This is a genomic window from Aquabacter albus (assembly GCF_040049275.1).
In the GTDB taxonomy this organism is placed as follows: Bacteria; Pseudomonadota; Alphaproteobacteria; order Rhizobiales; family Xanthobacteraceae; genus Aquabacter.
This window is the reverse complement of record NZ_JBDZDT010000003.1, coordinates 170,972-227,055: the sequence shown is the minus strand read 5'-3', so window position 1 is coordinate 227,055 and position 56,084 is coordinate 170,972. Positions and strand designations below refer to the sequence as shown.

At 67.7% G+C, this 56,084-nt stretch carries 52 protein-coding genes (1 of these 52 cut by a window edge); 30 read left to right on the top strand and 22 right to left on the bottom strand.

The window, feature by feature from the left end:
- Positions 1-3,098: the 5' portion of a DUF4114 domain-containing protein gene (locus ABLE91_RS07550; protein ID WP_348930021.1), read on the bottom strand. The gene continues 250 nt to the left of window position 1, outside the view; only the first 3,098 of its 3,348 coding nucleotides appear in the window; it begins with the start codon at positions 3,096-3,098; its stop codon lies beyond the left edge, outside the window.
- A gap of 157 nt (positions 3,099-3,255) precedes the next feature.
- Positions 3,256-4,512, bottom strand: a complete 1,257-nt coding sequence (locus ABLE91_RS07545; protein ID WP_348930019.1) for a cupin domain-containing protein — start codon at positions 4,510-4,512, stop codon at positions 3,256-3,258.
- 196 nt (positions 4,513-4,708) lie between these two features.
- Between ABLE91_RS07545 and ABLE91_RS07540 the strand changes: the two genes are divergently transcribed.
- The 7 genes from ABLE91_RS07540 (at position 4,709) to ABLE91_RS07510 (ending at position 12,172) form a co-directional block, all read left to right on the top strand.
- Positions 4,709-5,950, top strand: a complete 1,242-nt coding sequence (locus ABLE91_RS07540; protein ID WP_348930017.1) for a S1 family peptidase — start codon at positions 4,709-4,711, stop codon at positions 5,948-5,950.
- A gap of 185 nt (positions 5,951-6,135) precedes the next feature.
- Positions 6,136-6,498, top strand: coding sequence for a hypothetical protein (locus tag ABLE91_RS07535; protein ID WP_348930015.1), 363 nt, complete (start codon positions 6,136-6,138; stop codon positions 6,496-6,498).
- A 4-nt stretch (positions 6,499-6,502) separates the two neighbouring features.
- Positions 6,503-7,714: a S1C family serine protease gene (locus tag ABLE91_RS07530; RefSeq protein ID WP_348930013.1), complete on the top strand. Its 1,212-nt coding sequence runs from the start codon at positions 6,503-6,505 to the stop codon at positions 7,712-7,714.
- Positions 7,715-7,785: 71 nt separating this feature from the next.
- Positions 7,786-8,661, top strand: a complete 876-nt coding sequence (locus tag ABLE91_RS07525) for a S49 family peptidase (RefSeq protein ID WP_348930011.1) — start codon at positions 7,786-7,788, stop codon at positions 8,659-8,661.
- Between the two features lie 9 nt (positions 8,662-8,670).
- Positions 8,671-8,862 (top strand): hypothetical protein, encoded by a 192-nt coding sequence (locus ABLE91_RS07520; protein WP_348930010.1) that lies wholly within the window; start codon positions 8,671-8,673, stop codon positions 8,860-8,862.
- 101 nt (positions 8,863-8,963) lie between these two features.
- On the top strand, positions 8,964-10,181 hold the full coding sequence (locus tag ABLE91_RS07515; protein ID WP_348930008.1) for an efflux RND transporter periplasmic adaptor subunit: 1,218 nt from the start codon (positions 8,964-8,966) through the stop codon (positions 10,179-10,181).
- A gap of 2 nt (positions 10,182-10,183) precedes the next feature.
- Positions 10,184-12,172: a MacB family efflux pump subunit gene (locus ABLE91_RS07510; protein WP_348930595.1), complete on the top strand. Its 1,989-nt coding sequence runs from the start codon at positions 10,184-10,186 to the stop codon at positions 12,170-12,172.
- A 164-nt stretch (positions 12,173-12,336) separates the two neighbouring features.
- Here the strand turns inward: ABLE91_RS07510 and ABLE91_RS07505 are convergent, their stop codons facing one another.
- From ABLE91_RS07505 to ABLE91_RS07465, 9 genes are all read right to left on the bottom strand, one after another.
- Positions 12,337-13,293: a DMT family transporter gene (locus tag ABLE91_RS07505; protein ID WP_348930006.1), complete on the bottom strand. Its 957-nt coding sequence runs from the start codon at positions 13,291-13,293 to the stop codon at positions 12,337-12,339.
- A gap of 199 nt (positions 13,294-13,492) precedes the next feature.
- The gene (locus ABLE91_RS07500) at positions 13,493-14,176 is read right to left on the bottom strand and encodes a TetR/AcrR family transcriptional regulator (protein ID WP_348930004.1); all 684 of its coding nucleotides are present in this window, start codon (positions 14,174-14,176) and stop codon (positions 13,493-13,495) included.
- Positions 14,177-14,248: 72 nt separating this feature from the next.
- Entirely contained in the window at positions 14,249-15,085 is an 837-nt protein-coding gene (gene proC, locus ABLE91_RS07495; RefSeq protein WP_348930002.1) for a pyrroline-5-carboxylate reductase, read from the bottom strand.
- Between the two features lie 63 nt (positions 15,086-15,148).
- On the bottom strand, positions 15,149-15,649 hold the full coding sequence (locus ABLE91_RS07490; protein WP_348930000.1) for a type III secretion system chaperone family protein: 501 nt from the start codon (positions 15,647-15,649) through the stop codon (positions 15,149-15,151).
- A gap of 378 nt (positions 15,650-16,027) precedes the next feature.
- Positions 16,028-17,668, bottom strand: coding sequence for a Na+/H+ antiporter (locus ABLE91_RS07485; RefSeq protein WP_348929998.1), 1,641 nt, complete (start codon positions 17,666-17,668; stop codon positions 16,028-16,030).
- A gap of 209 nt (positions 17,669-17,877) precedes the next feature.
- Complete coding sequence (locus tag ABLE91_RS07480) at positions 17,878-18,165, bottom strand: accessory factor UbiK family protein (protein ID WP_348929997.1); 288 nt, start codon at positions 18,163-18,165, stop codon at positions 17,878-17,880.
- A gap of 99 nt (positions 18,166-18,264) precedes the next feature.
- Positions 18,265-20,007: a type VI secretion system contractile sheath domain-containing protein gene (locus tag ABLE91_RS07475; RefSeq protein ID WP_348929995.1), complete on the bottom strand. Its 1,743-nt coding sequence runs from the start codon at positions 20,005-20,007 to the stop codon at positions 18,265-18,267.
- A gap of 157 nt (positions 20,008-20,164) precedes the next feature.
- Positions 20,165-20,767: a hypothetical protein gene (locus ABLE91_RS07470; protein ID WP_348929994.1), complete on the bottom strand. Its 603-nt coding sequence runs from the start codon at positions 20,765-20,767 to the stop codon at positions 20,165-20,167.
- A gap of 148 nt (positions 20,768-20,915) precedes the next feature.
- Positions 20,916-23,885 (bottom strand): DUF4114 domain-containing protein, encoded by a 2,970-nt coding sequence (locus ABLE91_RS07465; protein ID WP_348929992.1) that lies wholly within the window; start codon positions 23,883-23,885, stop codon positions 20,916-20,918.
- A 169-nt stretch (positions 23,886-24,054) separates the two neighbouring features.
- Here ABLE91_RS07465 and lgt point away from each other — a divergent pair, with 169 nt between their 5' ends.
- The 5 genes from lgt to ABLE91_RS07440 all read left to right on the top strand — a co-directional run bounded on the left by lgt (position 24,055) and on the right by ABLE91_RS07440 (position 28,638).
- Positions 24,055-24,879, top strand: a complete 825-nt coding sequence (lgt, locus tag ABLE91_RS07460; RefSeq protein ID WP_348929991.1) for a prolipoprotein diacylglyceryl transferase — start codon at positions 24,055-24,057, stop codon at positions 24,877-24,879.
- Positions 24,876-25,988 (top strand): class I SAM-dependent methyltransferase, encoded by a 1,113-nt coding sequence (locus tag ABLE91_RS07455; RefSeq protein ID WP_348929989.1) that lies wholly within the window; start codon positions 24,876-24,878, stop codon positions 25,986-25,988. The genes lgt and ABLE91_RS07455 overlap by 4 nt, the downstream gene beginning before the upstream one ends.
- Positions 25,985-26,767, top strand: a complete 783-nt coding sequence (pgeF, locus tag ABLE91_RS07450) for a peptidoglycan editing factor PgeF (RefSeq protein WP_348929987.1) — start codon at positions 25,985-25,987, stop codon at positions 26,765-26,767. Before ABLE91_RS07455 ends, pgeF begins: the two co-directional genes overlap by 4 nt.
- Before the next feature lie 189 nt (positions 26,768-26,956).
- Positions 26,957-27,604 carry a hypothetical protein gene (locus ABLE91_RS07445; protein WP_348929986.1) on the top strand — a complete coding sequence of 216 codons (648 nt, stop codon included), beginning with the start codon at positions 26,957-26,959 and terminating at the stop codon, positions 27,602-27,604.
- Between the two features lie 80 nt (positions 27,605-27,684).
- A complete protein-coding gene (locus tag ABLE91_RS07440) occupies positions 27,685-28,638 on the top strand; it encodes a ribose-phosphate pyrophosphokinase (RefSeq protein WP_348929984.1) in 954 nt (317 codons plus the stop codon).
- On the opposite strand, the gene ABLE91_RS07435 is transcribed toward ABLE91_RS07440, so the two are convergent.
- Positions 28,627-29,412 (bottom strand): phosphatase PAP2 family protein, encoded by a 786-nt coding sequence (locus ABLE91_RS07435; protein WP_348929983.1) that lies wholly within the window; start codon positions 29,410-29,412, stop codon positions 28,627-28,629. The two genes, ABLE91_RS07440 and ABLE91_RS07435, sit on opposite strands and share 12 nt — an antisense overlap.
- 120 nt (positions 29,413-29,532) lie before the next feature.
- Between ABLE91_RS07435 and ABLE91_RS07430 the strand changes: the two genes are divergently transcribed.
- Both ABLE91_RS07430 and ABLE91_RS07425 read left to right on the top strand, forming a co-directional pair.
- A complete protein-coding gene (locus ABLE91_RS07430; RefSeq protein WP_348929982.1) occupies positions 29,533-30,063 on the top strand; it encodes a YaiI/YqxD family protein in 531 nt (176 codons plus the stop codon).
- Positions 30,060-30,455: an MAPEG family protein gene (locus ABLE91_RS07425; RefSeq protein WP_348929981.1), complete on the top strand. Its 396-nt coding sequence runs from the start codon at positions 30,060-30,062 to the stop codon at positions 30,453-30,455. Before ABLE91_RS07430 ends, ABLE91_RS07425 begins: the two co-directional genes overlap by 4 nt.
- Before the next feature lie 48 nt (positions 30,456-30,503).
- Here the strand turns inward: ABLE91_RS07425 and ABLE91_RS07420 are convergent, their stop codons facing one another.
- Positions 30,504-30,929 (bottom strand): DoxX family protein, encoded by a 426-nt coding sequence (locus ABLE91_RS07420; RefSeq protein WP_348929979.1) that lies wholly within the window; start codon positions 30,927-30,929, stop codon positions 30,504-30,506.
- A 107-nt stretch (positions 30,930-31,036) separates the two neighbouring features.
- On the opposite strand from ABLE91_RS07420, the gene ABLE91_RS07415 reads away from it, so the two are divergent.
- The gene (locus tag ABLE91_RS07415) at positions 31,037-31,951 is read left to right on the top strand and encodes a LysR family transcriptional regulator (RefSeq protein ID WP_348929978.1); all 915 of its coding nucleotides are present in this window, start codon (positions 31,037-31,039) and stop codon (positions 31,949-31,951) included.
- Here ABLE91_RS07415 and ABLE91_RS07410 read toward each other — a convergent pair whose 3' ends face one another.
- From ABLE91_RS07410 to ABLE91_RS07390, 5 genes are all read right to left on the bottom strand, one after another.
- On the bottom strand, positions 31,952-32,416 hold the full coding sequence (locus ABLE91_RS07410; protein ID WP_348929977.1) for a hypothetical protein: 465 nt from the start codon (positions 32,414-32,416) through the stop codon (positions 31,952-31,954).
- 133 nt (positions 32,417-32,549) lie between these two features.
- The gene (locus ABLE91_RS07405; RefSeq protein ID WP_348929976.1) at positions 32,550-33,776 is read right to left on the bottom strand and encodes an MFS transporter; all 1,227 of its coding nucleotides are present in this window, start codon (positions 33,774-33,776) and stop codon (positions 32,550-32,552) included.
- Positions 33,777-34,001: 225 nt separating this feature from the next.
- Positions 34,002-34,520 (bottom strand): Spy/CpxP family protein refolding chaperone, encoded by a 519-nt coding sequence (locus tag ABLE91_RS07400; protein ID WP_348929974.1) that lies wholly within the window; start codon positions 34,518-34,520, stop codon positions 34,002-34,004.
- A 144-nt stretch (positions 34,521-34,664) separates the two neighbouring features.
- Positions 34,665-35,576: a metallophosphoesterase family protein gene (locus ABLE91_RS07395; RefSeq protein WP_348929972.1), complete on the bottom strand. Its 912-nt coding sequence runs from the start codon at positions 35,574-35,576 to the stop codon at positions 34,665-34,667.
- A 329-nt stretch (positions 35,577-35,905) separates the two neighbouring features.
- A complete protein-coding gene (locus ABLE91_RS07390) occupies positions 35,906-37,273 on the bottom strand; it encodes an NAD(P)H-dependent oxidoreductase (RefSeq protein ID WP_348929970.1) in 1,368 nt (455 codons plus the stop codon).
- Between the two features lie 123 nt (positions 37,274-37,396).
- Between ABLE91_RS07390 and ABLE91_RS07385 the strand changes: the two genes are divergently transcribed.
- Positions 37,397-38,647 (top strand): glycoside hydrolase family 2 TIM barrel-domain containing protein, encoded by a 1,251-nt coding sequence (locus ABLE91_RS07385; protein WP_348929968.1) that lies wholly within the window; start codon positions 37,397-37,399, stop codon positions 38,645-38,647.
- Between the two features lie 240 nt (positions 38,648-38,887).
- On the opposite strand, the gene ABLE91_RS07380 is transcribed toward ABLE91_RS07385, so the two are convergent.
- Positions 38,888-39,307, bottom strand: coding sequence for a MerR family transcriptional regulator (locus ABLE91_RS07380; RefSeq protein ID WP_348929966.1), 420 nt, complete (start codon positions 39,305-39,307; stop codon positions 38,888-38,890).
- 309 nt (positions 39,308-39,616) lie between these two features.
- Between ABLE91_RS07380 and ABLE91_RS07375 the strand changes: the two genes are divergently transcribed.
- Positions 39,617-41,737 (top strand): hypothetical protein, encoded by a 2,121-nt coding sequence (locus ABLE91_RS07375; RefSeq protein ID WP_348929965.1) that lies wholly within the window; start codon positions 39,617-39,619, stop codon positions 41,735-41,737.
- 226 nt (positions 41,738-41,963) lie between these two features.
- Here ABLE91_RS07375 and ABLE91_RS07370 read toward each other — a convergent pair whose 3' ends face one another.
- Positions 41,964-42,869, bottom strand: a complete 906-nt coding sequence (locus tag ABLE91_RS07370; protein ID WP_348929964.1) for a sigma-70 family RNA polymerase sigma factor — start codon at positions 42,867-42,869, stop codon at positions 41,964-41,966.
- Complete coding sequence (locus ABLE91_RS07365; RefSeq protein ID WP_348929962.1) at positions 42,841-43,302, bottom strand: carboxymuconolactone decarboxylase family protein; 462 nt, start codon at positions 43,300-43,302, stop codon at positions 42,841-42,843. The genes ABLE91_RS07370 and ABLE91_RS07365 overlap by 29 nt, the downstream gene beginning before the upstream one ends.
- A gap of 112 nt (positions 43,303-43,414) precedes the next feature.
- Here ABLE91_RS07365 and ruvC point away from each other — a divergent pair, with 112 nt between their 5' ends.
- From ruvC to ruvA, 3 genes are read left to right on the top strand one after another with little or no spacing between them, the layout of a single operon-like run.
- On the top strand, positions 43,415-43,921 hold the full coding sequence (gene ruvC / locus ABLE91_RS07360; RefSeq protein WP_348929960.1) for a crossover junction endodeoxyribonuclease RuvC: 507 nt from the start codon (positions 43,415-43,417) through the stop codon (positions 43,919-43,921).
- A gap of 32 nt (positions 43,922-43,953) precedes the next feature.
- Entirely contained in the window at positions 43,954-44,385 is a 432-nt protein-coding gene (locus ABLE91_RS07355) for an anthrone oxygenase family protein (RefSeq protein WP_348929958.1), read from the top strand.
- On the top strand, positions 44,382-44,996 hold the full coding sequence (gene ruvA / locus ABLE91_RS07350; RefSeq protein WP_348929956.1) for a Holliday junction branch migration protein RuvA: 615 nt from the start codon (positions 44,382-44,384) through the stop codon (positions 44,994-44,996). The genes ABLE91_RS07355 and ruvA overlap by 4 nt, the downstream gene beginning before the upstream one ends.
- Positions 44,997-44,999: 3 nt before the next feature.
- Here the strand turns inward: ruvA and ABLE91_RS07345 are convergent, their stop codons facing one another.
- The gene (locus tag ABLE91_RS07345) at positions 45,000-45,395 is read right to left on the bottom strand and encodes a VOC family protein (RefSeq protein WP_348929954.1); all 396 of its coding nucleotides are present in this window, start codon (positions 45,393-45,395) and stop codon (positions 45,000-45,002) included.
- Between the two features lie 109 nt (positions 45,396-45,504).
- Here ABLE91_RS07345 and ruvB point away from each other — a divergent pair, with 109 nt between their 5' ends.
- From ruvB to ftsH, 10 genes are all read left to right on the top strand, one after another.
- On the top strand, positions 45,505-46,536 hold the full coding sequence (ruvB, locus tag ABLE91_RS07340; protein WP_348929952.1) for a Holliday junction branch migration DNA helicase RuvB: 1,032 nt from the start codon (positions 45,505-45,507) through the stop codon (positions 46,534-46,536).
- A 30-nt stretch (positions 46,537-46,566) separates the two neighbouring features.
- Positions 46,567-47,097 (top strand): tol-pal system-associated acyl-CoA thioesterase, encoded by a 531-nt coding sequence (gene ybgC, locus ABLE91_RS07335; RefSeq protein ID WP_348929950.1) that lies wholly within the window; start codon positions 46,567-46,569, stop codon positions 47,095-47,097.
- A 381-nt stretch (positions 47,098-47,478) separates the two neighbouring features.
- A complete protein-coding gene (gene tolQ, locus ABLE91_RS07330; protein ID WP_348930594.1) occupies positions 47,479-48,195 on the top strand; it encodes a protein TolQ in 717 nt (238 codons plus the stop codon).
- A 6-nt stretch (positions 48,196-48,201) separates the two neighbouring features.
- On the top strand, positions 48,202-48,654 hold the full coding sequence (gene tolR / locus ABLE91_RS07325; protein ID WP_348929948.1) for a protein TolR: 453 nt from the start codon (positions 48,202-48,204) through the stop codon (positions 48,652-48,654).
- Between the two features lie 101 nt (positions 48,655-48,755).
- Positions 48,756-49,604, top strand: coding sequence for a cell envelope integrity protein TolA (gene tolA / locus ABLE91_RS07320; RefSeq protein WP_348929946.1), 849 nt, complete (start codon positions 48,756-48,758; stop codon positions 49,602-49,604).
- A gap of 109 nt (positions 49,605-49,713) precedes the next feature.
- On the top strand, positions 49,714-51,045 hold the full coding sequence (gene tolB / locus ABLE91_RS07315; protein WP_348929945.1) for a Tol-Pal system beta propeller repeat protein TolB: 1,332 nt from the start codon (positions 49,714-49,716) through the stop codon (positions 51,043-51,045).
- 315 nt (positions 51,046-51,360) lie between these two features.
- On the top strand, positions 51,361-51,852 hold the full coding sequence (gene pal, locus ABLE91_RS07310) for a peptidoglycan-associated lipoprotein Pal (RefSeq protein ID WP_348929943.1): 492 nt from the start codon (positions 51,361-51,363) through the stop codon (positions 51,850-51,852).
- Between the two features lie 175 nt (positions 51,853-52,027).
- Positions 52,028-52,981 (top strand): tol-pal system protein YbgF, encoded by a 954-nt coding sequence (gene ybgF / locus ABLE91_RS07305; protein ID WP_348929942.1) that lies wholly within the window; start codon positions 52,028-52,030, stop codon positions 52,979-52,981.
- The gene (tilS, locus tag ABLE91_RS07300) at positions 52,935-54,056 is read left to right on the top strand and encodes a tRNA lysidine(34) synthetase TilS (protein WP_510181915.1); all 1,122 of its coding nucleotides are present in this window, start codon (positions 52,935-52,937) and stop codon (positions 54,054-54,056) included. The genes ybgF and tilS overlap by 47 nt, the downstream gene beginning before the upstream one ends.
- 99 nt (positions 54,057-54,155) lie before the next feature.
- On the top strand, positions 54,156-56,081 hold the full coding sequence (gene ftsH, locus ABLE91_RS07295) for an ATP-dependent zinc metalloprotease FtsH (RefSeq protein ID WP_348929938.1): 1,926 nt from the start codon (positions 54,156-54,158) through the stop codon (positions 56,079-56,081).
- Positions 56,082-56,084: the final 3 nt, after the last annotated feature.

The window sequence follows — 56,084 nt, the reverse complement described above, 5'->3', positions numbered from 1 at the left end:
TTGAGCGGCAGATGGTCGAGCACCATTTGCTCGCCGAAGGCCGGCAATTGCGCGGCATCCACGACGAGGTTCGCCGCGCGTGCAAGAGCGAGCGCGCCGTCGAGATAGCCGGGATCCCCCGGCATGAGCGCGTGCCCGTCGACGATGATGCGCCCGGTGCTCTGGTCGGCTTCGTAGAAGGCGAGGCCGTTATTCTGGGCGGCGAGGCGCTCCACCACCACGACGGGCTGGTCTGCCACCGCGCCGTTGGGGATCGAGCGGCTGCCGCCCAGGGTGAAGTTGCTCTGGTAGCCGCCCTCGAACGTGGCCAGCGCGCTGTTGCCCTTGGCCTGAAGGGACGTGAGGGCGAGCATCTGCCCGTCCACGAGGGCGACGGGCAGCCAGACGCCGGCGTCCACATGGTCCGGCACGGAGATGGCGCTGCCGAAGCTCTGGCCTTCTGACAGAAGCCAGGAGGCGTGCGTGACGCCGTCATAGGTCAGCGCGCCCGCGCTGCGGGACAGGCCGTTCTCCATGAGCTGGACCACATGCCCGTCATCCAGCGACTGAAGGCCAAAGGTCACAAGCCCGCCCTTGTCGTCGGCGCGCACCACGGACATGGCGGTGTCGCGCACGAAGGCCAGCACGTCGTTCACCGACACTTCCGGCATGGGCGCGCCCCACCAGCCGCTCACCTGGATGTTGAAGAGGAATTCCAGATTGGTGGGGAAGGGGGCGCCGGGGAGGGGGTAGAGGTCCTGGAAGGGGTCGAACGTGGTGCCGTGCTGGCCGGGATTGTAGTAAAGCGGGTTGAACGGGAAGTAGGACGGGTTCTCGCTGAAGACGTTGGCGAGCCACCAATTCTCCCAACGGTTCTCGGCATAGAGGATGTCGCCGAATGTCACGCAGCCACCGATGTCGCTGCCGTATTTCAGGATATTCAGTTCGGGGAAAATCTTGAAGGGATTGTTGAGGTTCAGCTTGTCGTTGGGGTCGAACAGTGGGCCGAAGTTCACATTGCCCACGGCATTTCCGAAGGAGATGTTGTGGGCGAGTTCCAGGAACCGGCTGCCGCCATCCGTATAGAAGACGTTGCCGCCCATGTTCGGCGTCTTGCCATAGGCATAGTTGTAGGCGATCAGCGTTCCGTTCAGGCCAAGATCGAACGGGTTTCCGTCCTGGAAGCCGGTGGTGTAGACGGCGCCGCCGTCCCACGCCTTCTGCAGGAAGCGTGTGATCGTGTTCCCGACGACCTGGTTGCCGCCCATGATGGTCGGGGTGGTGTTGAAGCCCCACATGCCGGGAAGCGCGCCGTCGAGGCCGGGGAAGCTGCCCATCTCCACGAAGGTGCCGGTGACGGGATCGTACACGGTCCACTGGTCCCGCAGCCCCCAGCCCCAGCCCACGGAGATGCCCGCCCAAGACGTGTCGGAGATGAAATTGTTCTCGATAACGCCGTTCTGGGAATAGCCGAGGAAGATGGCCGGTGCGTCGATGAATTCGACGCCCGTATGCTCGATGACGTTGCCGTTGATGCGGTTGTTGCGGGTGATGCCCGCATCCGACCCGGGCCGCGCATCCTCCGCATTGACGCCGCCCACCTGCACGGCCGCCGAGGAGATGTCCTGGAAGGTGTTATAGGAGACGCTATTGTTCTGGGCGCCGCCGGAAAAGTCGAGAGCAGCGCCGCCGAGATGGCTGAAGCTATTGCCGATGAAGCTGATGCCCTTGCCGTCCTTGAAGGAGATGTTGCCCGGGGTGCGGGTGACCTCCTGGAAGTGCCCGATCTGGTTCACCTCATGGCCGTCGCCGGTCAGGTGGAAGCCCGCCTGGTCTGACACATAGCCGTCGGCGGTCAGCCCGGTGACGGGGTCGACGTCCACCCGGTTGGGATCGAGCCAGGTGGCGTATTTGAAGGACAGGCCCTCGAAAGAGAGGTTGGAGGCACCGTCGCCGTCGATCAGCTTCTCCAGCACGGGCAACTGAATGTCGTGGGCGTTCGGGTTGTCGCCCGCCTGGGTCACCAGATAGAGCTTTCCCGTCGCGCGGTCGAAGTACCATTCGTCGGGCTGGTCCATGAACTGGTAGGCGTTGACGAACTTGGTGACGCGCCAGAAGCTCCATTCGTTGGGCTGGCCCAGCACCTGCTCGTGCGTCACGGGGTCGATGATGCTCAGCGTGACCTTGGTGTCGGCCGCCAGCAGGGGGAGGTCGATCCGGATCTGGTTCGTGGCGAGATCGACGCTGGTGACCGTCCCCAGCACCACGTCGGGGCCGCTGCCGATGGCGGTCACCACCATGCCCGGCTGGATGTTCGGCGCGGCCAGGGTGCCGTCGAGCTGGATGAGGCTCGTGTCCGACGTCACCGATCCCGTGGGCAGGCCGCGGACGAGGTTGGCATTGGTCCAGGCCGGATCGAGCAGGTCGATCAGCCCCACGGTCGGCGCATTCACCGGGTCGACGGACGGAATGGCGGCGGACGGCGCGAGCACGCCCTTGAGGGGCACCGAGATCATCTTCCACTGGTCGTAGACCACGGCCTCGATATCCGTGACGTTCGTCCAGGTGGTCGGGTTCTGCCAGTTCGCGCCATTGGTGGGATCGATGACATATTCGATGCCCGAGACGCCGGGTATTTCGTGATAGGTCGGGCGGAAGCCGAGGGGATAGGTCGACTCGGTGTTGGTCTCCGCGCGGGTGGCGCGCTCGCCGTCGATATAAAGCTGGCGGCTGTCCAGCGATGGATCGACGCTGGTTTCCCAGAGCTGGGCACCGGGGGCGAGCGAGAGGCCGGGATTGGCGACGGCCGACCAGCCGGTGAGGGCCTGGCCGCCGGAGATCACCGGGGTTTCGCCGGGAACCGCCCTGTAATGCACGACATGCCCGTCCCGCCCGGAATCCTCGGCGCCGAAGGTCAGCGCCTGGGAGAGCTGATAGGTGCCGCCGCCGATGTTGACGACGATGTCCGTGGTGAGCGGGGCAGGGGATTGCAGGACTGCCCGGACAGCCGCCTGGGCCTGTTCGATGGAGCTGAACGGGTTCTGCTGCGTCCCGTCACCGGAGGCGCTTCCATTGACCGAGACCCAAAAGGCAATATTGCCGGCTTGATCGATTGCCATGCCGCCCCCGCGTGGGAGCGACAATCAGGACGCTCCGTGAATCTCTCCTAGACCAGCGTACCGTCCCACTCAAGCCGGGCGGCCTAACATCTTGGATCAAGGCAAATTTCCCGCCTGATCGGGATCGCGAAGCGAGACCGATCAGGCGGGTTTGGCTCTAGACCGGCACCACCGCCGGCGCGTCGCCGGGGAACCGGCCGATCACCGCCGGATCGATATTGAGGTGCTGCGCCACCATGGCCCGCGGGGTATGGGCGAGCCATTGCGAGAGCGACACGTTCTGGAATTGCGGCGCCCGGAACACCTCCAGGAAGACGAGGTCGGTATTGCCGGTGTTGCGGATGAAATGGCCGAGGGACTTCTGGACATAGCCGATGTCGCCGGGCCGGAAATCCTGCGTCACCGCCTTCGGCCCGGTGTTGAACACCGTCATGGAAGCCTGCCCGGCGATGTAATACTGCCACTCGTCCGCATTGGGATGCCAGTGCATCTCCCGCATCCCGCCGGGATGCACGGTGACGAGAGCGGCGGCGATGGTGGTGGCGGCCTTGAAGTTGCTGCTGTCGGCAATGCGGACCTCGCCGCCCTTGGTCTTCTTCACCGGCGCCATGCTGGAGAGGGCGAAGACGGAGGACGTCTCCATCTTGCCCAGCGATCCTGCGGCCTGTGCCTGGTCTTCCGCCAAAGGCCCGGGCATGGCGCCCTGGAAGATGTAGAGGTCGTGCAGCGGGATCTTGGCGAACGTCTCGGGCGGCACGCCGAAATTCAGCCCCAGAACTTCCGGCGGCGTGTGGGTGAACCACTCATTGATGAGCAGCGTGTTGTATTCGGAGGCCATCCCGTTGTCGAAGCACAGGATGAATTCGGCGCCGTCCTCGCCGATGCCCTGGAGCGAATGGGGCAGGCCGGCGGGGAAATACCAGAGGCCGCCTTCGCCGATATCCTCCACATTGGCCCGGCCGGCCAGATCGATGGTGGTGACGCGCACGGCGCCGCGCGTGACATAGGCCCACTCCGCCGCCTGGTGCCAGTGCAGCTCGCGGATGCCGCCGCGGGTGAGGCGCATGTTGACGCCGGAAATCTCGGTGGCGATGGCGAAGTCGGCCTGCGTCACCTGCCGTGCCCAGCCGCCGTCCTGGATGCGGCGCGGGGCGTTGTTGAAGGAGGCCCAAAACATGGGCATGGAGCCCACATCGGTGGCCGGCGGGGAGAAGGCGCCGGGGAACTGGGAGGCGAGAGCCGGATTCTGCGGGCCGGGATCGGTGGCGCTGGACGGATTGCCCGTGGTGTTGACGGCGCCCTGGGGCGGCTCGTTGGGATTGCCGTAGCTCGCCGCCTGCGCCACCGCGCTTGCCGCGACCAGGGTTCCCGCGGCACCCGCCGCCAGCACGCTGCGCCTGGAAATCGGATCCATGGTCTTCTCCCTTGTCCTCGCGCCGAGGTTTTATTCAAAGAATATGAAAGATTAAGTATCACTCGTCATGACAAAAGGCGTGTGTTTTTAGCAGGATGCGGCAAGCCAGCGCTTGCCATTGCTTGCCTGGGTCGGCATCAGTCGTGTCAGGGGCGCTTGAGGCGTCGTGCTGATGGTCTGATGCGGGGGAAGACGCATGGCACTTATCTCGAACCGGATGTTCAAGGCGGTTTCGCGCCGGGTGGGGCTCACGCTGGCATTCGTCGCCGCCGGGCTTGCTGCGGCACATGCGGCCCCGCCGGCAAAGTCGACCGCGCCGGCGCTGACCGTGGACGGGGTCCTCCTGGAAGCGGACGGCTGGAAGATCGGCATCAGCGCCTCGCTGGGCGGATGCTTCGCCGGCGCCACCTTCGACAATGACACGACCCTCTGGCTCGGGCTCGGCGGCAAGCAGGAGCGGGGCTTCCTGGTGGTCACCAACCCGGTGTGGAACCAGCTCCAGACGGGCCAGCTCTACGACATGAAGGTGAGCACCCCGGGACAGGCCGGATGGCGCGGCAAGGCCATGGTGGTCGAGCGGGGAAATGACGAAAAGGGCTTCCTCATCTCCGATCTCAAGGACGAGATGATGGGCAGCTTCGCCCGCGCCGAGTCGATCGAGTTCCAGCTCGACAACCGCGCCATCGCGCAATTGCCCCTGACCGCGTCGCCATCGGCCATCGCCCATGTGATCAAGTGCCAGTCCCGCTTTGCCCAGCTGCTCGCCGAAGTCCAGGCGGAGGGCAAGCCGAAGGGGGCGAGCAACGGCACCGGCTTCTTCGTCTCCTGGGGCGGCCACATCCTCACCAACCATCATGTGGTGGACGGCTGCAAGGTGCTCGAGGTGCGGCGGCCGGGATCGGCCCCGGTTCCGGCCCGCCTCGTGGCGGACGATGCGACCAACGACCTTGCGCTGCTCCAGACCTCGCTGCGCACCCGGGAGCTTCCCGCGCTGGTGACGCGGGCGCGGATCGGCCAGGGCGTGTTCGTCTACGGCTTTCCGCTGACCCCGATCCTGTCGTCCGCCGGCAATTTCACCAGCGGCGGCGTCAGCGCCATGACCGGTATCGGCGACGACACGAGCCGGCTTCAGATCTCCGCGCCCATCCAGCCCGGCAATAGCGGCGGGCCGGTGATCGACCAGAACGGAAATGTCCTCGGCGTGGTGGCCAGCACGCTGGGGCCGCTGGGCGGCGAAACGCCGTCCGAAAAGCCCTCGGAAAAGCCCGCGCCCCAGAACGCCAATTTCGCCATCAAGGCCTCCGCCGCAGCGACGTTTCTCGAGGCGAACGGCGTCGAGCCGGTGGCCAAGGTGCTCACCGCCGCCCTCGACCCGGCGGCGGTCGCGGAGCGGGCGAAGGAGTTCACGGTGCGGGTGGAGTGCGATTTCCCCCGGTGATCCCTGCTTCTCCAGCTCGTTTCCCACACGCCTAGCTCCGGGCGGTAGGCACTGCGTTTGAAAATTTGTCCGGCTGTAGCCTTGCTTTTCACAACCTCTGTTCGCATCCTGTTAACCAAGGGGTAGCTGGCGAGGGGCCCGCCGAGGGGCGGGTTCCGCCATATGGCGCGAACCGGGAGCTGGATATGCGAACGGGTTGGGGAATGCGCGGCACCGCCATGTCGGTTGCCGCAGCTCTCGTGGCGACCACGGTTTCCGCAGGCATGGCAAATGCCGGGCCGCCCCGGCGCGCCCTCGGCGTCATCGCCGGCGCCGCCTTGGGAGCCGTTATCCTGGGGGGCATCGCCGCAGCGTCCGCCGCCCAGCAGCCCGCCCCGCCGCCCAAGAGGCAGGCGTCCTCCAAGCCGAAGGCGGCGAGCGGCGTGACGGCGATGGCCCAGGCGCTCCCCGCCGCCACGGAGATCGCGGCGCTGGACATGTCGGCTGATCCCTTCGGTGGCGCGCCCTCGGGAGGCGCGAGCGAGGCCGTCACCGTCAACGCCCGCTGACGCCATGGGCCGCATCCGCCTTTTCCTGCGCCGCGCCTGGATGGTGGTCGCCGTCTTCATCCTTGCTGTCGCAGGAATTCCGCGCGCGGAAGCCGCGCCTCCGGCCCTGGTCGTCGACAAGCTGATCGACAAGGTGGAGGGCTGGTCCATCGGCTTCAGCGAGGGGATGGGCGGGTGCCTCGCCGCCGCCACCTATCGAGACCAGACCACCATCTGGGTAGGCTTCGGCGGCAAAGGCGACGACGCTTATTTCGCCGTGACCAATCCGAAATGGGGCGCCCTGGAGCCGGGGAAACGCTACGAGCTGAGTATTTCGGCGCAGGGCGAAGGTCTCTGGCGCGGCCAGTTCACCGCCATTGTGCGCAAAGGGGAAAAGGGGCTTTTCGCCGGCAATCTCAAGGATGAGTTCGTGGTGGACCTCGCCAATAGCGGGGCCCTGGATGTGCGCATGAGCACGAAATCCATTGCCCGGCTTTCCCTTGAGGGCTCCAAAGCCGCCATCAGGTCCACCGTCGGATGCCAAGTGGCGTATCGGGAGGCCAGGACCGCACCCAGCAGCAAGTCGGCCCGCACCAGCCCGCCGAAGAAGGACGAGGGTGGTGGTTCGGGCACCGGCTTCTTCGTCTCCACCCAGGGGCACGTGCTCACCAATCATCATGTGGTTGAAGGCTGCCGGCGTTTGCAGATTGTGCGTCCTCTTTCGGCGCCCATCCCAGCCACGCTGGTCGCCGACGATGCGACCAATGACCTTGCCTTGCTCCAAACCGCCGCAAGGCCCGCTGACGTGCCGCCGCTCATGCTGCGCCCGCGCGTGGGGCACAAGGTCTATGTTTTCGGCTATCCGCTCGCGGGCGTCCTCGCCACGAGCGGGAACTTCACCGACGGACTCGTAACCGCCTCGGCGGGTCTCGGGGACGATACCCGTATGCTGCAGATCTCTGCTCCGGTGCAGCCGGGCAACAGCGGCGGGCCGCTGCTTGACCAGAATGGGAATGTGATCGGCGTGATCGTCTCGAAGCTGAACGTCCTGAAGCTTGCGAGCGTGACCAACGACCTCGCGCAGAACGTCAACTTCGCCATCAAGTCGTCCATCGCCGCTAATTTCCTCGACGCCAACGGGGTCCAGGGGCCGCCGACGCCGTACGACGGCGCGCTGGAGCCGTCGGTGCTGGCCGAGAAAGCCAAGGGCTTCACCGTTCGGGTGAATTGCGACTAAATGCCGGGCCTGCCGGCCTGCCAATGTGCTGCCACCTTGAATTCTCCCGAATTGCCCCGCATCTGCCAGCCATGCCTGATGATCTCCTGCCGTCCCTGAAGCGCGGTTTCGACCGTATCCTGCCGGCCGCATGGCGCGGCGACGTGCCCGTGGTGCCGGTGGTGCGCCTGTCCGGCGCCATCGGCATGAACACGCCGTTCCGCCAGAGCCTCACCCTCGCCTCCATCGCCAAGCCGCTGGAGAAGGCGTTCGGCGTGAAGAAGGCGCCGGCGGTGGCGCTCATCATCAATTCGCCCGGCGGCTCGCCGGTGCAGTCCCACCTCATCTACAAGCGCATCCGCGCGCTGGCGGCGGAGACCGACAAGCACGTCTTCGCCTTCGTGGAGGATGTGGCGGCCTCCGGCGGCTACATGCTCGCCTGCGCGGCCGATGAGATCGTGTGCGATCCCTCCTCGGTGGTGGGCTCCATCGGCGTCATCTCGGCGGGCTTCGGCTTCGAGAAGCTGATCGAGAAGATCGGCGTCGAGCGCCGCGTCCACACGGCGGGCACGCGCAAGATGATGCTGGACCCGTTCCGCCCCGAGCGGCCTGAGGACGTGGAGCGCCTGGAGGCGATCCAGAAGGAGGTGCACGCCACCTTCGCTGCCTTGGTGAAGGGGCGCCGCGGGGATACCCTGTCCGGCGAAGAGGACTTGTTGTTCTCCGGAGAATTTTGGGTGGGCACCCAGGCGCTCGGCTTCGGCCTTGTGGATGATCTCGGGGACCTGCGCACCGTGCTGCGGGCCCGCTACGGCGATAAAGTGCGCACGCCCCTGGTCTCGACGGGAAGCTGGTGGTCGCGGCGCCAGGGCGGTGCCACCATTTCCGCCCTCCAGGGGGCGGGGCTGGCGGAAGGGCTGTTGGCGTCCACGGAAGAGCGCGCCTTGTGGGCGCGCTATGGCCTATAGGAGGAGATGATGCCACCTCTTGTCCTGGCTGGTCTCGGTACACTCGGCGTGGCGGCGCTGGCGCGGTTCCTGGTGCGGGAAAGCCGGCGCGTGAACGGGATGATCGATCCCCATCGCGGGCCGCCGTCACCGGAGCCCCCCGGCGAGCGGCTGGAGAAGGATCCCGTGACCGGCACCTATCGCCCTCGCGCGCGCTCCTGACCCCTGACGTAGCGAAAATTACAGGGAATTCACTAAGCGGTAGGACCCTCACACGCTATCGTGACCTTACGGCCGGTGACAGGCCACGGATGGTCGCTGAGATGTTACAGAAGCTGGACAATGGAGGGGTCGTGATGCCGCCCAAGGCGCGCCGTCCGCGCAGGCGGGCGTGGTGGGCGGCGGGCGTGCTGCTGGTCGCCGCCGCGGGCGGCACGGGCTATTATTTTTATGGCCGCGACACCGGCGCCACCACGAGCCAGTTCGCCACCGCCCCTGTCGTGAAGGGCGACCTGGAGCAGAGCGTCACGGCGCTCGGCACCATCAAGCCGAAGACCTATGTGGACGTGGGCACCCAGGTGTCCGGCCAGCTCCGCAAGATTTCGGTGGAGATCGGCGACACGGTGAAGAAGGGCGACCTCCTCGCCCAGATCGATCCCACCGTCTACCAGACCCGCGTTCTGGGCGACCAGGCGCAGCTCGACAATCTCAGGGCCCAGCTCGCCCAGCAGAGGGCGCAGCTCGACCTCGACAAGCTGCGCGACAATCGCGCGAGCAGACTCCTCTCCAGTCAGGCCGGCAGCCAGGACACGGCGGATGCCGCCGCCGCCACCGTGCGCATCGGTGAGGCGAAGATCCAGGCGCTGGAAGCGCAGATCAAGCAGACCCAGGCCACGCTCGACGGCGACGTGGCCAATCTCGGCTACACCAAGATCTTCGCGCCCATCGACGGCGTGGTGGTCTCCACCTCGGCCACCGAGGGCCAGACGCTGAACGCCAACCAGACCGCGCCCATCGTGCTGCGGCTCGCCGATCTCGACACCATGCAGGTGTGGGCGCAGGTGGCGGAAGCCGACATCCCCAAGGTGAAGGTGGGCATGCAGGTCTATTTCACCACGCTCGGCATGCCGGACCGGCGCTTCCACGCCAAGGTGGTGCAGATCTTGCCGACGCCCGACACGGTGAATGACGTGGTGCTCTACAACGTGCTCATCGATGTGCCCAACGCCGAGCGGCTGCTCATGACCTCCATGAGCGCGCAGGTCTTCTTCATGCTGGGCAATGCCAAGGATGCGCTGCTGGTGCCGGCGGCCGCCGTGCGCCCCGCCGCCCGCGGCGCCCGGCGCGAGGCGCGCAACGAGGCGACCGTCCGGGTGCTGGTGGACGGCAAGCCCGAGGTGCGACAGGTGAAGCTCGGGCTCGCCAGCCGCAGCCAGATCCAGATCACGGAGGGGCTCAAGGAAGGCGAGCAGGTCATCACCTCCGCCGATCCTGCCGCCCAGCAGGCGAACCGGCCGCCCATGCCGCCGAGGCTCTTTTGACCATCGCCGATCCACAGGTCGCAGTCCGCCCCGCCGCGCCGGAGACGCGCACCGGCGCGCTGCTCGACATCACCCATGTGAGCAAGGTCTACCCTTCCGGCGACAGCGTCGTGCGGGCGCTGGACGATGTCTCCATCACCATCATGCCCGGCGAGTATGTGGCCATCATGGGCCAGTCGGGCTCGGGCAAGTCCACGCTCATGAACATCATCGGCTGCCTCGACCGGCCGAGCATGGGCAGCTACCGGGTGCTGGGGCGCGACGTCGCCGATCTTGACGCCGACGAGCTGGCAAGCCTGCGCTGCCGCACCTTCGGCTTCGTGTTCCAGCGCTACAATCTTCTCCCCTCCATCACGGCGGAGGAGAATGTGGAGATCCCGGCCATCTATGCCGGGCGCCCCAAGGCGGAGCGGCTGGACCGCGCCCGTGCGCTCCTCGCCCGGCTGGGCCTCGGCGATCGCTGGGAGCACAAGCCCTCCCAGCTGTCAGGCGGCCAGCAGCAGCGCGTCTCCATCGCCCGCGCGCTCATGAACGAGGCGCCGGTCATCCTCGCCGACGAGCCCACCGGCGCGCTCGACAGCCATTCCGGCGCCGAGGTTCTCGCGCTGCTGGCGGAGCTGAACCGGGAAGGGCGCACCATCATCCTCATCACCCATGATCCGGAAGTGGCCGCCCACGCCCGCCGCGTGGTGCGCCTGCAGGACGGGCGGGTGATCTCGGACGAGGTCTCCGACCCCGCCGGCGAGGTGCTGCCGGCGCATCCGGTGAACTCGACATTGAAGGTGCGCAACAACTTCCTCCCCGACCTCGGCGAGGCGGTGAAGATGGCGTTCCGCTCCATGCGGGGGAACCTGTTCCGGACCGTTCTCACGTTGCTGGGCGTCATCATCGGCGTCGCGGCGGTGATCGCCATGCTGGCCATCGGCCAGGGCAGCAAGCAGTCCGTGCTGGACCGCATCGCTTCCATGGGCACGAACCTCCTCGTGGTGCGCCCCGGCGCGCCAGGCATCCGCTCCACCGGCTCGAACGCCTCGCTTTCCTTCGAGGATGCGCAGGCCATCGCGGAGGAGGTGCCGAACGTGCTGGCCGTCTCGCCGGAGCGTTCCACCAACGCCACGGTGCGCGTGGGCAATATCGACTACGCCACCTCCATCCAGGGCACCGGCCCCGGCTACACCACCGCGCGGGACTGGGCGCTGGCGGACGGCACCATGTTCACCGCGCAGGATGTGGAGGGCTATGCCCCCGTGGTGGTGCTGGGCCGCACGGTCGCCCGCGTCATGTTCCCGGACGGGCGGAGCCCCGTGGGGCGCTACATCCTCATCAAGAACGTGCCCTATGAGGTGGCGGGGGTTCTGGCCCCGCGCGGCGCCAACGCCTTCGGCATGGACCAGGACGATATCGTCCTCATGCCCATCACCACCGGCTTCATGCGGGTGTTCGGCCGTCGCTTCCTCACCGCCGCGACCGTCGCGGTGGAGGACGTGGACAAGATCGACGAGACCCAGGCCGCCATCGAGGTGCTGCTGCGCCAGCGCCACCGGGCCGAGGACTTCCAGATCCGCAACACCTCCTCGATCCTGGAGACCGCCACCGCCACGGCGGACACGCTGACGCGCCTTCTCGGCTCGGTGGCCGCCATCTCGCTGCTGGTGGGCGGCATCGGGGTGATGAACATCATGCTGGTGAGCGTCACCGAGCGCACGCGGGAGATCGGCATCCGCATGGCCACCGGCGCGCGGCGCTCCAACATCATGCTCCAGTTCAACACCGAGGCGCTGGTGATCTGCGGCGCGGGCGGGCTGGTCGGCGTGGCGCTGGGCCTCGGCACCGCGCTGCTGCTGAAAAGCCTCGGCAGCCTGGTGATCTTCACCGCCGGCCCGCCGCTGCTCGCTTTCGGCTGCGCCTTCCTCACCGGGCTCGTGTTCGGATATCTGCCGGCCCGCAAGGCGGCGGGGCTCGATCCGGTGGCGGCACTGGCCTACGAATAGGGCTTCTCAGTCATCACGACCGTCATGGCCGGGCTTGTCCCGGCCATCCACGCGGGGCTCCGCCAGGTGCGGACGAACGGAGGGACGTGGATGCCCGGGACAAGCCCGGGCATGACCGATCCGGGAGGGCGGCATCATCCCCACCGATTGTGCCTGCTGCCCCGTTATGAGTGCGGCGGGGACCGGGTGACGGCGGCGGCCAGCGTCGCGCCGGAGGGGGCGATGGCGGCTTCTGCCTTGCGGCGCTTGGCATCCTCGTGCCCGCGCCGCGCCTCCTGCTGGATGGAATAGAGGCCAGCGCCCACCACCAGCACCGTGCCGACCGCGCCCCAGATGTCCGGCACATGGGAGAAGATGAAGTAGCTGTAGAACAGCGAGCAGGGCACCAGCACGTAGCGCAGCGGGGAGATGGCCGCCACCGGCGCGTTGCGGAAGGCATAGACCATGAGCACGTTGCCGATGCCGAAGGCGGCGCCCGAGCCGGCGATGTAGAGCGCGGGGGCGAGGGACGGCAGGGTCCAGCTCTCCCAGACCGCGAAGGTGGAGCTGGTCAGCGTGAGGAGGAAGGCGGTGGAGAGCGCCACCACCGCGCCCGGCACCTGCATGGAGATGCCGCGCGTGGAGATATCCCTGAGCGAGCCGGTGAAGGCAGCCAGCAGCGGCAGCAGCGCCACGATGGCGAAGGTGTCGGGATCGGGATGGGTTACGACCACGGCGCCCAGGAAGCCGACGAAAATGGCGCACCAGCGCTTGAAGCTGACGGATTCGCCCAGAAGCGGCACGGCCAGCGCCGTCGTGATCAGCGGCGCCGCCATATAGATGGTGGTGGTGGTGGCGATGGGCAGGAAGCCGAGGGCCAGCACATAAGTGAAGGTGGTGAAGGCATCGAACCCGGAGCGCAGCATCACCCGCGGCCGCAGGGCCAGGAGGGTGGCGCGGCCTTCGCCCGACGCGACGATCACCACCAGCAGCACGATCACGGCGAAGCTGGAGCGCAGGGTCAGCACTTCGCCCATGGGCAGGCTCGTCAGCGACAGCTTGATCAGCATGTCGTTGGTGATGAACATCATCATGGCGCCGATCATCGCGGCGATGCCCCTTAAGGAGCCCGCCTGCGTCACGACACGCCTCCCGAGAGAGGGGCGCAAAGGCCGATGATTGGGAAAGAAATCAAGACTCGTACCGCCGCTGCTGCACCCGCGAAGGACTTCTAACCGATTTGTATGACCGCCCGGTTTGCGGAATCGGCTGGGCCGCAGCGGAAGCCCAGCGCCTTCCGCATGGATATGCCACGCCGCTGCCGCAAAGAAGAAGGGCGGGTTAACGGACCTCAGGCGGCGGGCGTTCGTCTGCGGGCATTTCTTCCCGCAATTCCTCGGCGGTGCGCATGCGGCGGGGACGGCGGCCGAAGGACGCGATGGAGGCAAGATCGTCCAGCATACCGAGGAGCTTTGCCCCTTCCCGCAAGTCCTTGTCGAGCCGGGCCATGGTGCGCGAGAGGCCGGGATCCTCGTCCTTCAGCCAGACATCCAGCAGCCGGCCGAACATGACCGCGAGGCCGCGCGCGCGGATGTCTCCCGCAAGCCCTGTGGTGTCGATGCCCGCCGCCGCCAGCATCCAGCGCTGGGAGCGGATGGAGAGCCGCAGCAGGTGCAAGGCCAGAAAGGCATCGCGCCGGGCGGAGCGCAGGAGGGACGCGATGGCGTCCCGGTGCGGCTCCAGCGCATCGATGCGGCGCATCAGCACTTCGAACAGCCGCTCATGGGACGGCTCTTCCAGGTCAACGCCGTCGTCCGGCCCGCCTTCCGCCAGCACCTGCCGGTCGGTGGATTTGAAGAAGGCGTCCAGGAGATCGGTGGTGGAGCCGAAGGCGCCGCGCATCTCCGAGAGGGACACGCCCGCATGGGCGGCGATCTCGTTGAGCGAGATGCGCTCGAAGGCGCCCTTGCCCAGAAGGTCGAGGAACGCCCTGAGGCAGGCGTCGCGGGTCGTCTCAGAGACCATGCGAACTCTCCGGCTTTCTCCTGTTGCCTGATGGTGGGCGCGCCGGGGCGCGCCCACAAGGGAAAATGCCGGTCAGCGCCCCAATTCCCTGGAGCGGACGGTGGCGGCTTCCACGGCCTCCACCATCAGCGGCTCGAAGCCGCGGGCCGGGTCCATGAGCACCGCCAGCGCCGCCGCCGTGGTGCCGCCGGGCGAGGTGACGTTCTCGCGCAGCGTTCCCGCATCCGTGCCGGACTGCACCATAAGCGCGCCGGCGCCCGCGACCGTGGCGCGGGCAAGCCGCTCCGCGAGAGCGGCCGGCAGGCCGGCGGCGGTGCCCGCGGCGGTGAGCGCTTCGGCGAGAAGGAACACATAAGCGGGGCCGGAGCCGGACACGGCGGTGGCCACGTCGATCAGCGCCTCGTCCTCCACCCATTCCACCGGGCCGAGGGTGGAGAGGAGAGCATCCGTGAGCGCCCGCTCGGCCGTATCCACATGGTGGTTCGGCACGGCCACCGTGATGCCCTGGCCGATGGCCGCGGGCGTGTTGGGGATGGTGCGCACGATGGCGGTGCCGTTGGGCAGGCCCTCATGCAGGAAATCCAGGGTGCGCCCGGCCATGATGGAGATGACCAGGGTTCCCTGCGCCACGAGGCTGCGCACGGTGGCGAGCACAACGGGCGCCACCTGGGGCTTCACCGCCAGAACGATGACGGCGGGGGCGGGGATGTCGGCAAAATCGGGATTGGCCCGCGCGCCCTTCGCCTTCAAATCGGCGTCGATCTCGGGCCGGAGATTCGGGTCGAGCACCACCGCGTGCTCGGGCGGAAGGCCAAGCTTGAGCCAGCCTTCCAGCATGGCACCACCCATCTTGCCGGCCCCGACGAGCACGACGGGGCCGCTCAAGGTCTTCAAAGAATCAACGGGCATGGGACAGCCTGCATGAGCGGGCGCCGGCGAGGCCGGTGTCCCGCGTTGGGAGGACGCCCCTTCTTAAGCTTCTCCGACGGTATCGAAAAGCGCCGTGTCCATGGCTTCGCGGGCGGTCTTGCCGGCCCACACCACGAACTGGAAGGCGGGATAGTAGCGTTCCACCGAATCGATGGCGGCGTCGAGGATCGCCTCGCACTGCCGGTCCGAGGCGGTGGCGCCGCCGGCGAGCACCAAGGCATGGCGGAACATGATGACGCCTTCCTGGGCCCACAGGTCGAAATGGCCGAGCCACATCTGCTCGTTGATGAGCGAGAGCAGCTTCAGCACTTCGGGCCGCCGGTTGTCCGGCACCTTGAAGTCGAAGGCACAGGCGAGATGCAGCGCCTCGATCTCGTCCATCCATTGGAACGAGACATGGCAGTCCGTCCAGCGGCTGGTGAGCGAAAGGGTGATCTCGTCTTCGTCGGAGCGCTCGAAGGACCAGTCATGGACGGCAGCGAGCCGCTCCACGAGATCCACGGGGTTCGCCGGAGCTTCGGCTTCGATGTCGATGAAGGACATGCCTCGACCTCGCGGTTTGAGGGACGCGGAGACGGTCGAACGCGGCACTCTACGGCACTCAAACCAGGGCACTCAAAGCCAGCCAGGATTTGCGCGACGCAGCGTACCGGCGGCCCCACCGCCCCAAAAGAGCGGTGTGCCATGGCGAGCTGCGCCCCGTCGCGCTCTGGCGCGACGATCCGGCTCCGAATCGCCACTCAATCACTATATCGCGGCGCAACGCGACGCGGCTACGACATATTGAGGCAGGGAGAAATCATCCCCAGTTGTGTTGTCGGCTAGGTACTCGGCGGCGGGCACTCAGGGCTGCGTCATCCCGCCATTGCTACCGTTGAAAGGCGCCGCGAAGGCGACCGGAAGGCCGGCTGCCTCGTGCTCTCAGGTGGAGAGAAGCCGCGCCTCGACGAGGTCCACCTCCTGCACCAGCCGGCGGGTCTCGTTGTCGCTGATGCGGTGCGCACGGGCGGCCTGGTAGAGGGAGTCGCGCTCGGCACGCACCGCGGCAAGGTGCAGCTCGCGTTCGATCTCGGCGGCGCGACGGATGCGCTCCGCCTCTTTCCCGCTCCCGGCATGGCCGTCGATTCTGCGCTGGTACTGGCGGATCAGGTCGGCGCCGACTTCGGCATAAAGCGGATCCTGGGCCTCGGGGCCCTTGAGCTCGCGCTGCGCTTGCTCGATGGCGAGGATTGCCGCCTCGGCCGCCGCGATCCGCGCCCGGATCTCCTCTTTGCGTCGGGGGTGCGCCCGCGGCAGCTCGACGCCACGCATCAGATAGGGAAGCGCGCAACTCGCCGCGACGAGCGAGACGATGATGACCCCAGCCGCGAGGAAGATGGCGAGATCGCGCGCAGGGAAGGGCGAGCCGTCCGGCAGGACGAGAGGCAAGGTGAGAATGCCCGCGAGCGTCACCGCTCCCCGCACCCCGGCGAGCGACATGGCCGCGATCAGCCGCCAGCTCGGCCCACCTTCGGGGCGCCGCCGCGATTTGCGCCACGACAGGGTGAAACGCAGTGTCACCCACACCCACAGGAAGCGCAGGACGGCGAGCGCCAGGGTGATGGCGACGACATAGAGCAAGAGCCATCCAACGTCCCGCTGATGCGCCTCCAGCACCACCCTCGCCGCGCGCATCGCGATCTGGGGCAATTGCTCGCCCAGCAGCACGAAGATGATGCCCGTTGCGGTGAACTGGATGGCGTCCCACACCACTTTGCGGGAGATGCGGCTCACCGGCGCGATCTGGCCGCCATGCTCCACGGTGGTCATGGCGAGCCCCGCCGCCACCGCGCCAAGCACGCCGGAGCAGCCGAGGTGCTCGGCCAGCATATAGGCCGCGAACGGCATGAGGATGCTGACCAGGATCTGCGTGCCCGGCTCGTCGCCGAACCGGCGGGCGACGAAATTCTTCGCCACGGCCGCCGCCCAGGTGACGAAGATGCCGGTCATCACGCCACCGATCGAGACCCACAGGAAATCGCCGAAGGCGTCCGCGAGGGAGAACGCGCCGGTGGTCACCGCAAGCACGGCAAAGCTCATGCAGACGAGGCCCGAGGCGTCGTTCAAGAGCGACTCCCCCTCCAGAATGCGCATGATCCGTTCGGGGATGGGGCCGCGCGCGACGATGGCCGAGACCGCGAACGCGTCGGTGGGCGACACGATGGCCGCCAGCGCGAACGCCACGGCGAGTGGCATGGCCGGGATCATCCAGTGGACGAAGAAGCCAAGCCCGAGCACCGTGAAGACCACCAGCCCGATGGCGAGGGCGGAGATGGTCCCGATGTCGCGCACCAGGGCGTCGCGCGGGATGCGCCAGCCGTCGAGGAAGAGGAGCGGGGGCAGGAACAGCAGGAAGAAGACGTCGGGATTAAGCGTGATCCCAAGGTCCGCGACGGCGGTGATCATCACGCCGAGGCCGATCTGGATGAGGGGGAGCGGCACGGGGATCGGCAGCGCCCGGGCGAGCGCGCTGCTCACCACCACCGCCAGCAGGATCACCAGGACGATCGAAACGGTTTCCAAGGCCACTTCCGTCGCGCGGGAAAAGAAATCGCCGGCTTGCTCGGCTGCGGGGCTATCGGGCCAGACGCAGGCTTGGCGTCCAGGCCTGCCTTTGGCCGGAGCATATTACCGTAACCGGATAACAATGAAGGGTTCTGGACGGCAATTCAATGCGGCGGGGGGAACAATGCCTCCGAGACGCCGGCTGTGCTCCAGCCGGCTGCCTCGGCTCAGACGGGCCCCGGCGTGGAGCTGCCCGGGGCAGCGGTCGGGCCAAGGCGGGCCTCCAGCTCGGCGAGGCGGGCTGCGAGGCGCTCATTCTCCAGGCGCGCGGCGGCGACCATGTCCTTGACCACCTCGAATTCCTCGCGCTTCACGAGGTCCATGTCCCGCAGGAAACGCTCCATCTGCGCCTTCGCCACGGTCTCCGCCTCGCGGCGCACGCCCTGGGCGACGCCGGCGGCGTCGTTCACCAGCCGCGCCATTTCATCGAAAAGCCGGCCTGTGGTCTGGGTCATGACGGGTCTCCGCTCGGGCGGTGAAGGGGATTCGCCAGACAATGGGCATGACGAGGAAGGATCGCAAGGGGAAGCGATGCGGCCGAACGGCCGCCGCCCCTAAAGCGCGATATCGAACGAGAATGAAAACCCGCCCATGACCGACTGGCCGAGGCGCACCGACACCTCGAAGTGACGCCGCCCCTCCTCGTCCGTGTCAGAGGGCGAGACGTGCGCCGCGGCGCCTTGGCCCGTGGTCAGCAACACATCGTCCAGCAGCCGCGCCATGGCCGCCGCGGCCTCGCCGTCCGAGCGCGCACCTGCAAAGAGCGCGCGGTTCCTGTGCAGCACGTCTTCCACGCATCGCGAGACGAAGCGGAAGGGCAGGCTGCTGAAATCCTCCATGATCTTGCGGTCGGCCTCGGCCATGGCGCCATGCCCGTGAACCGCCGGCGCGCGCGTGAGCCACGCTTGGTCCCGGTCCGCGCGGCAGACGAGGCAGATGATGCCTTCATGGCCGAGTTCCCGCGCGACGCCCAGCTCGACGGGTGCGCGCAGGGGGATGGCCGCCCTGCGGCCGCCGCGCAGGTCCACCTCGACCATTTCCAGGCCATCCAAGGCGGTTTCCGCGCCGGTGATCTCCGTGGGCCAGCCCTGCCGTTCCAGGCTGCGCAGGATCTGCGCGGCGAGGATGACGCCGGCCTCGCCCCACAGGGTGGGCACCCCATCGCCGGCGGGGCGCAGGACGATGTCATTCCAGGCGGCAAAGAGGGAGCTGCTCTCATCGCGCCCGCGCAGCCCGCGCCACGCGGCATAGCCCGGGCCTTCCAGCAAGGCGCGCGGATTGTCCATGGTCGCGATGTCCGCCGGCGCCGCGCCGAGGAAGTCCGGCGCGAGCGAGACGATGGTGGGCACCGAGAGCCGGTCCGCGGCAAGGGCGATCCGGTCCAGGGCATCGAGGGCCTGGGGCGATCGGCCGAAGGCGCCGAGCACCAGGATGGCCGTCATCTCCGGCTGGTCCGCCAGAGCGTCGGCGAATTGTTCGCTTTGCAGGAGGTCCGCGACGGCCTCTCCCGGCACATCGCAAAGTGTGAGACGGGTGGCGGCGTGCCGGCCGCGCGCGGCGAAGATCAGCCGCAGGCTTCGCCACGCGGCCTCAAGGCGGAGCCAGGACGCGTGGCCCGCGACCTCGCGCGCCTGGGACTGCAGCAGCGCAGAGACCCCCGCCGTGGGCCCGGCTTGTGTCTGCCGAGGCTTGGCGGTGGACGACAGGAAGGCCGAAATGGCGGCCTGGGCGGGATCGGCCTGCGGCGCCGTGTTCGACACGTCCACCATGCCCAGCAGCCGGTCGAGGGAGCCGTCATCCTCCGATGCGGGCTGGGCCTTCGGCGCGGGCGCGGCGAGGGGGGCCGTGGCGTGGCGCAGCTCGGCGGCGACGCGGTCCAGGGCCGGATCGCGCGCGAGGGCCTCGAAATTCTCCTCCGACCGCCGGTCGGTATACGCGGCGGCCAGCCGTTCGGCCCGGGCGATTTCGGGGATGCGAGCCGCCAGGGTCTTGGGATCAAGGTCCCGCAGCGCGGCGAGGGGCAGCCGGATGGCCAGCGCGGGCGGCGCCGAGCCGAGATGATTGGGCACCTCCATCGCGGCCACTGCACCGAACGCGGCCATGAGGCTGGAGATGTCGTCGCCGGATATGTCCCTCAGCCGCCCGTCGCCCGCGCCGCCGAAATCGCCGACCACCACCAGCCTGAAGGGGATGTCCGCGCCGCTGCGCGCCGGGGCGGCCTGACGCTCGCCACCGAATGCGCTGCCAAATCCCATGTCGAGGCGCACGCCGCCTTGGGGCTTGTCTTCGTTTGCCATGGACCTCGGCCCCGCTGCGGATAGAATGACGAAAGGCTCGAATGGCCTCGGGCGAGACCTCAGGGCCAAAGAAGCTTCGCCATACCGTTGCTATATGTCGCGCGTGCAACGGCGCGCATTCGGGGCGCGGAAATGAAGGCTGCAAGAGGCCGGCGCCTTAGAAGGGCAGGGCCTCACCCAGCACCAGCACGTTGGCGAGTACCAGCAGCATGAGGTTCATGCGCTTGGATTTAATGAACAGGAGAGCGATCAGGACCGGTATGACCAGTATACCCAGCGTGCCGGAAACCGGCGTGCTCCGGCTGATCTCATTCTCGACGCTCTGCCCCGCTCCTATGATCATCAGGACTGCGGCATAGGCCAGAGATGCAAAGCCGACCGCCAGAATCCCGCCGATCACGGTTCGCTTCACCTTCAGATAATAATCGTCGAAGTCTGGCCATTGCTTCGGGTTTGAAGGAAAGATCAGCGTGGACAGCGTGTAGTAGCTGCCGATGACGATCATCATTCCGATCAGGCTGCCGAAGTTCGGGGGCACGATGGCGCCGACCTCATGGAAATAGAACCAGAAGCTCGTCTGGTCCATGATCATGAGGGATGCGAGAAGCGGGGTGAGCCAGCCGATGCGGATGGTGTCCCGCTCGGCGTCGTCCACATCCGTCTTGATCCGCAGCACGCGGGCGAAGCCGCGCAGGACTTCGGCGATGGCGAGGCCCAGCAGCAGCGCAAACAGCCGCGAGACGATGTCGAATCCAGCCATACTCTGCCCCGCCCCGCGTGACGTCCCGTGATTGCCATATCAAGCGAATGCCAAGCGGGGATGAATATCACCCCGGCCCGTCTGCCATGGCTTCCGGCCTTTGTCGCGCGAGACCGAAATGGCCTGATCGCGGCGCTTAGCGCCGCCTTCAGACCAGCCAGCCGTGGCCGGAGGCGGAGGTGAAGTCGAGCTGCACCACGAGGTCGTTGAAGTCGTGGTCGCCGCCGCCATAGAGGTCTTCCCACCCCCAGGTGTTGAGGCCGTAATTCCAGAGATGGCCGACATGCTCGCCATCCACCACCTCGTTGGCCGTGGCGAAGGCGAAGAAGGTTTCGGTGCCACTGGTGAGCTTCATGGCGATGAGGTCGCCGGCATCCACGCCGGTGATCTCCGTCTGGTGGTACGCCCCATAGCCGGGGCCATGAACCGAGGTATTGCCCTCCGTGGTGTGGTAGGCGCGGGCATCCACCGCCTCCCGATAGCCCGCAGCGCCGGGCGTGATGCCGTTGATGGTGCCCGAGAGATCGTCCACCTTGTAGAACAGCACCGAGACGTCGTTGATGCCGTTCTGGCGCATGCGCACCACCGCGTTCTGGTCGTCCGCCCCGCCGGCGGTCTCGGCGACGGCGACCGGGCGGGCCACCTGCATGGCGCTGTCGGCATCGTGGGAGACGAAGTCCACGAAGCCGTAGGGCGTGGTGAGGCTGGCCTGCGGCTGGCTGGTGGAGCCCCCGCCAATGGTGATGCCGATGCCCTCGCCCGCGGCAACGGTGATCTGGTGGACCGGCCCGTGGCTGTATTTGTCGAACATGGTCACGAGTTCGGCGGAGAAGTCGGCCTGGAGGCTCTGCTGGGCGAACCGGCTGGTCCAGGCATAGTCGCCGGAAGCCTTGCCGGAGACGGTGGTGGACTGGTCGCCGAGGTCGAGGGACCAGTCCTGGTCGGCGGCGAGGATCGGCTGGAACAGCAGGCTCTGGCCTGCGCCGCTGACGGTGGCGGATGCGTCCCCGCCCGAGGAAACGGTGCGGATGACGTCCGGCTCGTCGGCGAAATGCATCTGCGCATGGGCGATGGCGGTCAGCGCGCGGGTGAGCAGGACGCCGTTGGGCGTGCCGAGCCCGGTGGCAAGATCATAGCCCGGCGTGGCCTTGTAGCCGTAGCCGGTGAGCGTGGTATGCCGCCCATCGTTGATGATGGCGCCGTCCTCGTCCCAATGGAAGGACGTGATGTTGTTGCCGTAGGTGATGTCGTTGAACGCGGCCGGCGCGATGGCCGCCGCGTTGTAGAGCAGGTCGTTCATGAAGCCGAGGCGCGGCAGGCCCTGATCCTTGAAGACCGTGTCGATCTGCGCCACCAGGGACGCCCAGAGCGGCGCGGCGGCGCTGGTGCCGTACCCGCCGCCGAGGGGACCGTTCATGTCCGAATTGAGCGACAGATAGTAAAGGTTGCCGCCAGAATCGGCCGAGACATCGGGCACGCCGCGGCCGGTTCCGCCCCCGGGGTTCGCGGATGTCGGGCTGAGCCCGAACGCCGTCTGGTACCAGGGCGTCTCTTTCGACAGGTCCACGCCGCCGTCTCCGGCGGCTGCGCCGATCAAGGACGGCGAGAGGGTGCCGTCCTCATACATCCTGTACTGGTTCCAGACCGCTTCCAGCAGGGTCACCCTGTCCGCGTCGCTGGTCACGCTGCTGGGGAGCACCATGAGGCCGCCCGCGGCCAGCTGCCAGAGCGTCTCCCGGTCCCCGGTCAAGGCCAGCCCGTAAAGCGAGTGGGCGGGCGAGTTCGGGTCGAGGACGGTGCTGTCGTAAGGGGCTGCCGCAAGGGTGGTGATCGACGTGCCCCCGACGGTTATGGCGAAAGGCGAGGTCACATTGACGGCCTCGTTCGCGAGGCCGTTGCCGAGGCTCCAGCTCGATCCGTAGTCGTTGTTTGCGAACACCATGGTGATGTTGCGCAGCGCGGCATCGATGAAGAGCTCATTCACAGCGGCGGCGAAGGGGGAGTTGGGAGCCGACTGCTGGAAGATGGAGAAGGAAGAGGAAATGACCGGGGGATTGTGGGCCCGGTCCCAGAAGGCCGATTGGAAGGCCGCGTAGGCATTGGCATTGGCGTTGTTGTCGAAGCCCGAGCCCGCATAAAGGCCAATGGGACTGTTCGGGTTGGCCGAGGTCGCGATGCTTACGTCGAACGTGCGCTCGCCGGGGTTGGCGTAATAATAGGGATATCCGCCATTGCCGTAGCTCTCGCCGTTATGGGCGACGAGATAATAGTCTCCGGGCGTGGAGAGGCCGATGGTCTGGCGGTAGGCGTCGAGGCGCTGCTGGAATGTTTCCGCCGCTCCGGGAGGAAGGGCATCGCCGACGCCCGGCTCGAGGAGGCCGATGATTTCGGTCGGAACGTCGAGGCGCGTCAGCGGAAAATTGTAGAACCAGTCGGCGATGTCGCCCGCCAATGCGTTGGACTGCTGCGACCTGCCGTCTACGAAGGTCGCCCCCAGCTCGTTGCCGATGCTCAGCATGCCCGTCGGGGGAACGACTGACGATTGGTCGGACAAGGTGCCGACGGCCGGAGGCGTACCCCAGATCGGCGCCGTGTCGAACCAGATGCCCTCCACGTTCAGGGTGTCCGGCAGCGAAAGCTTCCCGTTCCAGAAATAGAGTTGGCCGGCCCCAAAGCTGGCGGCCTCGTTGCTGTAGCCCTTGTAGGGCTGCGTATTGAAGAGGGTCTGGAACTGGGTGGGGTCGAGCTGGACCCAGATGGTCCGGGATTCCGCGGAGCTGATATACCCGTCGGTGCCGTCGCGCCCCAGGACGTGGATTCCCATCCCCTCCAGGGTGTTGATGGTGTCGTGATAAACCGTCTGCGAGGCGCCGAAGGTCGACCAGAGGGTGCCGTCGCGCTCCATCTGCGCGAGGGTCGTCTGCCGCGTCGCCCAGTCGCTCATGAGGAGCGCCGTGGGATCGGCGAGGCGCGGCAGCGTCAGCGCCACGTTTATGGTGTCCGTGGCGGCCGAGTACACACCACCGAGACGGTAGGCGCTGTCGACCGTTCCCGCGTGCGTTGTGCCGTAGCTGCTGTAATCGAGGAAGGTTGAATTCGGCAATTCGACGTAGGCCATGGAAGAACTCATAGAAAAGGAATGGCTCGCGCTGTAACGGTATTTTAGTGCAGCGCGTCTCCGCAACTTTGTACCCGACGCCAGACTTTTCGTCACCTTGACGGACCCCGCGCCGGCGGGCACATGCCGGAATACTGCCGCCCCGGCTCACCGTCCTTTTGGGGTCTTCATGATCACCTTCGCGCTGCCCTTCCCGGCGCTCGACCCGGTCCTGGTCCAGCTCGGCCCGTTCGCCATCCGCTGGTATGCGCTCGCTTACATTGCCGGGCTGCTCATCGGCTGGCGGCTCGGGCGGTGGCTGGTGGCGCGACCGAGCCTGTGGGGCGGCACCTCGCCCATGAAGCCGGCGGACCTGGACGATGCGCTGTTCTGGGCGACGTTCGGCGTCATCCTCGGCGGGCGGCTCGGCTACGTGCTGTTCTACAATTTCGGCTATTTCCTCCAGCACCCCGCCGAGATCGTGATGGTGTGGAAGGGCGGCATGTCTTTCCATGGCGGGCTGGCCGGTACCATCCTCGCCCTTGTCTTGTTCGCCCGCTCCAAGGGCATCCGCATCCTCTCGCTGCTGGACGTGGCCGGGGTGGTGGCGCCGGTCGGCCTGCTGTTCGGGCGCATCGCCAATTTCATCAATGGCGAATTGTGGGGCCGTCCCTCCGATGCACCCTGGGCCATCATCTTCCCCTCAGGTGGCAACGTCCCGCGTCATCCGAGCCAGCTTTACGAGGCGGCGCTGGAAGGCCTGCTGCTGTTCGTCATCATGCTGGTGTGCGTGCGCCTCGGCGTGCTGAAGCGGCCGGGACTGGCGGCGGGCATTTTCGGCATCGGCTACGGGCTTGGGCGCATCACCGGGGAATTCTTCCGCGAGCCGGACGCGCAGGTGGGCTATCTCGCCTTCGGCACCACCATGGGCATGCTGCTGTCCCTGCCGGTGGTGCTGGGAGGGCTCGCTCTGGTGCTCTACAGCCTCAAGAAAAGCGGTCCCGTGCAGCCATGACGCCGCTGGAGGAGGAGATCCGCGCCCTCATCGCGGCGGAGGGGCCCATGCCGGTCTCCCGCTACATGGCCCTGTGCCTAGGCCATCCGCGATACGGTTATTACATCACCCGCGATCCCCTGGGCGCGAAGGGCGACTTCACCACCGCGCCCGAGATCAGCCAGATGTTCGGCGAGCTTCTGGGCCTGTGGGCCGTGGCGGCCTGGCAGCAGATGGGCTCGCCCGATGCCTTCCACCTCGTGGAGCTCGGCCCCGGCCGCGGCACGCTGATGGCCGACGCGCTGCGCGCCGCCCGGCTGGTGCCGGCTTTCGGCGCGGCGGCGCAGGTACATCTGGTGGAGACGAGCCCGGCGCTGCGCGAGCGGCAGGCGCAAGCGCTGGCGGGAATCGAGCCCTCCTGGCACGACCGGCTGGAGGAGGTGCCGCCCGGCCCGGCCATCGTCATCGCCAATGAATTCTTCGATGCCCTGCCCATCTCGCAATTTGTGCGGGGGGAGGGGGGCTGGCACGAGCGGCGGGTGGGCCTCGGCGAGGGCGGCGAGCTTGTGCTCGGCCTCGATCCCCGGCCATCGCCCATGGGCGAGGCCCTGGCGCGGCACGTGCCGCCGCCCCATTCGCACGGGGCGGTCCTGGAGCATCTGGAGAGCGGCGTCGCAGGGGCGCTGGGCGCGCGGCTGGCCGCGCAGGGCGGCGCGGCGCTGGTGATCGATTACGGATATGCGGCGTCGGGGCTGGGCGACACGCTCCAGGCCTTGCGCGCCCACCGTTTCGCCGATCCGCTGGAGGCGCCGGGGGAGGCGGACCTCACCGCCCATGTGGATTTCGCAGCGCTTGCCCGCACGGTGATGGCTGCCGGCGCGGCGGCCTACGGCCCGCTGACGCAAGGGGATTTCCTCGTCCGCCTCGGCATCGTCCAGCGGGCGGAGCGGTTGCAGCAGAACACCAACGCTTCCCAGCGCAAGGCCATCACGGCGGCGCTCAACCGGCTTGCCGGCACGGGGAAGGACGAGATGGGCGCCCTGTTCAAGGTGCTCTGCCTGTGCGATCCCCTCTTCGGCACGCCGCCGGGATTCGGGGCGGACGAAGCCTTCGCGGAGCCGGATGCATGAAGATCGAAGCCGCCTCGCTCTCGGCCCTTCCCGGCATCCGCCATGCATTCTTCACGCGGCAGGGGGGCGTCTCGAACGGCCTCTATGCCAGCCTCAATGGCGGCATGGGCTCCAACGACAGCCTCGACCACGTGGCAGAGAACCGCGCCCGCATGGCCGGCGCCCTCGGCCTCGAACCCGGCACGCTTATGGCCTGCTGGCAGGTGCATTCCCCGGACGCGGTGGTGCTGACCACGCCCTGGACCCGCGAGGAGGCGCCCAAGGCGGATGCGGTGGTCACCGCTATTCCCGGCCTCGGCGCCACCATCACGGTGGCCGATTGCGGGCCGATCCTGTTCGCCGATCCCGTGGCGCGGGTGGTGGGCGCGGCCCATGCGGGCTGGAAAGGGGCGTTCGGCGGCGTCGTCGAGGGCACGCTGAAGGCCATGGAAGGGCTCGGGGCGCGGCGCGCGGACATCCACGCCGCCATTGGCCCGCTGATCCGGCAGGACAGCTACGAGGTGGGCGACGACTTCATGGCCCGCTTCCTCGATGCGGACCGCGGCTTCGCGCGCTTCTTCAAGGCGGCGGAGCGGCCGGGCCATGCCTTCTTCAACCTGCCGGGCTTCATCGCCCACCGGCTGGAAGAGGCGGGGGTGGGGCATGTGGAGGATCTCGGCCTCGACACCTATTCCGACGAGGCGCGCTTCTTCAGCTATCGCCGCGCCACCCACCGCAAGGAAGAAGACTATGGCCGGCTGGTGGCCGCGATCGCTCTTGAGCCGCGCACACAATCCTGACTGAATAGTTAAGACGCCGCCGAAAACGCGTCGTAAGTCAGCGCTGCTGCCGTTTTCCGCAGCCCTGCGTCGGGCGTGAGCCGGCGAAAAAACTGTGCCTGCCTTAACGGCGCCTTAACCGTCGCTCTGGACCTATCGGTTAATAAACGGTAACCCTCCTCCGGACCGGGGGCAAAAAAGGGGTGCCGGATGAGCGTTGAGACGGTGAGCCGCCATGGCGTGCGCCCGCTCCTTCTCGCAGGCCGCATCGCCCTTCTGGGGTTGGGCCTGGCGCTTGCCGGGTGCCAGACCGACGGCACGGGAATGGCCGGCGGTGGCTCCAGGACCCTCGCCTTCGAATCCATCGACGGGCCGCCCAAGGCCACCTTCGAGAAGCTGGTGGGCCACCTCACCACCGAGGCGGAAGCCCAGAAGGTGGCGGTGGTCTCCCGCAGCGAGCCCGCCGCCTACAGGGTGCGCGGCTATCTCGCGGTCAACAGCTCCAAGGACAAGACCTCCGTCGCCTATGTGTGGGATGTGTTCGACGCCAGCAAGCAGCGCGTCGCCCGGCTCTCCGGCGAGGAAGTGGTGAAGCGCGTCAAAGGCGATGCCTGGCAGGTCTGCGACGAGAATTTGCTGAACAAGATCGCCGGCACGTCCATGGCCTCCCTCGCCGAGACCATCGGTATCTCGCCCTCCGTCGCCCAGGCCGCGCCGCAGCAGGCCGCGCCCGCCGTCGCCGAGAGCGCGCCCGCAGCTCCCGCCCAGGCCGAGCCGCCCGCAGCCGCGCCCGCCAGCGAGGGAACGCCGGTGGCGGAGGTGGCTTCGTCCGCACCGCTCGCATTCGCCGCGCAGTGACAGGCTTTACAAAGTTGCGCCCCCTCGCCAATCAATGCGGCAGCAGGGGGACGTTTCCCCGAGTCACGGGGCGGGCGTAAATGTCTAACGAGAACGGACCCATGAAGCTTGTGGCCGGCAATTCCAACCGGGCGCTCTCAGAGGCCATTGCCGCCTATCTTGCGACGCCACTGACCAAGGCGGTGGTGCGCCGGTTCGCGGACATGGAGATCTTCGTCGAGATCCAGGAGAATGTGCGCGGACAGGATGTCTTCGTCATCCAGTCCACCTCCTTCCCGACGAACGACCACCTCATGGAGCTGCTCATCATCATCGATGCGCTGCGCCGGGCCTCCTCCAAGCGCATCACGGCGGTGCTCCCCTATTTCGGCTATGCCCGGCAGGATCGTAAACCCGGTCCCCGCACGCCCATCTCCGCCAAGCTGGTGGCTAACCTCATCACCCATGCGGGCGCCGACCGCGTGATGACGCTGGACCTGCATGCCGGCCAGATCCAGGGCTTCTTCGACATCCCCACGGACAACCTCTATGCCGCGCCCGTCATGGTGCGTGACATCAAGGAGCGGTTCGACCTCGGCAACCTCGTGGTGGTCTCGCCCGACGTCGGCGGCGTGGTGCGCGCCCGCGCGCTGGCGAAGCGCATCGACGCCCAGCTCGCCATCGTCGACAAGCGCCGCGAGCGCCCCGGCGAGAGCGAGGTGATGAACGTCATCGGCAATGTCGAGGGGCGGTCCTGTATCCTGGTCGACGACATCATCGATTCCGGCGGCACGCTGGTGAACGCCGCGGAAGCGCTGCTGGAGCGCGGCGCCAGCGAGGTCCATGCCTACATCACCCACGGCGTGCTCTCGGGCGGCGCGGTGGCGCGCATCACCGCGTCCAAGCTGAAGGAATTGGTGATCACCGATTCCATCCAGCCCACGGAAGCCGTGCGCGTGGCGCGGAACATCCGGGTGCTCTCCATCGGCACGCTGATCGGCGAGGCCATCGCCCGCACCGCCCATGAAGAGTCGGTCTCCTCGCTATTTGACTGAGGCGCTCTCCTGCGCGGCGGGCCCCTGGCCTTCCGGCTCCACCTCGCCGCGCATCTGAAGCCAGAGCAAAGCCAGCCAGCACAGGCACGCCCAGGCGGCGCCCAGCGCCCAGCCGCCGAGCACATCGGTGGGCCAGTGCACGCCGAGATAGACGCGGCTGATGCCGACGATCACCGTCACCGCCGCCGCCAGAACCAAGAGGAACACCTTCACCCGCTGCTGCGGCTGGGCGCGCGCCAAGAGCGCGCCGAGGGTCAGGTAGACCACCGCCGACATGGTGGAATGGCCGCTGGGAAAGCTTGAGGTATAGACCTCCATGCCGTGGGGCACGAGGTCCGGCCGCGGCCGCGCAATGCCCCATTTCAGCGCGCTGGAGAGCACCGTGCCGCCGGCCACGGAGACGAACACCATGAAGGCGGTGAGCCGTTTGCCGATCAGCAGCAGGTAGATGAGCACGGCCGCGGTGACGAGGGTGAGGATCGTCGTGCCGCCGAGCGCCGTGAGATCCCGCACCGACTCCTCCAGCCAGGGCGGCCCGAGGGGGTCCGACGTGTTGCCGGGCTCCCGGAGGGAGAGAAGGATGCGCTCGTCGAGCTGGTGCGTCTCGCCTTCCATCACCTCATCCGCGAGGCCGAGGAAGGCGTAGAAGGCCAGCGCCCCGGCGGCGATCACCGCAAGCGTCACCCGCTCCATCTGGCTCACCCGCGAGAAGACCGGGCCGAGGACGGGGATCTGCCGGAGCCGGGAGCCGATGGTGCTGATTGTCTGCTTCATGGGCCGCATGAAGCGTTGCCGCCAGCATTCCGTCAACCTGTCCGAGGTCCCCGAAATTCCATCCGTCGCGAGTGGGCAAGGGGGCGTGCGGCGGCTTTCGCAATGCCTTATGAACCGGGGATGCTTTCGAAACCCGCCGCCGCCCGCCCTGAACCCATCGCCATCTATGTGGATGCCGACGCCTGCCCGGTGAAGGATGAGGTCTACCGTGTGGCGGAGCGCCATGGCCTTCACGTCCATGTGGTCTCCAATGCGCCCATCGCCGTGCCGCGCGCGCCCTCCATCCACCGCGTGGTGGTGCCGAGCGGACCGGACGTGGCGGACGATTACATCGCCGAGCGGGTCTCGAAGGGGGATGTGGTGATCACTGCCGACATCCCCTTGGCGAGCCGCTGCGTGAAGGCCGGGGCGGACGTGATCGCGCCCACCGGGCGGGCTTTCACCGAGGCGACCATCGGCGATGCGCTGGCCACGCGTAACCTCATGGATTCGCTGCGCTCCGCCGGCCAGGTGACGAGCGGCCCGCGCCCCTTCTCGCCGCGCGACCGCTCCGCTTTCCTCTCCGCCCTCGACCTTGCCATCGTGCGCCTGAAGCGTGCGGGGTTCGTGACGACATCTCAGGAACCGACGCCCCAGGAACCGACCTCATGACCATCGAGCTCGGCTATCTCGCCGCCAGCATCGTCCTGGTGTTCGTGCAACTGATGCTTCCCGCCATGATTTCCACCCATGAGCGCGGAACCGCCTGGAATACCGGCCCGCGCGACGCGCCGGTGCCCCCGCTTCAGGGCGTGGGCGGCCGGCTGGAGCGGGCCTTCCGGAATGTGATGGAGACCTTCCCACTGTTCGTCGCGGCGGTGCTGGTGGCCCATGCTGCGGGCGTTCATTCCTGGCTCACGGTGGCGGGGGCGAGCCTCTATTTCTGGGGCCGCGTCATCTATGTGCCGCTCTATGCGCTCGGCATCCCCTATGCCCGCTCGCTGGTCTGGGTGGCGGCGACGTCGGGCATCTTCCTCGTGCTTCTGGCCCTGGTGGTGAAATAGAAAAGGCGCGCCGGAGGGCGCGCCTCATCCTCGTCTGCATCGCCAACCTCAGGCGGTGGCGGCCTTCAGCCGGGGCAGGAGCGGGGCGGAGCGCAGGGCGAAGGCGCCCTCGCCGGCAAGCCCCACCACCACCGACACCAGGATCAGGAAGGCGGGATATTCCCAGCCGCCGCCCGGCGCGGAGAACAGCCAGCCATTGGCGAGATGCACCGACATGGCGCCGGCCATGACTGGGATCATGAGAACCGAGACCTGGCGGGCATAGACGCCGGCGAGGATCAGCAGGCCGCCCACCAGCTCGATCAGGATGATGGGGCCGGCGAGGGCGCCGGGCATGCCCTGGGAGGTGAGATAGCCGGCGAAGCCGGGGATGCCGAAGAGGAAGGACTTCATCAAAGCGTGCGAGACCCACATCAGGCCGAGGGCGGCGCGAAGCAGGAAGAGTCCGTAGGGAGCAGTGCGAAGGTCGATCATGTGTGCCTCCATGAGGTCGGGGTTTGATGTGACACAACAGCTAGCCTTCCCTCCCTCGCAATGCCATATTCAAGAATGCCGAGGTTTGTTTGCGTGAGTGCAAAGAGATGATTGCCTGGGATGATTTCCGGCTGGTGCAGGCCGTGGCGCAGACGCGTTCGCTCGTGGGTGCGGCGGACCTGCTGGGGGTCAACCATTCCACCGTGTTCCGTCGCCTCGGCGCGCTGGAGAGCCAGCTCGGCACGCGCCTGTTCGAGCGCGCCCGCACCGGCTATGCGCCCACCCCCACGGGGGAGGAGATGGTGCGCCTCGCCGAGCGCATGGCGGAGGAGATCGTCTCCGTGGAGCGCCGCATCACCGGGCAGGATTTGCGGCCCTCCGGGGAATTGCGCGTCACCACCAACGATACGCTGATGGTGCATCTGCTCACCCCCATCTTCGCCTCGTTCCGGCGCGCCTATCCCGAGATCCAATTGGACGTGGTGGTCTCGAACCAGTCGCTGAGCCTCACCAAGCGGGACGCGGACGTGGCGGTGCGCGCCAGCGACCGGCCGGGCGATACGCTCGTGGGCCGGCGCATGGCCGCCATCGCCTGGGGGGTCTATGGCCGCGCGGACGCGCTCGGCGGCGTGCCGTTCGACCCGACGCAGATGCGCCTGCACGATTGGGTGGGCTTTGCCGAGAATCTCTCCGTCATCCGCCCGGCCAAATGGCTGCGCGAGCGGGCGGGGGAGGGGCGCATCGTCTATCGGGTGAATACGGTGCTGGGCCTTGCGGAAGCGGCGGCGGCGGGCATCGGCCTTGCCGTCCTGCCCTGCTTCATCGGCAGCGTGACGCCGGGTCTGGTGCGCCTTGCAGGCCCCGAGCCGGACATGGAATCCGGCCTGTGGCTGGTCACCCACCCGGACCTGCGCACCACGGCGCGGGTGCGGGCCTTCATGGACCATGCGGGGCGCGAGATCAGCCGCCGCCGGGCCCTGATCGAGGGCAAGGAGGAGGCGCCCTCGGAGCTTCTGGCCTGATTATTCTGCCGAGGTCTCGGCCGCGACGGCGCTCGGCTGCGGGCGTGGCTTGCGGCGGCTCGCCACCCGGTCGCCGTCCCCACCGAGGCGCGTGAAGTCGCACCACATGGTCTCGACCCCCGCGAGCTGGCCGCGGAACGTGGAGGCGCCGGTCTTCACCACTTCGAAGCAGGGCTCGAATGTCATGCCCTCGACAAAGCCGCAGACATTCTCGTTGCGCACCCGCACCGTGTTGGGCGGCAGGCGCACGAAACGGGCCGTGCCCTGGGAGCGCATGGTGATGGTGCCGGCCACCGACCCGTCGGGGAAGATGCGGCCGGCGCCCGTGGAGCCTTCGAAACAGGTGAAGGCGAAGGTGCGCCCCACGACGAAAGCGCGCGCCTGGTCGGGATTGAGGCTTTGAGCACTGGCCGCCCCTGTCCCGAGAAAGGCGATGCCGGCTGCCGCGAGAAGAATGCTTCGCATGGCCCCTTTGATACGATGACGATGGTTAACAAATACGATGCACCGGGCAGCGCTGCCGGTGCAAGCGCGGCAAGCTGAAGCGTGTCGGGGCAGAAGGCCGATTGGCAAAGGGGTGTGGCGGAAAGGCCGCGCATCAGCGGGCGCCCGCTACCACCGGCCGTTCCACGGGCCGCTCGCGGATGGGCAGGTTGATGGCTGCCGAGGCGAAGGACAGGGCCACGGAGAGCCACCAGACGATGTCGTAGGAGCCCGAGGCCTCATACAGCACGCCGCCGAGAAGAACGCCGAGGAAGCCGCCCACCTGGTGGCTGAAGAAGGCGAAGCCATAGAGCATCGCCATGTAGCGCGTGCCGAACATGAGCATCACCAGCCCGGACGTGGGCGGCACGGTGGAGAGCCAGAGCAGGCCGATCGCCGCACCGAAGACGAGACAGGACGCGGGCGACGTGGGCACCAGGATGAAGGCGGCGATGGCGATGCCCCGTCCGGCATAGATGGCCGCCAGCATCCATTTGCGGGAAAAGCGCGTCGCCAGTGCCCCTGCGCTCAGCGAGCCGACGATGTTGAACAGGCCGATCAAAGCGAGGGTCGAGGCGCCCACCGCCGCGCTGATGCCTTGATCCGCCAGATAGGCCGGCATGTGGACGGTGACGAAGGCGAGCTGGAAGCCGCAGGTGAAGAAGCCGAGCACAAGCAGTACATAGCTCGGATGGCCGAATGCCTCGCGCAGCGCGCCTACGAGCGATTGTGAGGGGGCGGAGGCTGTCGCCTTCGTGGAGGCGGTGCCGCGCGTCGCCAATGCGAAGGAGAGCGGGATCACCAGAAGCAGCACGGCGGCGAAGATCAGCAGGGTCTCCTGCCAGCCCACCTGCGAGATGAGGCCGGTGGCGAGCGGCGGGAACAGGAACTGGCCGAACGAGCCGGCGGCGGTGCCGGCGCCGAAGCCCAGCGAGCGCCAGCGCTCGGGAAGGAGCTTGCCGAAGGCGGCGAGCACGAGATTGAAGGAGCAGGCGGAGAGGCCGAAGCCCACCAGCACGCCGGCGGAGAGTTGCAGGAGGCCGGGCGTCGAGGCGAACGACATCATGGCGATGCCGGCGGCATAGACGATGGCGCCGGCGCACAGCACGCGCACCGTGCCGAAGCGGTCCGCAATGGCGCCCGCGAAGGGCGAGCCGAGGCCCCACAACAGGTTCTGAAGCGCCAGCGCCAGGCCGAAGACGTCGCGCCCCCAGCCATAGGTGTTGGACATGGGCAACAGGAAGAAGCCCGAGGTGGCCCGCGGCCCGAACGTGATGGCGGCGATGAGACATCCCGCCACGAGGATGAGGATGGTCGAGGCGGATGTGGCGGCGCGGCTCATGGGGCGTTTCCGTGCGCGGGAGGAATCGACCCTCCCGGCTTCCCCTACAGCATAGAGGCGGGACCGCCCCGTAATAAATCAATCTTCGTCACGCGATACATGACCGTTGCTCATGTGTCGCTGGGTAGATCGGTCGTCATGTCCCCACAGGCTCCCTCTCCCGCAAGCGGGAGAGGGAATGGCGTAGCGCAGGGACCGGCGCAGGGGAGAGAGATCCCGCCTTGATCAGCCGCGGCGCGGGCCGTGCTGTCCCTCGCCGGGACCGCGCATCGGCCGGAACTCCTGCCGCAGTAGGATCTGGAGGCGATGCTTCTGGCCGTCGTCCAGGGTCTGGTAGAGCGGCTGAGCGGCGTCGGCGATCTTGGTGAGGTCGGCGGCGCGCTTGTTCATCATGTCCGCCTGGAACCGGAGGCGGGCGATGGGGTCGGGCTGCTGCTGGGCATCGCGGGGCCGGGCGGCGAACGCGGCCATGCGGGCGGCCCGGTCCTTGGCGACGTCGCGCAGCGCGGTCTCCACTGCGGGCCAGAGCTTCTCCTGGTCGGGGGTCAGGGTGAGGCCGGTCTTGAGCGCGGCGATGCGGGCGTCGGTGAGGGCTGCGCGATCCTGCGCGCTCGGCTTCCAACGCTCCTGCTTCTGCTGGTCCGCCGGGGCTGCGCCGCTGGCGGGTCCGGGGGCGGCGGCATAGGCAATAGCGGAACCGGAAAGCAAAGCGGCGATGGTGGCGGCGATAACGGCTTGTTTCATGTCTCATCCTCCGATGATGGAATGAGCGTGCCTTCAGTCGTTCTGCCGTTCAACTTAAACTTCTGTAATTGAGATACTGTTCATCTTCAGTATTATGAATGGACATTCAGCTACATTACATATTGGAAAGGTGCGAAGCCAAGATCAAGGCAGTCCTATGATTTGGCGTGTATCGCGGAGCTGGACGGTTGCGTCGCCCGGCGCATAGCCGCGGCTTTCCATGATGCAGGCCCAGGCGCCGGGCTCCCCCGAGATGCGGTAGAGGTTGTAGCGCCCCGCGCCGCGCCCATCCTCCGGGCCGGCGGAGGCGGAGGGCACCCCCACCACGGGGATGAGTTCGCCATTGGACGAGATGCGGCCGAGGGAGGCGCGGTGGTCGTGGCCGTGCAGCACCAGTTCGGCACCGGCCTCGGAAATGACCCGGCGAAAGGCCTCGGCATCCCTGAGGTCGCGATGATAGTGGCGCTCACCCACGGGCGGATGGTGGATCATCACCACGCGGAACAGCCCTTCTTTCTTCAATTCGTGAAGAATGCCGCGCAGCCGTTCAAGCTGCGCGCCGCCCACCTCGCCGCTCGCCAGGAAATAGGCGGTGGGGACGGCGGTGGAAACGCCGACGATGGCCACCGGCCCGCGCCGCCGCACGAAGGGGAAGGATTCCCGGTCGAGCGGGGTGCCGGGATGGGTCTCGTCGCCGGAGAGGAAGGGCGCCCAATGCTCCAGATGGTAGGAGAGGGCGGAATGCACATAGGTGTCGTGGTTTCCGGGGATGACCGTGACCTTGTCCGGCGTGCCCAGCGAGGCGAGGAAGGTGGCGCCGGTGTCGAACTCCGCCGGCAGGCTCACATTTACGAGGTCACCGGTCACCGCGATATGGTCCGTGGGCTGCGCCAGAAGGTCAGTGAGCAGCGCCGCGAGCGTAGCCTGGCCGAAATTGCGCCGCCGCGCGCCGATCCAGTTCATCATGCCAAAGAAGCGCTTGCCCAACAGTTCCGAGATGCGCGCTTCCGGGATGGGGCCGAGATGCGGGTCCGAGAGATGGGCAAGCACGAACATGAGGGGAACCTGCGAGCGGGAAGGGGACCCTTGCGGGCGCGAGGATGTAAAGCGCGGAACGGCGTCCGCCGCCAGCCCCTGCAACGCTTTAAGATGGAGAAGGGTTCACTGTGGCCCGCCCGCTGCCCGCCGTCATGCCCGGGCTTGTCCCCGAAGTCGGATGTTTCCGACTTCGGCATTCTTAAGTGTGAAAGTCGGCAACAGCCGACTTTCATGGCATCCACGTCTACCCGTTGCGTGCGCACCCAGCGGAGCCCCGTGGATGGCCGGGACAAGCCCGGCCATGACGGTAACTCTTGAACCCGTCCTCCGCTTAAAATCCCGATAGCTCAAGCCGATTTGCGCCGCTCCGGCGCGAACATGGCTTCCATCTCCCGGCGCACCCGCACGGTGGGGCTGTCGGCGATCTCCACGTCCGCCCAGCGCACCGCCGCGCCGCGCGCGACCGCCCGCTTCAAGGTGACACCATGGGCAAGGCCGATGGGAAGGACGCCCGCCGCGAGCGAATCCTCGGCCCGCATGAGGCGCCCATAGACCGTGTAGCCGCCTTCCCCATCCAACACCTCGCCGGCCGCAAGGTCGCGCTTGGCGGTGGCGGCCACATCGCTGAAGAAGCCGATGGCGGTGCCGGTCGCCTCGTTCCGGAGCGCGGCGGCGGCCACCGAGATGCCCAGCTCCATGCCGATGAGGTGGTAGGGCCGGTAGAGTGCCGTGTAGCGGCCGGAGGGGTCGGTCACCATGCCGTATTCCTTGAAGCACCGGCGGGAATAGTCGCCGCTGGCGGACGGGTCGGCCGCCAGCACCACATAGACGCCCCAGCGCAGGTCGCGGAACACGGGCCGGCCATCGGTCTCAAGGGAGGAGACCACCTCCACCATGCCCTCCTCCTCCAGGATGCCGCCCTCAGAAGTGGGCCGCAGCACGCGGGCGAGGTCATCCACGCCGCAGGGCGGGAAGAGGAGGCCGTCGCGCGGCGCCTTCAGGCCGGTCATGTTGGAGATGGCGGCCATTTCGATGGCGGATTTGGTGCCGTCCACGAAGGAATTGAACATTTGCGGGTTCATGCCCCCCGCCTGCGCCATCTCGCGCGGGATGGCGAGATTGTCCCACACTGTGTCGGGGGTGGATTGATGGAAGGCGGGCAGGTGCCGGGTGCCCTTGCCGGCAGCCACCACGCGGAAGCCGCACGTCTCCGCCCAGTCCACCATGTCGCAGACGAGAGCCGGCTGGTCGCCATAGGCCGCCGCATAGACCACGCCCGCCTCCTGCGCCCGCCGGGCGAGGAGGGGACCGGCCAATACGTCCGCCTCTACCGTCACCATGACGATGTGGCGGCCATGGGCCATGGCCTCCAGCGCATGGGCGATGCCGGCGGCGGGGCTGCCGGTGGCGTCCACCACCACGTCCAGCCCTCCGGCGGCGATGAGCGCTGAGGCATCGTCAGTGAGGACCGTGCCGCCGGTGCGGCGTGCGGTCGCAAAGTCCGGGGCGATGGCGGCGTCCGCATCCCAGCCGGTCTGGACGAGGGCGGCGCGCGCCCGCTCGGGTGAAAGATCGGCTATGCCCATGAGGTGCATGCCCGGCGTGGTGCGCACCTGGGACAGGAACATGGAGCCGAACTTGCCAGCGCCGATGAGGCCGACACGCACGGGGCGCCCCTCGGCGGCGCGCGCCTTGAGCTTGCGGGCGAGATTCATTTGGGCATCCTCCGGGCGCGCTCCTTCAGGAGCCTGTTGTCTATGTTCATGACCGCCGGGCACAATATGTTCATGTTCCTGGGTTTGTCTCCCTTCCATCCTCAGGAGATGCCGTTGCGTCATATGTCTAGCCGTCAGAGCCCGCTCGCCGCCGCCCTTTTCCTCCTCGCTTTGGCCTGGACGGGACCGCTCATGGCCTCAGTCGTCACCGTCCGCGGAGCGGACATCCTCGTGGACGGCGTCCCGTTCGTCGCCGACGGGGCGGCGGGCATCGACCGGCTTGTGGAGCTGAGAGGCACCGGCGCCAACGTGCTGCGGACCTATGGGGAGGAGCCCGGCGAGATCCTCGACGCGGCCCAGCGCGCGGGCCTGAAGGTGATCGTCGGCTTCTGGATGGAGCATCCGCGGCGCGGCTTCGATTATGGCAACCGCAACGCGGTGGACGGGCAGCTTGCCCAGCTTCGGCAGATGGTGGAACGCTACCGCACCCACCCGGCGCTGCTTGCCTGGGGCATCGGCAACGAGGTGGAGACCGAGCTGACCCCGGCGCAGGCCGCCCCCGTCTGGCCCGCCATCGAAGAAGCGGCGAAGCTGGTGAAGTCGCTCGATCCCGCCCACCCGGTGATGGCGGTGCTGGCGGACACCGGGACCGACAAGGTGGCGACGCTGAAGCGCATGGCGCCCTCGGTGGACGTGCTGGGCCTCAACGCCTATGGCGACAGCCTCCTTACCGTGGCCGCGCGGGCGCGGGCGCAGGGCTGGACCGGCCCCATCATCGTTACCGAGCTCGGGGCACTTGGCCAGTGGCAGGCCGGCAAGACCCCCTGGGGCGCGGCCATCGAGCTGACCTCCACGGAAAAGGCGGACAAGCTGCGCCGCTATCTCACCACCTTCGCGCAGGCCAAGGTCGGGGCGCTGCCGTTCTACTGGGGGCAGAAGCAGGAGGTGACGCCCACTTGGCACAGCCTGTTCCTGCCCACCGGGGAATGGACCGAGCCGGTGGAGGCCATGGCGGAGATATGGGGCGGCAAGCCGCCGGGCGGCGGCAACCATGCCCCGCGCATCCTCGCCTTCCGCCTGAACGGCCCCGCCAGCTTCGACCGGGGAACCCCGGCGGAAGCGACGCTCGCCGCCACGGACCCGGATGGTGACCCCTTGAAGGTGGAATGGCAGATCATGGCGGAGACCAGCGTGCGCAGCGTCGGTGGTGATGCCGAGCCCGTGCCGCCCTCCTTCTCGCAGGGGCTGCGCCACCCCTCCGATACGGGTGTGGGCATTTTCGAGCTGGAGCCGGGGCGCTATCGCCTGTTCGTCACCGTGCGGGACGGGCGCGGGGCTGCGGCTACGGGGAATATCCCGTTTGAGGTGCGATAAAGGAATGGTGCCCGTTCTGGGTGCATGTGCCGGGCAAGCGCGGTGAAATGCGAGGGGCCCGGCGATACGGGCCGCTAGGGCGCTTCACCCATCTCCGACGCCGCGCGGCGGAGACGCTCTCTGTGCTGGCCACGGGGCGGTCGCCCACGCGGTGCTTTTGCGCATCCGGGTTTCCCCGGACGTCATTCCTCAGGTGAACGGCCGGGCTTCAGCCCGGCCATGTCACAAAGAAAAACCCGCTCAGGCAGCAGCCAGGCGGGTGGCGGTGTCGCGCAGCTCGACGATTGCGGCGTCGATCTCGGAACGCTGGCGCTCCAGCTGGGAGAGCTGGCTGAGGCAGCGCTCACGGGTGAGGGCGAGGCCCCGGCCGCCGGCATTGCCTTCATGGGCGGCAACGAGGCCGCGGATTTCCGCAAGGGTGAAGCCCAGACGCTTGCCCTTCAGGATCAGGGTCAGGCGCTCGCGGTCATTTGCCGAATAGAGGCGGGCAAGTCCCTCGCGGCGGGGGGACAGAAGACCCTTATCCTCATAGAAACGCAGAGCTCGCAGGGTGACGCCGAAGTCCCGCGCGAGATCGCCGATGGTGTAGACGTCCTCGCTCGCATAGGTCCTACCGGGGTGAGACAGGGTCTCCCGTACGCCGAAAGCGTTCGCGTCCATCCGCACTCTCCTCTACCGGGCCACGCGCATTGCGGGCGGCCTGCAATGTGACGATTCTCCAACCGCACGGGCGGACCGACTCTGTGCGCCGGCGGTGAACCGACCAACCAAATAGGGGCAAAGGGTTTGCGGGGGGAGAAGGTTGCAGGCTCCCTAAGGGAAAGTAACAGTTACATGGTGCCCTGGCCGGCTGTTCCGGGGGCTTCCGCTGGTGGGCATTAACGACCGGTTTACCAAGCTCAGCGAATCTTTTGAGATCGATTCGCAGCGGCGTTTGCGCGCCGCCCATCCCCGGCGAGGGAGGCGGGCATGGAGCCCATGTACAGCCCGGTTTACAGCCCGGTTCGCGACGACATGGCCCCCGCCTGGGAGCCGGCGGCCGCTGTTTCGTCCAATGCGAGGCCGAGGGCCTACACGTTGGACACCGAGCCCGTGCCCCCCGCTTTCGCCCCCGGCGCCCTGGATCTGCTGCGCGAACGGGTGGCCCGGATGCGCGAGACCATGACGCCGCCGCCCGTGTTCCAGGACGAGTGGCAGGATGATTCGCGGTTCACTGAGCCCCATGAGGCCGAGCCTGACGAGGAAGAGGAGAGCACGCTCCCCGAGGTAGCGCCCGCCGGCCTCACTGCCGAGCTTGCGGCCATCCGCGAGGCCCTGGACCGGCTGGGCGGCGAGGGGCATGCCATGCTGCTTGCCACCGCCGTGGCGGCGCTCGGGCGCAAGCTCGACCTCCTGAACGCCAAGGCCCTTGATCCCGTGGCGCTGCGGCGGCTGGAGCTTCAGACCGCCGAGCTGCGCGCCGCCGTCGACCGGGCGCTGCGCCTGCGTGACGCTACGGACACCCGCGCCATGGCGCAGGTCCAGGAGCGGATGGAACGCGACATGGACGAGCTGCGCGCCCGTCTGCATCGCCTCTCCGAGGAAATCGGCACGCTGCCGGAGGAGTTCGCCTCCGCGCTTGCGGACCAGGTGGATTTCCTCCTCGGCCGCATCGAGGGCGGCACCGGCGTGGAAGCCTCGGCCCTTTCCCCGCTGGTGGACGTGATCGAGCGCCATCTCGTGGCCTTGACCGAGCGTGTGGTCGCCTCCCAGCAGCGCCTCGACCGCTTGGATGGCATCGAGGAGGCGCTGCACCGCATATCGGACCAGATGGAGGACCTCCAGCACGCGTCCGCCGATGTCTCCGCGGAAGCCGTCCAGGCGGTCGCACTGCGCCTCTCGGCGCGGGACGATGCGCCCGCCGTGGTGGGGCTGAAGCGCGGCCTCGCGGCCCTCGAGGCGCGCCAGCGGGAGTTCGAGCTGCGCACCGAGGACTTCCTGGTGCGCGAGGTGGAGCTGGAGCTCCAAGGGCTGGCGGACCTGGAGATGGTCCGTCCGCCGCGCCGCCATGAGGGCGGCCCGCGCCTGTCCCCAGCCGAGATGCTGCCGCCCACCATCGATCTCGACCGGCGCATCTTCGATGCCGCCCTGGGCGACGACCACGTGGTGCGCGCGCGGACCGTGAGCGTCGATTGGCTTGCCGCTGCAGAGCGGGCCGAGTTTCTGGACGAGAAGCCCCGCAAGGAGCGCGGAAAGGGCTCGTTCTTCCTGGCGGGCCGCGTCGCGGTGGTCGCAGCCGCCGTGGGCCTTGCCGGCGTCACCATTCTCCAGGTGGCACGGCCCAGCACGTCTTATGCGCGCCCCAGCCCCGGCGGGCCGGCGATGGCGGCAAAGCCCATGATCGCTGCGCCCGTCCAGGCGCCGGATGTGGCGAGCCTGCCGTTGCCCAACGTCCCGGCCGCGCTGCGCACCGCCGCCCTCGCCGGCGATCCTGCCGCCGCTTATGAGGTCGGCGTGCGTTTCGCCGACGGGCGCGGGATGGAGGCGAACCAGACCGCCGCCATGAAATGGCTGACCTTCGCGGTTGCGCGCGGCTCGGTGCCCGCGGCCTACCGGTTGGGCAGCATCTATGAATATGCGGACCGCAACTCCAGCGACGCCCGCCGGCTTTATGCCTGGGCGGCGGAGCGCGGTAATCTCAGGGCCATGCACAATCTCGGCGTGATGGCGACCGAGGGCGTAGACGGGCGGCCCGACTGGGTGACCGCCATCAAGTGGTTCCGCCAGGCGGCCGAGCTTGGCCTGCGGGACAGCCAGCACAATCTCGGCGTCATCTATGCGCGCGGCCTTTCCGGCCCGACCGATCCCGTGGAAGCCTTCAAGTGGTTCGCGGTCGCCGCGGCCCAGGGCGACACGGATTCCGGCCGCAAGCGGGACGAAGTGGCCCGCCGCAGCGATGAGACCACCATGAACCGCGCCCGCGCCATGGCCGCCGCCTTCGTGCCGGGGCAGGCGGACAAGACGGCCAATTCCGTGCAGCCGAAGCCGGAATGGGATACCGCGGCCCCCGTGGAGGCGGCTGCAGCTCCGCGCGCGACTTCGGGGACGTGAGCGATCGGGCTGCGTGATCTGTTGTCCTGGGCAAGCGAAAGCGAAGCTTGAGCGCCGACCCGGGACCCAGCGCAAAGAACCGCCGAAGGCGCTTCACTCCGCCGGCGCCGCCACGCGGCGATGGCGCTCTCACGCTGGTCGCTTATTACCGGCTTCGCCGGATTCTTGCGCTGGGTCCCGGATCTGCGTTCGAGCTTCGCTCTCACTTGTCCAGGACAAGCCTCCCTCAACCCTCTCCCATCGCCTCCAGGTGCCGTAGCTTGTCGGGGTTGCGCATCGTGAAGATGGCCTTGATGCGCCCGTCCATCACCTCAAGCGCCGTGGTGTGGAACACGCCGTGCCGGTCCACCGCCAGATAGCCGGGCAGGCCATCGATCATCGCGAAGCGGATAAACCGGGGCGGCTCGGGGCCACCCTTCTCGGCGAGCATGGCGAACATGCGCACCACCTTCTCCTGTCCGAGGATGGGTTCGGGGAAGGCCGGCCGCTTGCCACCGCCGTCGGCATAGGACACCACCTCCTGCGCCAGCAGCTTTTGCAGGCCCTCCACATCGCCGCTATAGGCCGCCGTGAAGAAGGCGCGGGCGATGTCCTCGCCTTGCTGCGCGTCCAGCCGGAAGCGCGGCCGGTCCGTACGCACATGGGCCCGCGCGCGGCTCGCCAACTGGCGGCAGGTGGCGGGATCGCGGCCGATGGCGGCGGAGACCTCTTCGAAGGGAAGGTCGAACACGTCGTGGAGGAGGAAGGCCGCCCGCTCCAGCGGCGAGAGCCGCTCCAGCGCCATCATGAGGACGAGGCTTAGTTCGTCCGGGTCGCCTTCGTCGGGCGCGGGGGCGTCATCCACCAGCGGCTCGGGCAGCCACATACCCACATAGCTTTCCCGCCGCGCGCGGGCCGATTTCAGATGGTCGAGGCAAAGCCGCGTGACGGTGCGCGCCAGGAAGGCGGCCGGCTCGCGCACGGCGGCGCGGTCTGCCCCGTGCCAGCGCAGATAGGCCTCCTGCACCATGTCCTCGGCTTCGGATACCGAGCCCAGCATGCGGTAGGCGATGCGGGTAAGGCGCGGGCGGAGGCGGTCGAACGCCTCCGCCGCCCCTTCGACCTCAGGCTGCGGCTTTTGCAAGCGCCACATCCGGAATCATGCGGAAACCCACGGCGAAGCGGTTCCAGGCATTGATGGTGTTGATGGCCAGGGTCAGCTTCACCTGATCCTCCTTGGAGAATTCCGCGTCAAGGATCGCATAATCGGCATCCGGTGCGCGGGTCTGGGCGATCAGGGTCAGCGTCTCGGTCCAGGCGAGCGCCGCCCGCTCGCGCTCTGTGTAGCACGGTGCCTCGCGCCAGGCGTCGAGCAGATAGATGCGCTCCTCGCTCTCTCCATGCTTGCGCGCGTCGCGCGCATGCATGTGCAGGCAATTGGCGCAGCCGTTGATCTGGGACGCGCGGATTTTCACCAGTTCCAGCAGGCTCGGCTCCAGGCCGCTCTTAGCCACCGCATCGCTGAGGGCCATCATGGCTTTCATGGTTTCGGGCTCGGCGGAAAAGAGGTTCAGTCTCGGGTGCATCGCTTCGGTCTCCGTGTGAGCGTGTCGAACCAAAGACGAGGTGGCGTCGCCGGATGTGACATCCCCCGAAGAAAAACTTGGTCACGGGATGCGGGCGGCGCACCTTTGGCCCATGCGTCACGTGATTCGTATTCTCGGCCTTGATCCCGGCCTGCGTCGGACCGGCTGGGGCATCATCGAGGCGGAGGGCTCCCGGCTCAGCTTCATCGCCTGCGGCACCATCCTGCCGCCGGAGAAGGCCCCCATGGCGGAGCGCCTGGCGAAGCTCCATGACGGCCTGTCCGACGTCATCCGCCGCTTCTCGCCCCACGAGGCGGCGGTGGAGGAGACGTTCGTCAACATGAATCCGGCCTCCACGCTGAAGCTCGGCCAGGCGCGCGGGGTGGTGATGCTGGCCCCCGCGCAGGCGGGGCTCGGGGTTGCGGAATATGCCGCGCTGCTGGTGAAGAAGACGGTGGTGGGCGCAGGGCGGGCGGAAAAGCACCAGATCCGCATGATGATCGGCATCCTCCTGCCCGCCGCGACGCCGGAGACCGAGGACGCCGCCGATGCACTGGCGGTGGCGGTCACCCATGCCCATCATCGCGGCGCGGCTGCGCGGGCACAGCTTGCGCTGTAGGATGGGGGCCGCAACGGGGAGCGGGGAACGACATGATCTGGGGACTTCTCGCGCTGACGGTGGCCGCTGTGTTCACCGGCGCCGCCCTCTATATCAATGTGGTGGAGCAGCCGGCGCGGCTGCAACTCGACCCGGCGGCGCAATTGCGCCAATGGAAGCCGGCCTACAGGCGGGGGGCCGCCATGCAGGGGCCGCTGGCGGCGCTGGGCCTCATCCTGGGGGTGGTCGCCTTCTTCGTCACGGGCCAGTGGCGGTTCCTGGCCGGCGGGGTGCTCCTCGGCGCCAACTGGCCCTATACGTTCATCGGCATCATGCCCACCAATTATAAGCTCCTCGCCACGGCCGAAAGTTCTGCCGGCGCGGAGAGCACGCGGCTGATGGAAATCTGGGGGCAGCTCCACATGGTCCGCTCGGGGCTCGGCTTCCTCTCCACCGTCGTCTTCATCTGGGCGCTGCTGCCATGATCGGTAAATTGAAGGGCACGGTGGACAGCACCGCCGACGACCATCTGGTGCTGGACGTGCACGGGGTGGGCTATCTCGTCCATTGCTCGGGCCGCACGCTCCAGGCTTTGCCGGCGGCGGGCGAGGCGGCAGTGCTGTTCATCGAGACCTTCGTGCGCGAGGACCAGATCCGCCTGTTCGGCTTCCAGTCGGAGGCGGAGCGGGAATGGTTCCGCCTGCTCCAGGCGGTGCAGGGCATCGGCGCCAAGACCGCGCTCGCCATCCTGTCCACCCTGAAGCCTTCGGAGCTGGCGCACGCCATCGCCCTGGGCGACAAGGCGATGATCGCCCGCGCGCCCGGTGTCGGCCCACGCGTCGCCACCCGCATCGTCACCGAACTGAAGGACAAGACGCCGGCCTTGTCCGGCGCCGACCCGCTGGCGGCGCAGCTCTCCGGCGAGGCGTCGGCGCGGGCGAACGGCCCCTTGGCTGACGCCGTCTCCGCCCTCACCAATCTCGGCTATGGCGTCCCCCAAGCCTCCGCCGCCATCGCCGCTGCCGCGCGCGGAGCCGGGGAGGGGGCGACGACGGAGACGCTCATCCGGCTGGGGCTGCGGGAATTGGCGAAATAGGGATCAGGGCAGGTTGAGCTGCCAGGACACGCCGTAGCGGTCGCTGATCCAGGCAAACTGCGTGCTGAAGCCATAAGCGCCCAGGGGCATCAGGGCCGAGCCGCCCTCCAGCAATGCGGCCACGAGGCGCTCGATCTGCTCTGCGCTCTCGCATGTGACGAAAAAGGAAAAGGACGGGGTGAAGGTGAAGGCGTGCTTCACAAAGCTGTCGCTGCACATCACCTTCTGATCGCCGAGCCGGAAGGTGGCGACCATGATCGATCCCTCCGGCCCCGGCCCTTCTGCGCCGTAGCGCTTGATGTCGGTCGCCGCGCTGCCGGGGAAAAGCGAGGAATAGAAGGTCATGGCCTCCTCGGCCTTGCCTTCGAACATGAGGAAGGGGTGGATGATCGCGGGCATGGCGGCTCCTCTTCGCAGTGTGGGTGTCCAGGAGGGTCAAACCAAGAACGGTTCCGCCGCCTTCCCGCACACGTTAGACTCGATCGCGACTCATGACACGCAAGGCCCCATGAACACCCGCCTCATCACACCCGACAAACGCTCAGAGGACGAGGACGTCACGCTGCGCCCGCAGCGGCTGGCGGATTTCGTCGGGCAGGCGCAGGCGCGGGCGAACCTGGAGGTGTTCATCAAGGCAGCCCGGGTCCGGCAGGAGGCGCTGGACCACGTGCTGTTCGTGGGCCCTCCCGGCCTCGGCAAGACCACGCTCGCCCAGATCATGGCACGGGAGATGGGGGTGGGGTTCCGCTCCACCTCGGGGCCTGTGATCGCGAAGGCGGGCGACCTTGCCGCCATCCTCACCAATCTTGAGGAGCGGGACGTCCTGTTCATCGACGAGATCCACCGCCTCTCCCCGGCGGTGGAGGAAATCCTCTATCCCGCCATGGAGGATTTCGAGCTGGACCTCGTCATCGGCGAGGGGCCGGCGGCGCGCTCGGTGAAGATCTCGCTGCCGAAATTCACACTGGTGGGCGCCACCACCCGCTCCGGGCTTCTCACGACGCCCCTGCGCGACCGCTTCGGCATCCCGGTGCGGCTCGGTTTCTATACGGTGGCGGAGCTGGAGCACATCGTCACGCGCGGCGCGCGGGTGATGGGCATCGGCATCGCCCCTGATGGAGCCACCGAGATCGCCAAGCGCGCCCGGGGCACGCCACGCATCGCCGGGCGCCTGCTGCGGCGGGTGCGGGATTTCGCCTTGGTGGCGGAAAGCGAGCGCATCGACCGGGCCATCGCCGACCGGGCGCTCTCCGCCCTCGAGGTGGACCATGCGGGCCTCGACGCCATGGACCGCCGCTATCTCTCCATGATCGCCATCCACTATGCCGGCGGCCCGGTGGGCATCGACACCATGGCCGCGGCGCTTTCCGAGCCGCGCGACGCCATCGAGGAGATCGTGGAGCCCTTCCTGGTGCAGCAGGGCTTCATCCAGCGTACGCCCCGCGGGCGCATGCTCACGGCGGGGGCGTTCCGCCATCTGGGGCTGGAAGAGCCCCAGCGACCTCCCACCGTCTTGCCTTTGTTCGACGACGGAGAGTAGTCCTTCGCCCATTCACGGCATGGAAACGGCATGAAGAGCGACATTTCCGGCGAGCGGGCGGTCGCGCCCGGCGAACTCCAGCAGCATCCCCATCTGGCCGGCCGACTGATCCCCGGCGGGCACAGCCTAGCGCTGCGCGTCTATTACGAGGACACGGACTTCTCCGGCATCGTCTACCACGCCAACTACCTGAAATTCATGGAGCGCGGCCGCTCGGACTATATCCGCCTCCTCGGCGTGGTTCAGGGTGAGCTGTTCGCGGAAGCCGCGGCGGAGGCGCCGGGCTTCCATTTCGTCGTCCGCTCCATGCAGCTCGATTTCCTGAAACCCGCGCGCATCGACGATGTGCTGGAGGTGGTCACCCTCTCCAAGGAGGTGCAGGGCGCCTCCATCATTCTGGGGCAAAGCGTGCGGCGGGACGGGGAAATCCTGGTCTCGGCCAATGTGCGGATCGCCTTCGTGTCCCAGGGGCGCGCGCGGCGTGTCCCCGACGCCCTGCGCAAGGCAACGCTCGAGGATGCGATCCTCGCCGGAAACGGCACTGTTGCACCGCAACGATAACGGTGCATTAACCCTGCTGGTGTGTTGTGTGGGGGCGGCGGAAGGCGCACGCCGCGGCTTGCCGCCTAAGTTTGGACAGACTCAGCCGGTTCAAGACCGCCTGCGTCCCGGACGATGGAGGATGCGTACCGTGTGCGCCTGCGAAAATCGTGCGCCTGCGATAAGGCGGGCGATGCGCGGCAGAACGGCGATGCGCGGCAAGACTGGGACCGACACATGACCCCCGACAGGACTGGCCTGATGACGCTGACGAAGAAGCTTTTCCTTGGCCTCGCGCTGCTTCTCGCCGTGTCGGTATCGCACGCCCATGCGCAGTCCGCCCCCAATGCCGCGCCCACCGCGCCCGTGACCGCCGCGCCGGGCTCCCCGTCGCCGGCCGCCATGGCGCCGAACGGCCAGGTCGGCTTTGCGGCGGACAATGCGCCGGCCGCCAATGTCACCCTCATCGGCCTCTTCATGCAGGCCTCCTGGGTGGTGAAGCTCATCATGATCGGCCTGCTGCTGGCCTCCATCTGGGTGTGGGCCATCATCATCGACAAGCAGCTCCTGTTTGCCCGGACCAAGAAGGAAATGGACCGGTTCGAGCAGGTCTTCTGGTCCGGCCAGAGCCTGGAGGACCTCTATCGTTCCCTGGCGGGCCGGCCTAACCAGGCCATGGGCGCCATCTTCGTCGCCGCCATGCGCGAGTGGAAGCGCACTTATGAGAGCGGCGCGCGCTCGCTCACCGGCCTCAACCAGCGCATCGAGAAGGTGATGGACGTGACCATCGCCCGCGAGGTGGAGCGGCTGGAATCCAAGCTCCTGGTGCTGGCGACGGTCGGCTCGGCCGGCCCCTTCATCGGTCTGCTCGGCACGGTGGTGGGCATCATGACCTCGTTCCAGTCCATCGCCGCGTCCAAGAACACCAGCCTCGCGGTGGTTGCCCCCGGCATCGCCGAGGCGCTGCTGGCGACCGCGATTGGCCTCATTGCGGCCATTCCCGCGACCATCTTCTACAACAAGTTCAGCACCCAGCTGAGCCGGCAGGCGCAGCGGCTGGAGGGGTTTGCCGACGAATTTTCCGCGATCCTGTCGCGCCAGATCGACGAGAGGAGCTGACGCGCCATGGGCATGTCCAACGGCGGAGGAGGCGGGTGGCAGAGCCGGCGCTCGCGCCGCAGGCACGGCTCGGGGGTGATGGCGGAGATCAACGTGACGCCCATGGTGGATGTCATGCTGGTGCTGCTGATCATCTTCATGGTGTCGGCGCCGTTGCTCACGGTGGGCGTTCCCATCGATTTGCCGCAGACAGCGGCGAAATCGATGGATCAGAACAAGGACCCCATCACGGTCTCGGTGAACGACAAGGGCCAGATCTTCCTGGGTGACAGCGAGGTCGCCTATGCCGATCTGGTCACGAAATTGCAGGCTGTGACGAAGAACAGCATGGACGAGCGCATTTTCGTGCGCGGGGACCGGAAGGTTGACTACGGAACGGTCATGCGGGTCATGGGCCGCCTCTCGGGGGCCGGCTTCAAGCGCGTGGCCTTGGTGACGGAAGTGGAGCAGGGGGGCTGAAAAGGAGAGGGATGCGGGTCGGCTTTGTCGCATCGTCGGTCATTCATGGGGGCATCATCGTCCTCGCCTTGGTGTCCTTCGCGTCACCGAGGCCCTTTGACATGCCTCCTGAAGCCATCCCCGTGGAGGTGGTCTCGGCCACCGACATCTCCAAGGTCACCAAGGGCAACGAGAAGGGCAAGAAGGACGAGCCGCCCAAGGTGGTGGCCGAGAAGGTGGACGTGGACAAGCCCACGCCGGACCCGAACCTGAAGGTGACCGAGAAGCAGGAGGTGGCCCCCACCGCCCCCAGCCCGCCGCCTCCGCCCACGCCGCAGCCCAAGGCCGAGGAGCAGAAGCCCACCCCTGCGCCCGCCAAGGCCGAGCCCCCGCCGCCGAAGGCCGACGAGGCGCTGAAGGCCGAGCCCAAGAAGGAAGATCCCAAGCCCCAGCAGCAGGCGCAGCCGACGCCGCTTCCCCCGAAGAAGCCCGCGCCGCCGGTGCAGACCGCAGAGCCGAAGCCGCCGACGGACCAGAAGTTCGACGCGGACAAGATCGCGGCGCTGCTGGACAAGCGCACCCCGCAGCGCCAGGCCGCGACCGCCCCGCAGGTGTCGCAGGTCTCCTCGCTCGGGGCGCCGAAGGGTGATGCGCCGGCGCTCAGCCTGTCCGAGCAGGACGCCTTCCGCGAGAAGGTGAAGCAATGCTGGAAGATGCCGCACATCGACGATGAGAAGATGAATGCGTACATCCTGCTGCGGCTGAACCGCGACGGCACGCTGGCGCAACCGCCAGTGATCACAGGCGGCTTGATGAATCCGGAGCAGCGCGGGGTGTTCGATGCCTTCGCTTCCAGCGCGATCCGGGCGCTGATCCAATGCCAGCCCTACACGATGTTCAAGCCAGAGAAGTACGACCTCTGGAGGGAACTCGAGCCGAACTTCAAACCCAACATGTTCGGGGGCGCGTGACCCCGCCGCCTCCATGCCCCGCCGGCCCGTCTCCAGGGCCGCACCAGGACCGATTTTCGCGCCAGCGCCCTCAGACCGGCGCCGGCAAGAGAGAGAAGAAGAGGATTACGTGACCAAGACCTCCGATCTTGCCGCCCCCCTCCTGAACCGCCGCCAGATCGTCATCGCGGGGGCTGCGACGGGGCTTCTTGCCGCGGCGCCGGCTCACGCCGCGCTGCGCATCGACATCCAGTCCGGCGCGCCCCAGCCCATCCCTATCGCCATCACCGATTTCGTCGGCGAGGGGGACCAGGGGCGGGGCATTTCGGGCGTCATCACGGCGGACCTCAAGCGCTCCGGCCTGTTCGCGCCGCTCGACCCCAAATCGTTCGTGGAGAACATCCAGAACCCGGACCTCGCCCCCCGCTTCCAGGATTGGCGCACCATCAATGCGCAGGGCCTCGTTACCGGCCGCGTGGCACGCCAGGGCGATGGGCGGCTGAAGGTGGAATTCCGCCTGTGGGACGTGTTCGCCGGCCAGCAGCTTCTCGGCCAGCAATACTTCACCCAGCCGGAGAACTGGCGCCGCGTCGCCCACATCATCGCCGACGCCATCTATGAGCGGCTGACCGGCGAGAAGGGCTATTTCGACACCCGCATTGTGTTCGTGGACGAGAGCGGCGCCGCCGACCGGCGCGTCAAGCGCCTCGCCATTATGGACCAGGACGGCGCGAACGTGAGCTATCTCACCCGCGGCGACGATCTGGTGCTCACCCCGCGCTTCTCGCCCACCAGCCAGGAAATCACCTACATGTCCTATGGACGCGCCGACCCGCGCGTCTATCTGCTCAATATCGAGACGGGACAGCGCGAGATCGTCGGCAACTTCCCCGGCATGAGCTTCTCGCCACGCTTCTCGCCGGACGGGCAGAAGGTGATCATGAGCCTCCAGCAGGGCGGCAATTCCAACATCTTCGTCATGGACCTGCGCTCCAAGGCGACGACGCGCCTCACGGACACCTCCGCCATCGACACGGCCCCCTGCTATTCGCCGGACGGGCGGCAGATCTGCTTTGAGAGCGACCGAGGCGGCACCTCGCAGATCTATATCATGAATGCCGACGGCTCCGGGCCGAAGCGCGTCTCCTTCGGCAATGCGCGCTATTCGACGCCGGTGTGGTCGCCGCGCGGCGACGTCATCGCCTTCACCCGGCAGGCGGAAGGCAAGTTCGCCATCGGCGTGATGAAGCCGGACGGCACGGGCGAGCGCGTGCTCACCGAGGGCTATCACAATGAAGGCCCGACCTTCGCGCCCAACGGCCGGGTGATCATGTTCTTCCGCGATCCTCCGGGAACGGGCGGCCCGAGCCTCTTCACCATCGACATCACCGGCTATAACGAACTGCGCGTCCCCACCCCGAGCTTCGCCTCCGACCCTGCCTGGTCGCCGCTGCGCTCCTGAGATGTGTGTCTCAGAAGTTTCGTGTCCTGGCGGGCATCAGGTGAGCGGACGGCCGCCGCATGGCGTCCGTTTTGTTGCGCTGGCGCCACATCCTTTTGCGCCTCATCCGCCCCACGCCTTCGCCATCATGCTGCCACGGCCTGCCAGCACTAACGGCAGGCACGGCCGCAGGGGCGGCAACCATTTGGAAACCATAACTGGGGCTTGTGAGGGTATGGCGCTTGCGCGGCCTCCTGCGCGGCGCTGCGGAACCTTCGCTTAACCAAGCCCCTGCTAAATGGAAACCTCCGGTCGCGTTGAGAAGGGAATTACCGGATGCGCATTTTTGGTTTCGCCCGCGGCTTCCGGTTTGCCGCCCTGTTCGGCTTCGCGCTCGCGCTTGCAGCTTGCGCCAACACGCCCGACCCCAATGCGGCGTCGGGGGCCGCCGGTCCTCCCGGTTCGCCGCAGGAATTCGTGGTGGCGGTGGGCGACCGCGTGTTCTTTGACACCGACCAGACCGACCTCTCGCCCCAGGCCCAGGCGACCCTCGACCGCCAGGCCCAGTGGCTCCAGCAGTACAACCGCTACACCTTCACCATCGAAGGTCATGCGGACGAGCGCGGCACCCGCGAATACAACATCGCGCTCGGCGCCAAGCGTGCCCAGAATGTGCGTGACTTCCTCGCGTCGAGGGGCATCGACCCGGCGCGCATGCGCACCATCTCCTACGGCAAGGAACGGCCGGTTGCGGTGTGCAACGACATCTCCTGCTGGTCTCAGAACCGGCGCGCGGTGACGGTGCTCAATACCGGCGGCGCCTCTTGAGCCATAGTTGCCTGACCTGCTTGGAACACGCCGGCGCCATCCTTGGCGCCGGCGTTTTCATGCGCGGCGCGACCCGGCCCGGGCCACACTTTGGACGCGATCCCTGCCTTATGGTGCGCGCAAGGCCGGCCTAAAGTGCAGCGACGGCCGGAACCTCTTTGACCGAATGCGGATCATGCCAAGCCTGAGTTTCCGCGCCCTGCTGATCGCCGCCGCGTTCGGCCCGGCTCTCGCCGTGCCCGCGCTCGCACAGTCCAGTGGCAATATCTTCACTGACATCTTCAAGCCGCCGGGTTCGGTGCAGCAGCAGCCGGACCCGGCCGCCAGCGCGCAGTCCGAGATGCTCCTGCGGATGGACCGGCTGGAAAACACCGTGAGGCAGCTCACCGGCCAGGTGGAGCAGCTCCAGTACCGCCTCCAGCAGATGGAAGCGGGCGGCACCCGCCCGCCGGGTCCGGCTGGGGCACCCGCTGTCGCCCTGCCGCCGCCCACCGCGAATCGCGCGCCCGTCTCCGTGCCGTCGAGCGCGCCCCTGCCGCCACCGGGTGCGCCGCCCGCCGCCACCGGCAGGCGGTCCGACGCCTTCGACCCCAATGCAGCCTCCGACGCGCCCGGCGCACCCCAGCCTTTGGGGTCGCCCACCAGCAGTTCGGCGGGGCTTGGCGCGCCGACGGAGATCACGCCGGGAGGCGTCGCCCCCGTCTCCGCCCGGCCCGGTGCACAGGTGGCGGCGCTGCCGCCCTCCAATACACCTAAGGATATGTTCGACCTCGGCTACGGCTATATCCAGCGCCAGGATTACGCCTCCGCCGACCAGACCTTCCGCCAGTTCCTCCAGGCCTATCCCAGCGACCGGCTGGTGCCGGAAGCCACCTATTTCCTGGGCGAGACCCTGTTCCAGCGGCAGAACTACAAGGATGCCGCCGAGAATTTCCTCCAGGTCTCCACCAAATTCCCCAATGCCCCGCGGGCTCCGGAAGCGCTGCTGCGCCTCGGCCAGTCGCTGGCCGCGCTGAACGAGCGGGAAGCCGCGTGTGCGACGCTGGGGGAGATCGACCGCAAATACCCCCGTGCCAGTTCCAATGTCCGACAGGCGGTGGAGCGTGAGCAGAAGCGTGCCGGCTGCTGAGGATATCGCCCCCTTCGCGCAGGCGGAGCTCGACCGGCTTTTCGCGCCCTTCCTCGATCATTCCCGCATCCTGCTCGCCGTGTCCGGGGGGCCGGATTCCACGGCGCTGATGCTGCTGGCGCAGGCCTGGCGCGTGGCGCGCAGCCATGGCCCGACGTTTCTTGTGGCCACCGTCGATCATGCGCTTCGCGCAGACTCAGCCGGGGAGGCGAAGACAGTTGCGCGCCTCTGTCGGCGCCTGAAATTACCTCATGAGACACTTGTCTGGGCTGGTGAGAAGCCGTCCGCCGGCATTCAGGAGGCGGCCCGCGCGGCTCGCTATGCCCTGCTGACACATCATGCGCGGGCGAACGGCGCCACTGCGCTTGTCCTCGCCCATACCCGTGACGACCAGGCGGAAACGGTGCTGTTCCGCCTCGCGCGCGGCTCGGGCCTTTCCGGCCTGTCAGCTATGAGACATGTATCTCAGATGGGCGATCTGGCCCTGTTGCGCCCGTTGCTCGACATTCCCAAGGCGAGGCTGATCGCCGCAACGGAAAGCGCGGGCGTGACCTATGCGCGTGATCCCAGCAACACCGATCCGCGCTTCACACGGCCACGCCTGAGGCGGCTTGCGCCGGCTCTGGCGGCGGAAGGGTTGGATGCAAAGCGCCTGGCCCTTCTCGCACGACGCGTGGCCCGGGCGGAGGCAGCCCTGGTGGCGGCGGCGGCACAGGCGGCGGCGCGCTGCACTCTTGAGCGGGCAGAGCGGCTTGTGCGACTGGATCCTGTGGCATGGTCGGCCGAGCCGGATGAAATCTCGCTCCGCATCCTCCTCGATGCACTCTCAAGCTGCGCCACCGAGGGCGACGTGGAACTCGCCAAGGCCGAGCGCCTGCACGAAGGCCTCCTTTCGGCGGTTCGGGCTGAGGGCCGCCTGAGCCGGACCCTGGCGGGTGTCCTCGTGACGCTGGAGAAGGGCCGCATCACCTTCCGTCCCGCACCGGAACGGCGCTTAAAAACCGGCTCCTCTCGGCAAATTCACCCGGAACCGGACACTCGTCCTTGGCAAGCAAGGGCACGGCACCTAGATTAGGCGGCGGACGCAACGGGAGCGACATCGCGCGAGAGACCGCCACCAGAGAGGGCGGAGATCGAACGAAGGCGCGGTCGATGCGGTCCCCGTGAGGGATCAATGAACGCCAATTTACGTAATTTCGCCCTTTGGGTGATCATCGTTCTGCTGCTGCTCGCGCTGTTCTCGCTCTTCCAGAGCCCGGGACAGCGTTCAAGCGCGAACGAAATCTCCTTCTCGCAGCTCCTGTCCGACGTGGACCAGGGGCGGGTGCGCGACGTGGTGATCGAGGGGCCGAACATTTCCGGCTCGTTCACCGACGGCCGCCAGTTCCAGACCTATGCGCCCAACGACCCGTCGCTGGTGCAGCGGCTCTACGGCAAGGGCGTGTCCATTACCGCCCGCGCGCCGTCCGACAATGTGCCTTGGTTCGTGAGCCTCCTGGTCTCCTGGCTGCCCTTCATCGCGCTGATCGGCGTGTGGATCTTCCTCTCGCGCCAGATGCAGGGCGCGGGCGGCAAGGCGATGGGCTTCGGCAAGAGCCGCGCCAAGCTCCTCACCGAGGCGCACGGCCGCGTGACCTTCGAGGACGTGGCCGGCATCGACGAGGCGAAGAGCGACCTCACCGAGATCGTGGAATTCCTGCGCGACCCGCAGAAGTTCCAGCGCCTCGGCGGGCGCATCCCGCGCGGCGTGCTGCTGGTGGGCCCTCCCGGCACGGGTAAGACCCTGCTCGCCCGCGCTATTGCGGGTGAGGCCAACGTGCCCTTCTTCACCATCTCCGGCTCGGACTTCGTGGAGATGTTCGTGGGCGTCGGCGCGAGCCGCGTGCGCGACATGTTCGAGCAGGCGAAGAAGAATGCCCCTTGCATCATCTTCATCGACGAGATCGACGCGGTGGGCCGCCATCGCGGCGCCGGCCTCGGCGGCGGCAATGACGAGCGCGAGCAGACCCTCAACCAGCTGCTGGTGGAGATGGACGGCTTCGAGGCGAACGAGGGCATCATCCTCATCGCCGCCACGAACCGTCCCGACGTGCTCGACCCCGCGCTGCTGCGTCCCGGCCGCTTCGACCGCCAGGTCATCGTGCCGAACCCTGACGTGGTCGGCCGCGAGCAGATCCTGAAGGTGCATGCCCGCAAGATCCCCGTGGCGCCGGACGTGAACCTGAAGGTGATCGCCCGAGGCACCCCCGGCTTCTCCGGCGCGGACCTCGCCAACCTCTGCAACGAGGCGGCGCTGATGGCGGCCCGGCGCAACAAGCGCATGGTCACCATGAGCGAGTTCGAGGACGCCAAGGACAAGGTGATGATGGGCGCGGAACGCCGCTCGCTCGTCATGACCGAGGAAGAGAAGATGCTGACCGCCTATCACGAAGGCGGGCATGCCATCGTCGCCCTCAGCGTCCCGGCCACCGACCCGGTGCACAAGGCCACCATCATCCCGCGTGGCCGCGCGCTGGGCATGGTCATGCAGCTCCCCGAGCGGGACAAGCTGTCCATGTCCTACGAGCAGATGACCTCCCGCCTCGCCATCATGATGGGCGGGCGTGTGGCGGAAGAGCTGGTGTTCGGCCACGACAAGGTGACGTCCGGCGCGGCGTCCGACATCGAGCAGGCCACCCGCCTCGCCAAGATGATGGTGACGCGCTGGGGCTTCTCCTCGGAACTCGGCCAGGTCGCGTATGGCGAGAACCAGGACGAAGTGTTCCTCGGCATGTCGGTGCAGCGGCACCAGAATATTTCCGAGGCCACCGCCCAGACCATCGACCGGGAAGTGCGCCGCCTCGTGGACGAGGGGTATGCGGAGGCGACCCGCATCCTCACCGAGAAGCGCGAGGAGCTGGAGGCGCTGGCGCGCGGGCTGCTCGAGTACGAGACGCTCTCCGGCGACGAGATCATCGACCTGCTCGACGGCAAGCCGCCGGTGCGGGACACGGTGATCGAGCCCGCCAATCCGCGCGGTTCGGCGGTGCCCACCGCCGGCAAGAACCGCCCGCGCCCCGGCGGCTCCCCCGGCAGTATCGAGCCTCAGCCGCAGGCGTGAGCC

Coding starts and splice junctions, on each gene's coding strand:
- ABLE91_RS07405 (WP_348929976.1), bottom strand. CDS start 33,776: ATGAGCCGCGCCGCCACATCCGCCTCGACCATCCTCATCCTCGTGGCG.
- ybgC (WP_348929950.1), top strand. CDS start 46,567: ATGAAGAGCGACATTTCCGGCGAGCGGGCGGTCGCGCCCGGCGAACTC.
- ABLE91_RS07385 (WP_348929968.1), top strand. CDS start 37,397: ATGTCTAGCCGTCAGAGCCCGCTCGCCGCCGCCCTTTTCCTCCTCGCT.
- ABLE91_RS07430 (WP_348929982.1), top strand. CDS start 29,533: ATGCTTTCGAAACCCGCCGCCGCCCGCCCTGAACCCATCGCCATCTAT.
- ABLE91_RS07395 (WP_348929972.1), bottom strand. CDS start 35,576: ATGTTCGTGCTTGCCCATCTCTCGGACCCGCATCTCGGCCCCATCCCG.
- ABLE91_RS07410 (WP_348929977.1), bottom strand. CDS start 32,416: ATGCGAAGCATTCTTCTCGCGGCAGCCGGCATCGCCTTTCTCGGGACA.
- ABLE91_RS07415 (WP_348929978.1), top strand. CDS start 31,037: ATGATTGCCTGGGATGATTTCCGGCTGGTGCAGGCCGTGGCGCAGACG.
- ABLE91_RS07445 (WP_348929986.1), top strand. CDS start 26,957: ATGAGCGTTGAGACGGTGAGCCGCCATGGCGTGCGCCCGCTCCTTCTC.
- ABLE91_RS07455 (WP_348929989.1), top strand. CDS start 24,876: ATGACGCCGCTGGAGGAGGAGATCCGCGCCCTCATCGCGGCGGAGGGG.
- lgt (WP_348929991.1), top strand. CDS start 24,055: ATGATCACCTTCGCGCTGCCCTTCCCGGCGCTCGACCCGGTCCTGGTC.
- ABLE91_RS07465 (WP_348929992.1), bottom strand. CDS start 23,885: ATGGCCTACGTCGAATTGCCGAATTCAACCTTCCTCGATTACAGCAGC.
- ABLE91_RS07365 (WP_348929962.1), bottom strand. CDS start 43,302: ATGCACCCGAGACTGAACCTCTTTTCCGCCGAGCCCGAAACCATGAAA.
- ABLE91_RS07530 (WP_348930013.1), top strand. CDS start 6,503: ATGGGCCGCATCCGCCTTTTCCTGCGCCGCGCCTGGATGGTGGTCGCC.
- proC (WP_348930002.1), bottom strand. CDS start 15,085: ATGCCCGTTGATTCTTTGAAGACCTTGAGCGGCCCCGTCGTGCTCGTC.
- ruvC (WP_348929960.1), top strand. CDS start 43,415: ATGCGTCACGTGATTCGTATTCTCGGCCTTGATCCCGGCCTGCGTCGG.
- ABLE91_RS07490 (WP_348930000.1), bottom strand. CDS start 15,649: ATGTCCTTCATCGACATCGAAGCCGAAGCTCCGGCGAACCCCGTGGAT.
- ABLE91_RS07500 (WP_348930004.1), bottom strand. CDS start 14,176: ATGGTCTCTGAGACGACCCGCGACGCCTGCCTCAGGGCGTTCCTCGAC.
- ABLE91_RS07380 (WP_348929966.1), bottom strand. CDS start 39,307: ATGGACGCGAACGCTTTCGGCGTACGGGAGACCCTGTCTCACCCCGGT.
- pal (WP_348929943.1), top strand. CDS start 51,361: ATGCGCATTTTTGGTTTCGCCCGCGGCTTCCGGTTTGCCGCCCTGTTC.
- tilS (WP_510181915.1), top strand. CDS start 52,935: ATGTCCGACAGGCGGTGGAGCGTGAGCAGAAGCGTGCCGGCTGCTGAG.
- pgeF (WP_348929987.1), top strand. CDS start 25,985: ATGAAGATCGAAGCCGCCTCGCTCTCGGCCCTTCCCGGCATCCGCCAT.
- ABLE91_RS07545 (WP_348930019.1), bottom strand. CDS start 4,512: ATGGATCCGATTTCCAGGCGCAGCGTGCTGGCGGCGGGTGCCGCGGGA.
- ABLE91_RS07345 (WP_348929954.1), bottom strand. CDS start 45,395: ATGCCCGCGATCATCCACCCCTTCCTCATGTTCGAAGGCAAGGCCGAG.
- tolA (WP_348929946.1), top strand. CDS start 48,756: ATGCCTCCTGAAGCCATCCCCGTGGAGGTGGTCTCGGCCACCGACATC.
- ybgF (WP_348929942.1), top strand. CDS start 52,028: ATGCCAAGCCTGAGTTTCCGCGCCCTGCTGATCGCCGCCGCGTTCGGC.
- tolQ (WP_348930594.1), top strand. CDS start 47,479: ATGGCGCCGAACGGCCAGGTCGGCTTTGCGGCGGACAATGCGCCGGCC.
- ABLE91_RS07425 (WP_348929981.1), top strand. CDS start 30,060: ATGACCATCGAGCTCGGCTATCTCGCCGCCAGCATCGTCCTGGTGTTC.
- ftsH (WP_348929938.1), top strand. CDS start 54,156: ATGAACGCCAATTTACGTAATTTCGCCCTTTGGGTGATCATCGTTCTG.
- ABLE91_RS07375 (WP_348929965.1), top strand. CDS start 39,617: ATGGAGCCCATGTACAGCCCGGTTTACAGCCCGGTTCGCGACGACATG.
- ruvA (WP_348929956.1), top strand. CDS start 44,382: ATGATCGGTAAATTGAAGGGCACGGTGGACAGCACCGCCGACGACCAT.
- ABLE91_RS07390 (WP_348929970.1), bottom strand. CDS start 37,273: ATGAATCTCGCCCGCAAGCTCAAGGCGCGCGCCGCCGAGGGGCGCCCC.
- ABLE91_RS07520 (WP_348930010.1), top strand. CDS start 8,671: ATGCCACCTCTTGTCCTGGCTGGTCTCGGTACACTCGGCGTGGCGGCG.
- ABLE91_RS07400 (WP_348929974.1), bottom strand. CDS start 34,520: ATGAAACAAGCCGTTATCGCCGCCACCATCGCCGCTTTGCTTTCCGGT.
- ABLE91_RS07515 (WP_348930008.1), top strand. CDS start 8,964: ATGTTACAGAAGCTGGACAATGGAGGGGTCGTGATGCCGCCCAAGGCG.
- ABLE91_RS07440 (WP_348929984.1), top strand. CDS start 27,685: ATGTCTAACGAGAACGGACCCATGAAGCTTGTGGCCGGCAATTCCAAC.
- ABLE91_RS07420 (WP_348929979.1), bottom strand. CDS start 30,929: ATGATCGACCTTCGCACTGCTCCCTACGGACTCTTCCTGCTTCGCGCC.
- tolR (WP_348929948.1), top strand. CDS start 48,202: ATGGGCATGTCCAACGGCGGAGGAGGCGGGTGGCAGAGCCGGCGCTCG.
- ABLE91_RS07525 (WP_348930011.1), top strand. CDS start 7,786: ATGCCTGATGATCTCCTGCCGTCCCTGAAGCGCGGTTTCGACCGTATC.
- ABLE91_RS07355 (WP_348929958.1), top strand. CDS start 43,954: ATGATCTGGGGACTTCTCGCGCTGACGGTGGCCGCTGTGTTCACCGGC.
- ABLE91_RS07480 (WP_348929997.1), bottom strand. CDS start 18,165: ATGACCCAGACCACAGGCCGGCTTTTCGATGAAATGGCGCGGCTGGTG.
- ABLE91_RS07475 (WP_348929995.1), bottom strand. CDS start 20,007: ATGGCAAACGAAGACAAGCCCCAAGGCGGCGTGCGCCTCGACATGGGA.
- ABLE91_RS07435 (WP_348929983.1), bottom strand. CDS start 29,412: ATGAAGCAGACAATCAGCACCATCGGCTCCCGGCTCCGGCAGATCCCC.
- ABLE91_RS07370 (WP_348929964.1), bottom strand. CDS start 42,869: ATGTGGCGCTTGCAAAAGCCGCAGCCTGAGGTCGAAGGGGCGGCGGAG.
- ruvB (WP_348929952.1), top strand. CDS start 45,505: ATGAACACCCGCCTCATCACACCCGACAAACGCTCAGAGGACGAGGAC.
- ABLE91_RS07535 (WP_348930015.1), top strand. CDS start 6,136: ATGCGAACGGGTTGGGGAATGCGCGGCACCGCCATGTCGGTTGCCGCA.
- ABLE91_RS07540 (WP_348930017.1), top strand. CDS start 4,709: ATGGCACTTATCTCGAACCGGATGTTCAAGGCGGTTTCGCGCCGGGTG.
- ABLE91_RS07470 (WP_348929994.1), bottom strand. CDS start 20,767: ATGGCTGGATTCGACATCGTCTCGCGGCTGTTTGCGCTGCTGCTGGGC.